Below are 57,671 nucleotides of genomic sequence, written 5' to 3' on the forward strand. Positions count from 1 at the left end.
GGTTTTGCCAGTGAGAACTTCTTAGAACATATCGAAAACAAACTAATCTAGTGATTATTAATGGAGAGCACATATTAATATGTGTTCTTTTTAAATACTTAAAATGGATTTACTTAAAAAAATTAAGAAAAAATTAAGCAACTTGATGCAAAATATAATCTTGTGTCCTATTTTAATATTATGAGGGTTGTGTAATGGGTTTCTAGGTAATTAATAGGAAATTACGCCGAAATTGTTAACAAATCCTAAATATCGTGGTATCCTTTTTACTGCTTAATGTACTGATTGATAAATAACCTACTTACGTTTGAAATTAGATTATTTATTAATGGGAAAGGTATTGATCGTTTATGAGAATAGTGGTATTACTTGTCATTATAAGTTTGTTTGCATTGACAGGATGCCAGCAAGAAGTAAAGCAATATGATCATGGAAAAGTGGTTTTTGAAGGAACAGTCGACCAAAATGGAGTACGAGAGAAGGGAAAACTATTCGATCCAAAAACCGGCAAGGTAACTTTTGACGGTGTCTTTAGAAATGGTCTTATGTTTAAAGGAACCTTATATGATAAAAATGGGAAGCATCCGCATCCTTATCGAGAGTAAAAAAAAGTAGAAGGAGAACAAAAATGGGGAAAATGAAGATATGGCAACGTCTAAATCAAACGAACCTTACTTTTTTTGGCATAGCTGTTGTCCTTTTTTGGATTAAAACATATGTTGCTTACCGAGTGGAGTTCAAACTGGGAATCGATAATAGTATGCAAAAATTCTTATTAGCGCTTAATCCCCTCAGTTCCGCTTTATTCTTTTTAGGACTTGCTTTCTTATCTAAAAAGAGAACGAAACTCGTGATGATTATTATAAACTTTCTTTTGTCATTCTTGTTATATGCCAATATCGTATACTACAGATTTTTTAATGACTTTATAACAATCCCAGTTTTATTACAGGCAAAGTCCAATGCCGGTCAGCTAGGAGACAGTGCTGGAGCATTGATGGCCCCAACCGATGTTTTTTATTTTACAGATACGATTCTATTAATCTTGCTTGCATTATTTGCGTTTAAGAAAGTAAAACAACTAACAAGCAGAAGACCTTTTCAGGTTGTATTGTTATTTTCAGTTATGGTCTTTTTATTTAACCTTAACTTAGCAGAAAAAGACCGTTCGGATTTATTAACACGTACTTTTGACCGAAATTATTTAGTCAAATATTTAGGAGCTTATAACTTTACCATCTATGATATTGTTCAAAACATTAGAACCTCCAGTGAGCGCGTTATGGCAAATGGCAGTGATATTACGAATGCAGAGAACTATCACAAAGCAAATTATACACAGCCAAATCCTGCTTTATTTGGTAAAGCAAAAGGCATGAATGTTATTTATGTTTCTCTAGAGTCATTCCAAAACTTTATGATCGATTACAAGTTGAATGGACAAGAGGTAACACCATTTTTAAATTCTTTGGCACACGATAACAATACTTTTTATTTTGATAATTTTTATCACCAAACTGGACAGGGTAAAACCTCTGATGCCGAATTTTTAATGGAAAACTCTTTATATCCATTAAACCAAGGTGCCGTTTTCGTCAATAAAGCACAAAACACCTATCAAGCTACACCCGCTATTTTGAAAGGTTATGGCTATAATTCAGCTGTTTTCCATGGTAACTATAAGACATTCTGGAACCGAAATGTCATGTATAAAGCGTTAGGATACGATCAGTTCTTTGATGCATCCTACTATGACATGAGTGCTGGAAATATTAAAAACTATGGGATGAAGGATATCCCGTATTTTAAAGAGTCAATGCCAATGCTTGAAAGCTTGAAGCAGCCGTTCTATACCAAATTTATTACTTTATCCAACCATTATCCGTTTGAGATAGATCCAGGAGATACGACATTCCCTGCTGGAGACTTTGGTGATCCGGTTGTAAATGACTATTTCCAATCGGCTCATTACATGGATGAAGCACTACAACAATTCTTTGATTCTTTAAAAGCAGATGGATTGTATGATAAATCTGTTATTGTGTTGTATGGAGATCATTATGGTCTTTCTGAAAACCATAATAAAGCGATGGCAAAAGTATTAGGCGTACCAGAAATTACACCAACTATCAATGCATCGCTGCAAGAGACACCATTGTTTATTCACGTACCAGGCGTGCAAGGCGGTGTACAGCACCAATATGCTGGTGAGGTAGATGTACGTCCAACATTACTTCATTTATTAGGAATTGATACGAAAGATTATATTGAATTTGGATCTGACATGTTATCACCACAGCATCGCAATTGGGCGTTATTTAGAAATGGTGATTTCGTATCACCAACTGTCGATGAAATTGGCGGTAAATGTTATTCAACACAAACAGGGCAAGTGGAAGCCAATAACAGTGCTTGTAAACCGATTGATAGTCAATTGAGACAAGAGCTGCAAATGTCCGATGATATCGTCAATAAGGATTTACTGCGTTTCTATAAACCAAAAGGATTTACGCCAATCAATCCAAATGATTATCAGTATTTAGGACCTAAGAAAGCTAGAACCGCAAAAAAATAATCTTTTTAACACAAAAAGAGTAAAGAGATAAATTCTTTACTCTTTTTGTTGTTTTAGAAACACTAATTTTTTAGCTATAATAAAATCTATAGGGAGTGTTGAGCAATGTATTTAACAATTGAAGAAACTGCAGATTTTTTATCAGTAACAGTACCATACGTGGAAAGTTTAATTTTACAAGGCAAAATACGAGTGCTGCGTGATCATGATGGCGAAGTTCTAATCTACAAGGATCAGTTCAAGTCCCATTTTGAACAACTTGAGAAGTATAAAAAACTAGTAGAGGAACTAGCTCACGAACCCATTCCAGAGGACTTGGATGTAAAGGATGAGGATTAGCTTATGACATCCATTTTTATAAAAAGAATTTATGAGCCCGCCAATGAGAAGGATGGTTTTCGTATTTTGGTTGATCGCGTTTGGCCGCGAGGGATAACAAAGGAAAACGCAAAGTTAACATCCTGGATGAAAGAGATAGCTCCAAGCAGTGAACTACGTAAATGGTTTTGCCATAAACCAGAACTGTTTGAGGAGTTTCGGCAGCGGTATGTGGCGGAACTGCGGGAAGATGAAAAAAAACTAGAATTAATGAGGCAACTGGTTGAATTGGCTCAAAAAGGTAAGTTAACGCTTTTATATGGAGCAAAGGATCGGGAGCATAATCAAGCTGTGGTATTAAGTGAAGAAATTGAAAAAAGAATACAATAAAAGGTGCGCTAGCGCACCTTTTTATATAACATATAAGAAAATCGATAAAAAGTGGGCCAATGTGCCAAGCAGGATAAAGATGTGAAAAATTTCATGAAAGCCCATATATTTAAATTCTAAAAACTTAGGTTTAAGACCGTAAATGACTCCGCCGATTGTGTAGAAAATTCCACCTAGGGCAAGGAGGTATAATCCCATTGTGCTAATCGAACCAGCAAGTGGTCCTGCAACAAAAACGATCATCCAGCCCATTGCAATATAGATTGCTGTAGATAGCCATCTAGGGCAATGAAACCAAGTCATTTTAAAAATAACACCAAGAACTGCAACTGTGGCAATAATTGAAAATAGAACATAACCTGTTTTCCCATGTAGGCTGACAAGGCAAAAAGGGGTATAGGTGCCAGCAATTAAAATAAAAATCATGGAATGGTCAAGTCTGCGTAAAAAAGCAATGACATGGTCTTTCGCAATCACCATATGGTAGGTCGCTGACGCTGAGTAAAGAAGGATCATGCTAATTCCAAATATTACAACCGATGTTAATGTTAATGTTGAGTAACTTGTATTTGTTGCTTTTATTACCATGGCAAGCAAACCGATAAAAGATAAAACTGCTCCAGCCAAGTGTGTTAATCCATTGATTGGCTCTCGAATGTAACTAGTCATTTTTTTGCCCTCCTGCGACAACATATAGTTTTTAATACTACGTATAATAATACTAGCAATTCATCATCTAGTCAATGTTTACTGAATCTTTTTTCTTCGCTATAATAGTGATGTCAAATACTATGAAGACAGAGGTCTTTTAATGAAAAATATAGATCAACTGATAGAAGCATTAGGTCTGGAGCAACAACTTACATTAGAGGAAATCCCAAAGATCGATTTATATATGGATCAGGTAATCCAACTATTTGAAAGCAAGTTTGATGCAGGAAAACGCAATGAACAGGATAAGATTCTGACTAAAACCATGATCAACAATTATGCGAAAGGCAAACTACTTTTTCCGATCAAAAATAAAAAGTATTCACGAGAACATCTTATCTTAATCTCTTTGATTTACCAATTAAAAGGGGCATTATCGATTAATGATATTAAGATAACGCTAGATGGTGTTAACGAGAAAATCATTTCAGAAAATTTCCAGTTAGAAACATTCTATAATAACTATCTCAAGTTGATAACAAAAAATGTTGAGAATTTTAAAGAAAGTATCAAAAAACAATCCGAGGTCGCTAGTAACTTTAAAGATAAAGAGAATCTTGAGACTGTGTTATTGATTACTTCCCTCGCTCATATGAGTAACTTGTATAGAAGAGCAGCAGAAAAGTTAGTTGACGAAATAAGTGAACAAGACGAAAAGCATCTGTAAGAACGGGTGCTTTTTCTATTAAAAAAAACTGAACTTTCTGTGAACAAATATGATATTAATAGGCTTATCGTCACGTTTGAGTTATAAAGGGGTTAGAAATATGATTTGGGGGAATTAGGATGAAAAAGTCAATCGGTTTTCTCGTTTTCCTAATTGTAGTCTCTTCTCTTACGGCGACCACCTTTGGCATTTTTTCAAATCAAGACCATGGCCAAAGTGAACTTAAATCTGTTTTTGGACAAACCATCTCTATTTATGGCAAAGGTTTATATAAAAATGATTCTGTAGCAATGGCATCTCAGGCGATTGCCCAGGATTATGTGACATTGTTTTTAGGAATTCCCTTACTTCTTCTTTCATTTTACTTTGCAAAAAAGGGCCTGATGAAAGGAAGGCTGTTGCTAACCGGCACATTAGGATACTTTTTGTACACCTACACCTCGTATTCCTTTCTTTCGATGTATAGCAAGATGTTCCTCGTATACGTCCTGCTTATGTCCGCAAGTTTCTTTGCCTTCACCATGATGATGATCTCCTTTGATATGGGTACATTACAGGGCTATTTTCGGCAACAGTTACCTGTAAAATGGATCGGAGGATTTTTGTTATTCGTTTCATTCACATTCGCAATGATGTGGCTTGGAAAAATTGTCCCGTCATTACTCAGCGATGCCCCTCCAGCAGGATTAGAGCATTATACAACACTTGTTATCCAGGCACTTGACCTGGGATTTGTCATCCCCGTCGGAATTCTGGCAGGTATACTCGTTATCAAGCACACAGCATTTGGTTATCTCCTATCGGCCATTATGATTATTAAGGATATCACCCTGATTACAGCTTTAACAATGATGATCATTTTACAAATGATTGCAGGTATTAAAGTAAGTGTTGGTTTATTAGCAGTTATTGTTCTTATTAACTTGTTAGTGATATTTTGTTTGGCTGTACTGATGAAAAATGTAGATGAAAGGGGAGGAACAGTATGAGTATGACAATGATTATTTATGCAACCAAACATGGAAGTGTAGAAAATGCCGTAAAGCTGTTGACGGAAAAACTTGAGGGGAAAGTAACGGTAATCAATATTATGAATGAAGACCCACCAGAACTGAATGAATATGAAAATGTCATTCTAGGTGGTTCCATTTACGTTGGGAAAATTCAAAAGCGGCTGTCAAAATATATAGAGAAACATCTTTCAGAATTGTTAACAAAACGAATTGGACTGTTTATTTGTGCTGCACAAGAGGAGGGAATTCGGGAAAAAGAGCTGATTGAATCCTTTCCGGAAAAGCTATTTGAACATGCTGTTTGTAAAGAGATTTTTGGATATGAAATCCATTACGACGATATGAATTTTATCGAAAAAAAAGTCGTTGGTGCCATTCTCGGACATAAAAGTAACTACTCTGAACTTTCAGATGCAAAAATAGACAGTTTTGCTCAAGCAATAAGAGCATAAATTCTTCTTTCTGGAAGAGACTAATGAACGATTGAGGAGGCGCCTTTTATGGCTTCAGAGGATTTTGAAAAAGTTTATCAGGAATATAAACAGCAGAGTGAACAACAAGCTAGGATGGAGGCGAAAACGAATCAATCCAGTTCAAGCGGGAAAGAAGAATTTGTTGCAGTCCGAAAAAACGATGATGGTGATATTATTGCCTTTAAAACCAACTCTGGCAGGGAATTAGATTATATCACCGCACTGGATGAGGCCAAGGCTGGTAATATCGCACATATTGATGTCTTTCATAAGTATGGAAGAGATATTATTAGAAGTGAACCAGATGGTATCAAGGAAAATAATCTGGATCATCTGCCAGAATTCTAGATCAGAAAAAATCCCAGCTTAGGTTGGGATTTTTTCTTTTAGGAATTAGGCAATTCATCACGTGACTTCAGTCATGTGATGAACTTCCCTTTGATTTGAAGAATCAAAAGTATACAAACATTCTTGATATACCCACTTTCTTCTAGTCAAATATATCACTTTTGTGATATATTTTATTTATAGAAACACTTGTTCTTATAATTAATAATAACCTTAGTGAATGTGTGGTGAAATCAATGTTTGCTGCAGCTCAACGCGGTTATGTTTATCGAGCTTATCCTACAGATGAAGTGAAGAAATATTTCTTACAATGTTTTGGTGCAGACCGCAAAATGTACAATCTTCATGTCGATAGATTATATCAGTACATGGAGAGTATCGACTACCAGGTTGGTAACAGGATTGACACGAAAAAACTAAAAAATAAAATGCCAACTGTGGCCGAATTCAAAAAGATGTTCGCTGATAGCGATGGGAACCTGTATCTTTACAATGTGGACGCATTTGCTTGTAATGAAGCGAAGCAACATTTTTACAAAGCACTAAATGAGTTCAATAAAATCGCTTTTCAAAAGCAATATAAAAAATCAGCACTCGAACAAAAAGAAACGATAGGTAAGGAACTTTTATTCCGTGATTTGAAAGGCTTACCTAAGTTCCATTCCAAAAAGAATAATGATTTTAGCTATACAACTTTCAATCAAAATGGAAATATTCAAGTCAATGGAAATATCCTTACTTTGCCCGCTGCTCAGAAGTCTGAGTTAAAAGAAGTCAAAGTAGAACTTCGAATGCATCGAGAAATGCCAAAGGAAAGTTCGATCAAAAACGTTACTGTTTCTATGAATGCCAATGGTGAATTTTTTATCTCTTTGTGCGTAGAATTTGCATTGGAGATTACAAACATTGAAAACCCAACTCGTCTTCTTGGACTCGATTATTCACAATCAGCATTTTTCGTCGATAGTGAAGGTAAGAAAGCCAATTACCCATTATTTATGAGAAAAGCAGAGGCATGGTTAAAAAAAGAACAGAAGAAACTTTCGCGTATGGTTAAAGGTTCAAACCGTTGGAACAAACAGCGTAAAAAAGTTGCAAAAATACACATAAAAGTCGCAAACCAACGAAAAGATTGGCTACATAAAAAAGCCTTTACTCTTGCTAAAAGATACGACATGGTGATTCTAGAAGACCTTGATTTGCGTTTCCTTAGCCAAAATCCAGACTACGCAAAAAAACAACAAGATTATGGATTTGGAAACTTTCGGTTATATTTGAAGTTCAAGTTGGAACAACAAGGGAAAATATTCTTGAAAGCACCAAAGACATTCCCATCAACTCAACTATGTTCTAATTGTGGGTTTAAAAATACTAAACTTAAAGGGATTGAGAACATTGATATAAGGGAGTGGGACTGTCCAAAGTGCAAATGTCATCACGACCGCGACGTTAATTCTGGAATAAATTTAAAACAATATGGCGAAAAACATATTCGTGAGAAGTAACCGCTAGCGTGCTAGCGATTAAAAATAAAGGGTTCGCTCGGTCGCCCACAGCGTCTAGCAAAGACTAGACTTAAATGAGTCAGCTAAGAAAAGTGAATCAGGCTGTATATGACCGAAGGGTTAGCCTGTTAGGGCTTTCTCTTACAAGCCTGTGACTTCAGTTATGGGTTGTTGACGAAATGATGATTCCAGTAATAAAAACAATGATCGGAAAACAGGTCCCTAAGAGAATCCTTGGTAAGCTAACATGATCGTATAATACGATAGTCCCAGCTTTTACATCCCAAATCAATCTCGCTTTTTTCCGTATGTTAAGAATTAAGTTAATTATTGGAAACTTGATGCCTTTACCAAAAGTAATAATAAAAAGATCACGTTTAAAGGCAGTTATTAAATCAAGCAGCTGGCCATTTACACATTTAATTTTGATTTTAAAAAGTGATTTACCTATGGTGGTTCCAAAGATCGATAACATAATAGGCTCCAATAAAGTCCAAAGTAGAAGGTATATGATAAATAAAGTTAATTTAGAGGTTTTGAGAATGATGTCTAATGAAAATATAGAGATAAAAGTAGAAAAAAGTACGGTAAATAAAGAGATATCAAATAGTTCTGCCATAAATCTCAAAAAGGGTTTGTTTCTGGGGTGTATTATTTTCTCTGACGGTGAAAACTCTGGGGGAAGGTTTTTCGATCTGAAGCCTTTAAATCTCTCAATCCTCTTTGCCGCTTTCCAGCACTCTGCACCTGTTGTCCAAAGGTACGTTTCTCCATTTAGGACACCTTGTTCGAATAACTTGCCTAATTCAAAAAACCCCACTGGCCCATATTGCTGACGGCCTTTGATGTAAAACCAAACCCTAGTTTCAGTTGGTTCCATCAAAATCGCCTCCTTATAAGTAAATTATACCATAAATATGGTTATGTGAAGATTTTAACAAATAAATTTTCAGCGAACTAAAAGGTTGAAAACGCTTCGAAAACCTTTTAAAAAAGTTCACAACCTATAGTGATAAAATGGGTTAAAATAAGTTTGTAATAATAAATGTGAAACAATTCACAAGTAAGAAAAACTTTAATTCATATATACTATCACACTAAAAAAGAGGCGCATACATGATGACTGGAATCACTGCAGGGTTATTCATTCGATTTCTCTTAGGCGGAGCAGCAGTAGTCCTATCAACGATTATTTCAAGGAAGTTAGGAGAAAAAGCAGGTGGGATATTCGCGGCTTTTCCAGCTGTTTATCTTGCGGCATTATTAACGAATCGGCTTAGCTTTACAGGGAATGATCTCATTTCTCATTCTATCACTTTATCCAAAGGTGCAATAATGGGGATGTCAATCAATATATTGATCGCAATTCTGGCTGGATACCTGTTGAAAAAAGGCTGGAAACGCGGTTTGGTTAATTCTTTAGTTTGCTGGTTATTTCTTTCATTTGTTGTAGTCATAATTACATCACATTAATAGAGGAGGAGCAATGATGGATTTATTCGTTCGGTTCTTATTAGGCGGCACTGCTGTAATGCTCAGTTATCTAATCACAATCTTTTCTCCTTGGAAACTTTTAGCCGTGTTTCGCGGCTTTCCCTGCTGTAATGATTACAGCTATATTGATGGTCGGACTTGCTTCAGGGTCACATAAAGCCTCCAAGATTGCCAAAGGATCTGTTTTTGGACAAATGGGCGGCGTTGTATGTGTCATTACTGTCTTAACGACTTTGCGTTTTACAAATAATTGGGCTTTGAGTATTTTACTAGGATTGGTCATGTGGCTTGGAAGCTCCATTGGCATATCAGCAATAAGGGAAAAGGCAGCCAATCGGGCACACATCCCGTTTAGAAAAATATTGGCTTTTGCTAAAAAATAATACAAATAAAAATCCCAGTCGATTTGACTGGGATTTATTTGTATTATTTTTGCGCTAATTCGTATTCAGTAATTTTATCTTCATATTTAAGAGTAACACCAATCTCATCCCAGCCATTTAGCAGCATTTCTTTTGGATAAGCAGGGATATCGAAATGAAGTTCAAAGCCTTCATTATCTGTAACAACTTGCTCTTCAAGGTTAACCGTTAAGTTATAATTTCCGGCTTCAGCCTTTTTAACAATTTGCTGAACTTGTTCTTCACTTGCAGGTATAGCAAGGATACCATTTTTTACACAGTTATTCTTAAAGATATCTGCAAAACTTGGGGCAATAATTACTCTAAACCCATAGTCCTGCACTGCCCATGGAGCATGCTCGCGGGATGAACCGCAGCCAAAGTTATCGCCTGCAACGATGATAGATGCCCCTTTGTATTTTGGATCATTTAATGAGAAATCCTCGCGTGGATTACCATCATTGTCAAAGCGCCAGTGATAGAACAAGAATTGTCCAAATCCACTGCGTTCAATACGCTTTAAGAATTGTTTTGGGATAATTTGGTCTGTATCGATATTAGCCCGATATAAAGGATATACAAGGCCTTCATGAATGCGTAGTGGTTCCATTATTCAAATTCCTCCTAATTAAGTACTTCAGCAGCAAATTTGCGTACATCAACGAAATGACCTGCAATCGCTGCAGCAGCTGCCATTTCTGGGCTTACAAGATGTGTGCGGGACCCGTTTCCTTGGCGTCCTTCAAAGTTACGGTTGGATGTAGATGCACAGCGGTCTCCAGGTGATAAGATATCATCATTCATCGCTAAGCACATACTGCATCCAGCTTCGCGCCATTCAAAACCAGCTTCCGAAAAGATTTTATCTAAACCTTCTGCTTCAGCAGCTAATTTGATGGTAAAAGATCCTGGAACAACGATTGCTGTTACAGATGGATCCACTTTACGTCCTTGGATCACGGAAGCAGCTTTACGAAGGTCGCTTAATCTTGAGTTTGTACAAGAACCGATGAATACATGGCTGATTTTTACATCAGTGATCGGTTGGTTAGCTTCAAGACCCATGTATTCAAGAGCACGTTTAATTTCATCTTGATCGCTTACTGTTTCACCATCTTCCGGACTAGGAACGGAAGCAGAGACAGGAAGACACATGCCAGGGTTTGTTCCCCAAGTTACTTGTGGCTCGATATCAGCGGCATCAATTTCAATTACGGTATCATATGTTGCGCCTTCATCAGAAGCAAGAGCTTTCCACTTTTCTACAGCCTCATCAAATGCAGGACCTTGTGGTACATGACGTTTGCCTCTCAAGAATTCAAAAGTTTTTTCGTCTGGAGTAATCAAGCCTGCTCTCGCACCAGCTTCAATAGACATATTACATACTGTCATGCGCTCTTCCATAGATAGGGAACGAATTACTTCACCAGTGTATTCAACAACATAGCCTGTTCCAAATTTAACACCAAACTTACCAATGATATAAAGGATCAAGTCTTTAGCTGTAACGCCTGTTCCAAGTTGTCCATTCACTTTTAAATTAAGTGTTTTTGGACTTGCTTGCCAAAGTGTTTGGGTTGCAAGAACATGTTCCACTTCACTTGTCCCAATTCCAAATGCTAATGCGCCAAATGCTCCATGTGTGGAAGTATGGCTGTCACCGCAAACGATCGTTTTACCAGGCTGTGTAAGACCAAGCTCAGGTCCAATAACATGGACAATTCCATTATCAGGGGAATTGATACCAGCAAGAGGAACACCGAATTCCTCACAGTTAGTTTGTAATGTTTCAATTTGCTTTCTAGAAACTTCATCTTTAATGACACTGCGATCTTTCGTTGGAACGTTGTGGTCCATGGTAGCAAATGTACGATTCGGCTGACGTACTTTACGTCCGCTCAACCGAAGTCCTTCAAAAGCTTGTGGTGATGTAACTTCATGAACAAGGTGCAAATCAATATAAAGTAAATCAGGTTTTCCTTCTTCGCGGTGAACAACATGCTGTTCCCAAATTTTTTCAATAATATTTTTTGGTGTCGTCATAATTTCCTACCTCACCTAATAGAATTTAAATCCCTCAATTTTTTTGCAATGTGTGAAAATGGACGTCTACCGCACCAAATGCGGCAAACGTCGGATGTCATTTCTTATCTGTAGCAATCCTGAATGCATTTTGCTGGATGCTGTGTTTTGATATAGTCAACGATCAGCTTTGTCATTTCGGCGGTTCCAACAAGACGGCCGCCTTTAATTTGAAGATCGCCAGTGTGGGCGCCTGATTCTAGAACGGATTGAACTGCTTCTTCCACTAATTTAGCTTCCTCTTCTAAATGGAAGGAGTATCGAAGCATAAGGGCAGAAGATAAAATCATCGCACATGGATTAGCTATTCCTTTGCCAGCAATATCAGGTGCAGAACCATGTACAGGCTCATATAATCCCATATCATCTTCACGAAGGCTGGCAGAAGGAAGCATGCCTAGAGAACCTGTTAAGACAGAAGCCTCATCACTTAAAATATCGCCAAACAGATTTTCTGTTACAATAACATCAAAATGGGTTGGATTCGTGATTAATTTCATGGCAGTGGAGTCTACCAATGCATGCTCAACGGTTACATCTGGATACTCAGCTTTCTTTTCCTCCACAATTTCACGCCATAGTTTACTTGATTCAATTACATTCGCCTTATCAACAGAAGTAAGGAATCCACGGCGGACACGTGCTGCTTTGAAAGCTTTATCTACGATTCTTTCAATCTCATGCCGAGTATAGGAAAGGGTATCTACAACCGCATTTCCATTGTCTCGGCGTTCACTTGGCTGGCCAAAGTAAAGTCCTCCTGTTAATTCACGAACAATCAAGAGATCACTGCCAGCAACGATTTCCTCTTTTAACGGTGAAGCATGGAGCAATTGCTTAAACCCTGTAACAGGTCTTAAGTTTGCAAATAAATCAAGTGCTTTCCGAATTCCTAGCAGTCCCCGTTCAGGTCGTAAATGGGAAGGATTGTTATCCCATTTTGGTCCTCCAACAGCACCTAATAATACAGCATCTGCCTTTTTAGTAGCTTCTACTGTAGCTTCCGGAAGGGGAGTGCCATATAGGTCAATAGCAGTTCCTCCAATTTCCTGCTGTTCAAAGCTGAAAGAATGATGAAATTCTTCAGCAATTGCTTCTAATACTTCCTTTGCAGAATTAATAACTTCTTGGCCGATACCATCACCTGGAAGTAAAACAATATGTTTTTCCATTTAAATTAACCTCCTTTTTGGTTGTTTAATATAATACATCTGCTTTTTTTATCTGACTTTGATTAAAAAAGAAACGATTCACTGCGTTAAGGAATGCTTTAGCTGATGCCTCCAGCAGGTCTTGAGATGTAGCACGACCGCTTACTGCAATCCCGTTAACAGTCATTTCTACGTGGTTCTCAACTAGCGCATCACGCCCCTGGCCAATTGATCTTAAATTAAAGTTGGTAACATGAATTTCTTCCTTAACTAATGCTTCCATTGTGTTGAACAGAGCCTCGACACTGCCTTTGCGGCCAGTGCGGGCAGTTTCAATCCGTTCACCTTCAGGATTGGTTAGAGCAACCGTTGCAGTAGGTAGGTTGCCATTGCCAGATCCGGAGTGAACCTGGAAGGCAACAAGCTCATATTTTTTAACATCAACAACATTCGTTTGAATGTCAGTTAAGATGGTGAAGATATCTTCATCTGTTACTTCTTTCTTATGGTCGGTCAGCTTTTTGAAGGAGGTGAAAGCTTCTTGCAGCTGTTCATCTGAAAGAGTAAAGCCCATTTGCTCGATTTTATCTTTAAAAGCATGGCGGCCAGAGTGTTTTCCCAAATATAATTGATTGGATTTAATTCCTACCAGTTCGGGAGTGATAATTTCATAGGTTGCAGCATGTTTCAAAATACCATCCTGGTGGATTCCGGATTCATGTGAAAAAGCGTTCCTGCGAACAATGGCTTTGTTAGGGGCAACAGCCATTCCGGTAAATTTGCTGACAAGGTCACTTGTACGTTTAATTTCACTTAATACAAGATTGTTTGTAAACGGGAACTTATCCTTACGGATGTTTAATGCAACGGCAAATTCCTCAAGTGACATATTGCCGGCTCGTTCGCCAATTCCATTTATCGTGCCTTCTACTTGAGTTGCACCGTTATGGATTGCGGAAAGTGTATTGGCTACCGCCAAACCCAAATCATTATGGCAATGGGCAGATAAATCTACTTTGTGAATATTCCGAACATTTTCTTTAACATAATGGAACATATGGCCATATTCTTCTGGTGTAGAGTACCCGACTGTATCAGGAAGCATGATGACAGTTGCTCCAGCGTCAATCACTTTTTCAATAATTCTAACAAGAAAATCAAGGTCGGATCGGGAGGCATCTTCTGCCGTCCACTGTATATTAGGAAATTTCTTTGCAGCATATGACACCATATTAACGGCGAGTTCGATAACTTCCTCCGGTGTTTTATTCAGCTTGTATTGCATATGAATAGGGGAGGTTGCAAGAACAATGTGAAGCCTGGGTTCTTGTGCTTCTTTTAAGGCATCCCAAGTAATATCAATTTCGGACTGTAACGCACGGGCCATGCCTGCTACCGAAGTATTTTTTATTGAACGAGCAATCGCTCGTACTGCTTTAAAATCACCTTGGGAGGAAGCCGGAAAACCGGCTTCCAGTATATCTACCCCAAAGCGTTCTAATTGTTTAGCTATTTCAAGTTTTTCTAGTTGGTTCAAATTCACTCCGGGTGATTGTTCACCATCGCGAAGCGTTGTATCAAAAATGTTAATTTTTTGACCCATTAACCACCACTTCTTTCTTGGACGATACAGATTGCTTGATAAATGGCATTAATTTACGAAGCTCACGGCCAACTACTTCGATTTGGTGGTTATTTTCACTACGGTTAACTGCTGTAAACTGTGGACGTCCAACTTGGTTTTCTAAAATCCAGCCTTTAGCAAATACGCCTGTTTGGATATCTGTTAAAACATCCTTCATGCGTGCTTTTGTATCTTCGTTCACAACGCGTGGTCCTGATACGAAATCGCCCCATTGTGCAGTATCAGAGATCGAATAACGCATGTTTTCAAATCCACCTTCGTAAATAAGGTCAACGATCAACTTAATTTCATGCAAACACTCGAAGTAAGCAATTTCAGGCTGGTAGCCAGCTTCAACTAATGTTTCAAAACCTGCTTTAATAAGGCTGGTTAAACCGCCGCAAAGAACTGCTTGCTCTCCGAAAAGGTCTGTTTCTGTTTCTTCTTGGAAGCTAGTTTGAAGAATACCGGCACGGCCTGCGCCAATACCTTTTGCATAAGCAAGAGCAATATCTTTTGCTTGACCAGTGTAATCTTGATAAATAGCGTATAAAGCTGGAACTCCTCCGCCTTCTGTATAAGTTCTGCGAACAAGATGTCCTGGGCCTTTTGGTGCAACTAAGAAAACGTCAACGTCAGCTGGAGGTACGATTTGATTAAAATGAATGTTGAAGCCATGGGCAAATACTAGGGCATTGCCAGCTTTTAGGTTTGGTTCAATGCTTTCTTTGTAAACTTTTGGTTGAAGTTCATCTGGAGTAAGGATCATGATTACGTCTGCAGCAGCAGTAGCTTCAGCTACAGAAACAACTTCTACGCCATCTTCTACAGCCTTGTTCCATGATTTTCCTTCTCTTAAACCAACGACAACATCAAAGCCGCTTTCTTTTAAGTTAAGTGCGTGTGCATGACCTTGAGAGCCATAACCAATGATTGCAATTTTCTTTCCTTCTAAAACCTGTTCTTGAATATCGCTATTATAAAGTACTTTTGCCATGATTAAATTCCATCCTCTCGAATTCGATTATTTTAATATAGAAAAGGTTTGTAACTCACTTGATTGTGGCTGCTGGCCGCGTAAAAATGCGGTTAAGCCAGTTCTTGAAATCTCTTTAATACCATAAGGGCGGAGAAGCTCAAGTACCGCCTCAATTTTATCCGGCTTTCCAGTAACCTCGATTGACAGGCTGTCTTTGCTCACATCGATAATGGAAGCACGGAATGGTTCAATGATAGCGTTAATTTCTCTGTGAAGCTGTGGATTGCTGGAAACTTTAATGAGAGCAAGCTCTCTAACTACAATTGCTTTATCGGTAATGTCTGAAACCTTTAAAACATCAATTTGTTTATTCAATTGCTTTGTTACTTGTTCAAGTTTTTGTTCATCTTCCACTTCAACGGCTAAGGTCATTTTTGAGACTCCGACAATCTCTGTCGGACCAACGGAGATACTCTCAATGTTAAATTGCCTCCTTAGCAAAAGGCCGGTAACCCGATTTAAAACACCACTTCGATCCTCAACAGTAAGAGTTATGATGCGTTTCATGGTTTCACCCCAATCATTTCATGATGCCCTGCTCCAGGGGCAATCATCGGATAGACATTTTCCATAGGAAGAACACGGCAATCTACTAATACAGGGCCATCATAAGCAAAGATTTCAGGAAGAGTGGTAATAAGATCTTCCTTATTATCAATCTTGTATCCCTTAATTGAGTAGCTTTCAGCAAGCTTCACAAAATCAGGCTGTGAGCATAGGATGGATTCAGAATAGCGTTCACCATGGAATTTTTCCTGCCATTGACGAACCATTCCAAGAGCACCGTTATTGACAATAACAATTTTAATTGGCAGGTTTCTTTCCTGAACTACCGATAGTTCCTGCAGGGTCATTTGAAATCCTGCATCACCAACAATGGCAATTACTTGACTATCTGGTGCAGCAAATTGTGCCCCAATGGCTGCAGGGAAGCCAAATCCCATTGTTCCTAGTCCGCCAGAAGTTACCCAACGATTTGGTTTGGTGAAAGAGTAGTATTGGGCTGCCCACATTTGATGCTGGCCAACGTCCGTCGTTACGATTGCATTGCCATCTGTAACCTTGTGGACTGCTTGAATTAACCATTGTGGACAAATCGCTTCCTGCTGTTCTTGATACCATAGAGGGAATTGTTCCTTTTTCTTATCAAGAGCTTCCAGCCAATCAAGATGATCTGGTGACTTGTCAGCGTATTTATTCAGTTCTTTTAACGCTTCTTTGGCATCGGCTACAATCGGGATTTGGGTAGCAACGTTTTTCCCGATTTCCGCAGGATCAATGTCAATATGTGCTACTTTTGCATTTGGCGCAAAATGCTGTAGATTTCCAGTCAAGCGGTCATCAAACCTGGCCCCGATGTTAATCAACAGATCGGATTCATACATTGCCATATTTGCAGCGTAGGTTCCGTGCATGCCGGCCATCCCTAAAGAAAGAGAGTGGTTGCCAGGGAAACTTCCTAATCCTAAAAGAGTCGTTGCTACTGGAAGTTTATGCTTTTCTACTAATTCCAGTAGTTCTGTTGAAGCTTTAGCGTGCAAGATTCCAGCTCCAGCAAGAATGACGGGCTTTCTTGCATTTCCAAGAGCCTCTGCAAGCTTCTTAATTTGGAGCGGATTTGGTTTTGTTGTTGGCTGGTAGCCAGGAAGACTAAATTTGCCGTCAGCTGGTTCACCAGGTAATACGCCCGCTGAAATATTTTTTGGAACATCCACCAATACAGGTCCTGGGCGGCCGGTAGAAGCAATGTGAAAAGCCTCTTTTACAATTCTAGGTAAATCAGCAATCGATTGAACCTGGTAATTGTGCTTTGTAATTGGAGTTGTGATTCCAACGATATCTGCTTCTTGGAAGGCATCTGTTCCAATTACGCTTTGGCCAACTTGGCCAGTAAAAATGACAAGTGGTAAAGAATCCATCATTGCATCAGCGATTCCAGTTACCAGATTGGTAGCACCAGGTCCGGAGGTAGCGATAACGACCCCAGGTTTTCCGGTAATACGTGCATATCCTTCAGCTGCATGTATGGAACCCTGCTCGTGGCGGAAGAGAACGTGTTCGATTTTACCTTTTGCTTTATAGATAGCATCATAGATTGGTAGAACCGCACCCCCTGGATACCCAAATAACATGTCTACACCTTCATTTATTAATAAATCAATGAGAAGATCTGCACCTGTCTTTGGAGCTGCGTTAGTCTTGTAATCCGGTTTAGCTTCTACTTTCACGAAGTGATCCCTCCTTAATATGTTTAAATATTTGAAAAACTCAGCTGGCGGCTGCGTCTTTTAACAAAATACTGGCATTTATCCTAAAATGAGTAAGCTGACTTTTTAGCAAAAGAAAAAGACCAATTCCCATCCGAATAAACTGCCTCTTAGCAGATTAAGCGGGGAGAAAAGGCCTTTGCTTTTCACGGTACCACCCGATTTTTACAGTATCCTCACGAATACTGCCTTATGAAGCGATCTCAACATCAAAACCGCTTCTTTTTGTAACAGGTGCCGCATGAGTACACCCGATTGAACCTATTAGGATAAAATCCGTTCAGCCCAACACTCAGGGATGATGTCAGAATAAGATGTAATACCAGGCTTCCAGCAACCCCGGCTCTCTGTGAATACATATTCTTATTCCTTTATTCCCGTCATCGATTTATTGATAATTTTATTTTTTTTGAAAATTTATTTTTCAATGTTATCAGTTTATTGTGAATTTGTAAACAGCTATTTTTAATTATATTTTCATGACCCCGCCAGTGTTGGCTGAAGTTACAAGTTTTGCATATTTTGCAAGGTACCCAGATGTAATTTTTGGTGCAGGCTTTACCCAAAAACTGCGGCGTTCATTAAGGACTTCTTCATCAACCAAGAGTTCAATTGAACGTTCCTGTAGATCGATTAGAATTTGATCACCGTTTTGAACGAGGGCAATAGGACCGCCTTCTGCTGCTTCAGGTGAGATATGTCCAATTGAAATACCACGGCTAGCTCCAGAAAAACGTCCGTCTGTTATTAAGGCAACTTCCTTATCTAAGCCACGGCCAGCGATGGCAGAGGTAGGTGCAAGCATTTCCGGCATACCAGGACCGCCTTTAGGACCTTCATAGCGGATTACAACAACATGGCCACTCTGAACTGTTCCGTTATTAATGGCTTCTTGTGCCTCATCCTGTGATTCAAACACAATGGCCTCACCAAGAAACTTTTTAATCGATGGGTCAACAGCTCCAACTTTAATGACACCGCCATCAGGTGCAATATTACCGTAAAGAATTGATAACCCGCCTACAGGACTATATGGGTTTGTTCTTGGTCGTATGACTTTTTCATTTAAAATTTTTGCATCTTTTACGTTTTCGGCAAGGGTTTTGCCTGTGATTGTAATGCAATCTTTATTCATTAAGCCCTCAATTTGGCATAATTCATTAAGAATAGCGCTGACTCCTCCGGCATTGTGAACATCATTCATAGAAACGTCGGATGCAGGCATAATTTTAGCCAAATATGGAACCTTTTCAGCAATTTTATTAATTTCGTGCAAATCGTACTCAATTCCCGCTTCGTGTGCAACGGCTAATGTATGCAATACTGTATTCGTTGAACCGCCCATTGCCATATCAAGAGCAAATGCATTATCGAATGCCTCTCTTGTCAGGATATCGCGAGGTTTTATATCATTTTTGATAAGATCCATTAAATGTTTGACTGCTTGGCGAATTAATTGATGTCTTTCTTCAGAAGTAGCAACGATTGTTCCGTTGCCTGGAACAGTCATTCCCAAAACTTCCATTAGACAGTTCATGGAGTTTGCAGTAAACATACCTGAACATGATCCGCAAGTAGGACATGCTTTTGATTCAAGTTCGAATAGCTCTTGCTCATTAATGGTTCCGTTATGGAAAGCTCCGACGCCTTCAAATACAGATGTTAGAGAAAGGTTTTTTCCGCTTGAGGAAACACCTGCCTCCATTGGACCTCCAGATACAAATACGGAAGGGACATTGGTTCTGGCTGCTGCCATTAACATCCCTGGAGTAATCTTGTCACAATTTGGGATGTAAAATACACCATCAAACCAATGGGCATTAATAACTGTTTCAGCACTATCAGCAATAATTTCCCTGCTTGGAAGGGAATAGCGCATTCCGATATGTCCCATGGCAATTCCATCGTCAACACCAATTGTATTGAATTCAAACGGAACCCCTCCGGCTTCACGGATTGCTTCTTTAACTATTTCTCCGAAAATATTAAGATGTTTGTGCCCGGGGATGATATCAATATATGAATTACATACACCGATAAACGGTTTATCTAAATCACTTGTTTTAACCCCTGTTGCATATAATAGACTGCGATGCGGGGCGCGATCGAACCCCTTTTTAATCATATCGCTTCTCATTTATGGCTGCCTCCTATTTCAAAAGGGTGGTTGCTGTGATAATAGAACCACAATCACCCGTGCGGATACTCTTTTTTCTTTTTCGATTAATTGAAGGCCCTTGATATAGAAAGTCTTCAAAAATAAAGGTTTTATTAGCGATATCATAACTCTATTCAGTAATGTGGTCAATATTAATATCTGACAATTCAAAACACTCAAATTCATTGATAGCGTTTACAATATTGCTATAACAAGGAATATTCTAAAATAAAAAAATAAAAAAATTTTTCAAAATCATATATATTCTTTTTTTGTAGTCTGGAAAAAGGTGGGACAAACTCTCTATATATCAACAAATTAATCATGCCTTTTAAAATTATCAAAAGTAAAAAGAACGATATTTTACTTTTTTTATATAGCTTTTTTTAGTTTGTATATTACTTCTTAGCAATTCTTTCATACACTTCTCTTAAATTTTCGATTCCCATTTCCTGTGCCATTTTTAATAAGATGCTCCATACTTTTGCCGTCATTTTTGCATCTCCAAGCGCATGATGTCGGTCTTTTATTGCCACTTCGTACTTCATACATATTTCATCTAAAGTTAATGGCTTAATGACAGGAGTGAATAACCCTACTAGAAAAGAAGTATCAATCAAACGGTGCTCAAATCGAGTTCGCCATATATCCCATGTCATTTTTTGCATAAAGGCTTTTTCGTGATTGGAATGATGGGCCACAAGAACTCTGCCATCAATAAACTTGTAAAACTTCATCAAGACATCGGATGCCGTGGGGGCTGAGGCCAACTCGTCATCGTGAATATTAGTCAGGGTGGATATCTCTGGAGGTATCGGTTTATCCGCTTTTATTAAAGAATAGAAGGAAGAGGTGTATTCCTCCTCAATTGCTGACCCGCACATCTTGATTGCCCCAATTGAGATGGCTTGATCACCTTTTTCTGGAAAGAAGCCTGTTGTTTCCATATCAAAAATAACTACCTTTAATGTTTCGAGGGGAGTGTCGAGGCTGTTTTTTTCTCTTAATTCTTTTTGAAGCTGCCGAAGGAATGATATATGCTGGGGGCTTGATTGACCGCGAATTCCTGCATAAATTTTTGAATTGAATTTACCTGACATGTCTCTGAAAAATTGGAACAACTCATTCGCCCCCATAAAATCCTTCCTTTTCTATTAATCTTCTTAGATGATTACCAAGTGTAATAACCGCTTTAAGAATTTCTTTTAATTCCTTCTTCTGCGCTTTGGGTAATTTTGTAATATCTACATAATGACTTGCTTCATAATCTGAATGATTACCATATAATAGGCGATACTTTAATAGTGTTGAAAAATGAAGCTTGTATGTTTCTTTTTCTTCTTTTGAAAAAATTTTATCTGAAAGCTGGTTGATTCTTGATAGAGTAGAGGTTTCGAAAATATTTTCTTTTATTGCTAAAAAACGAACTGAATTGACAAACGGGATTAGGGTTGTTTCCTTCAAATTAAGCTGTCCACTAAAGTTGCCATGTGTTTCAGCTAAAAGTTGCCCCAAAACGCCGATTCCTTTTTTGAAATAAAGCGTATTATTGTAGATTTGTGGGAGAAGTTTGTAGATTTGAATCGTCATAAAGGAAAATTGTTTCAATTTGTGTATATATTGCTTTTCACCATATAAGGTTCGGCTGTCTGTAAGGATCAGTAAATTGCGAATCGATTCCCAGCTCTTCTCTTCGGCCCAGTCGCTGATTTGCTGCTGCCATTCCAAACGGGACTTACACCATGAGGGATTATTTGCCATTACATCACCATGACAATATTGATAACCTGCCTGATTTAGTCCTTTAGAGATTGCGCTTCCTAAATGTAAAAAATATTTTTTGGCACGCTGGTCCTTTTCTTCATATATAATTCCGTGGTCTTGATCGCTCCAAATACCTTGTTCAAAGCGACCTGCACTTCCCATGACAAAAAAAGAGAAGGGGGAAGGGATCGGTCCAATTTCTGTTTCTAATTTTCTAAGAGAGATCCATATTACTTGCATCATGATTTCATCGTGGAATTGATTTAGCAGGAAATGATCATGAAGATAATCATTCATTTTGAGATCTCGATATTTTTTAATGTCTTCGTAGGAGCCAATGCCCATCCGGTTCCCGCCCTTCAATAAATAAAAAAGTGGATAGCGGTCACCTGTTCGCGGGTGACCGCCATTTATAAGATTACGCCTCTGTCTTCGCCCTTAAGGGCTCGCCAATCGGCGAGTTTTCTTTATGCTTTAATAATTCTGGATAACCGTAGCTTCCGTGTTCACTCATATCCAAGCCGATAATTTCTTCTTCTTCTGAAACACGAAGTCCTTTCATGGCAGCTTTCATTGCATAGAGGAGGATGAATGAAGCAATGAATGCGAAGAGACCACACGCAATAACTCCCATTGCTTGAACGCCAAGTTGGTGCCAGCCGCCTCCGTAGAATAAACCAGGACGGCCAACAGTTGCTAATTCTTTTGTTGCAAAAAATCCATTTGATAATGTTCCCCAAACTCCTGCAGTACCGTGTACAGACAAAGCTGCAATCGGGTCATCAATTTTGATTTTTTCAAAGAAGCGAATGCTATAGAATACTAGAATTCCAGCAATGAAACCAATTACAACGGCTGCCCATGGAGCAACAAAACCACAAGATGCGGTAATAGCAACTAATCCTGCAAGTGCGCCGTTTAACATCATTGGTACATCTGCTTTTCCTAAGACGATCCAAGAAATAATCATTGCTGCAACTGTACCGGCAGCAGCACCTAGATTAGTATTGAGAGCAACGTATCCAAAAAAGCCTTTGTCAACGCCTAATGTGCTCCCTGCATTAAATCCAAACCAGCCTACCCATAACAAGAGTACACTTAAAGCTGTAAAAACCTGGTTGTGCCCTTCGATACTGTTTGCTGAACCGTCTTTATTAAACTTACCGATACGAGGTTTCAACAGAATCGTTGCCGCAAGTGCCGCTGCTGCCCCCGTTAAATGGACAACTGTTAACCGGCAAAATCTTGTTTTCCGTGTTGGGCCAGCCAGCCGCCGCCCCAAATCCAATGTGCGATTGGAGGATAAACGATGATAGAAAATAATACCGCAAATACTAGGTATGCACTTAATTTAGCGCGTTCTGCAAAACCGCCAAAAGCGATTGTTAAAGAGATACCAGCAAAAGCGAGCTGGAACATAAAGAATACGGATCCTGAGAGTGATAGTCCTTTAATATCATAGCCTGAATAAACGAAATGAGATAATCCAATTATTGAATTTAATGAATTTCCGTTACCAAAAGCTAAAGCGAATCCTACGGCCCAAAAGATGAGCGAACTAATCGAAAATGTAAGAATTGTTTTACCGGCAATATGCCCGGCATTTTTCATTCTTGTTGATCCGGTTTCAAGTAGGATAAAACCACCAATCATTAAAATGACAAGAACTGCACCTACCATTGTCCAGAGACTATTCATTAGAAATGTAGTATTCATTCTTACTCCCCCTTCAAAAAGCTATGTCAATTTTTATTACATTATTGATAGTTGTATTTTTACATTTTTATCATTTTGATTCTATAAGTGTGTGAGATTACCTGACATGGTTTTTGGAATAGGTGGGCGAAAAAACACCCTCACACATGAAGGGTGAAGGTGTTTTAGAGTTTTGGAGTGTAAGAGTTTAGGGGAGTTATCTTTTGCGCACCCCGAATTGGGCGTTTATCTGGCCTTGAATCATTTGGCGGCGAACCTCTTGCTCGTCACGTTTTTTCTTTTCACGTACCATTTCAAGTCTAATTTCATGTGTTTGTATTCCATCTTCGATTTTATTGGCGATATCCATTAGTAATTCGACGTCTGTAAAGGAGTATTTTCGGCTGCCGCTGGGGATCTCTCGGGGAAAATGAGTTTCCTTTCTTCGTAATAACGTATTTGCCTTTCGGATAGGCCGGTAAGTTCTCTAACAATTCCTATTGTAATTACTTTTTTGTCCTTGTAAGATGCTTCACTTCCCATTTTTAGCAATCACCACCAAGTTTACGATTGTATTCATGTTATATTAAATTAACTTGATATGTTACATTTTCTCACATAATTCATGTTTTTGAAAATATTTTGACTTATTTCTTTTCGATTTAGGTACATTTTTTGGTCTATCTCTTGAGGTTTAACTGCTCGTTTATAGATCACTGCCAGTTCACTGACAGTAAGTTCTGTTAATTCTTGTGGGGTCTCTCTTTGGAGGTTGGCATCAATAATTTTTGTTATATAAAACTGCTTTACTTGCTCGATAGCAGTACGTAAATAATTTGACATGGAATACACCCCAATTTTAAGAATTTTGTATTCTGCGTAATAGCTCAGGTGCACGTGAGCCGAGTGCTTTTAATAATTCTTCATATAATTCCTCTCGTAATAAATCGAGATGAACAATTTTTTTGGCTAAATTTACTTCATTTTTTCGATACATATTTAACCATTCCTTCCAAATTTGGTATCGTATTTTTTATTTAGAATAATGTATTTTCTGACATCTGTCAGAGATGTTGTTAGAAAAACTAACAGTTTTTTTGCTGCCCTATTGGGACTAATATAAATTGATTTTTTAAGTAAAAAAGATACAATTGAAGGAATATGATAAATAAACACTTGGAGAGAACAAATATGCTGCAAACACTCAACAAGAGTCTTGAAAAAATAATGCCGTTGATTACTCCTACTGGTGTAGTGCTTGGGGTATTACTTGCATCCTATCTAAAAGATTTTGCTTATTTGATTCCATATATTTTTGCATTTATGACGTTTGCAGGAAGCTTAGGCTCAAACTTCACATCGTTTAAGGAAGCCGTCAGTCATCCGGTTCCTATTTTTGTTGCCCTTATTATGCTTCATGTTGTTATGCCACTCTGGGCACTTGGAGTTGGGCATCTGACTTTTAATGGTGATTCCTATACCATAACTGGGTTGGTTATGGTAATGCTGATTCCAACGGGAATTACTAGTTTTATATGGGCATCCATATATAAAGGAAATATCGCTCTGACATTATCAATCATTCTAATCGATACCATGCTATCGCCATTTATTGTTCCGTTTACACTATCATTGATTGTCGGTCAAAAAATTGAGATGGATGTTTGGGGAATGATGAAGGGATTGTTTGGAATGGTGGTTATTCCTTCGCTTATAGCAATGTTGTTAAATCAACTAACGAAAGGGAAGTCAAAAGAGGTTTTAGGTACTCCGTTAGCACCTTTTTCAAAAATAGGTGTAGGAGTTACCGTCATGCTGAATGGTGCTGTTGTTGCTCCTTATTTGAGGAATGTTAACTTAAAGTTGGCAGCAATTGTGCTGGTTGTGTTTTTTGTAGCTTGTACAGGTTATTTGTTTTCCTTCTTAGCAGGGAAGCTTCTTAAGAAAGATAGGGGAACCGTTGTTTCGCTACTTTTTACGTGTGGAATGAGAAATATAAGTGCAGGTGCTGTAATCGCAGTTTCCTATTTTCCACCTGCAGTAGCGGTGCCGGTTGTAGTGGGGATGCTGTTCCAGCAAGTATTGGCATCCTTAAACGGTGCAGCATTGGATCGATATTTTAAACGTCAGACTCAGAAGCGGAGTCTGACGGCTTGATGAATATTTAAATATGAAAAAACAAAAGCATGTGCTATGAACATATGCTTTTGTCAGATTGTCGAGAAACCCAATGGCACGAGTAAGCCCAGGGTTCGGACACAACTATGGAAATTTTGCTTCCCTTTGTCCGAAGATGTCCTGACTTTAGACACACCTGTGCTAAATTCGGCTTCTTGTGTCCGAAGATACCCTGACTTCGGACACAACCGCAATAGTTTTCGATTTTTGTGTCCGAAAACCAGATTTCTAACTATATACTTTCTCAACAGTCAGACAAAGCACACGCTATGAACGTATGCTTTGTTTTTTCTTATGACATATTACAATTTATACATAGTAAATATAAAAATAAATTGTAGAAAAAACACAAAATATTTCCTGGAAAATTTGTCATTCGAACTCTAAATCTAAGATTTTGTTGAACTGTGGAACATTAAAAAAACTAAAGTCGAACGATTGTTCTTCCTCGGGCTTCCCCTTTAAGAATCGAGGATAAGGAAGATGGAAGTTCTTCAAGAGAGACCTCTTTATTGATGTTAACTTCTAGGTTAGCTGGTTTAAAGTCAGAAGCCATCCGTTCCCAAATTGTTTTTCTCACCTCCATTGGACAATAGACAGAATCGATGCCTAATAGGTTAACCCCGCGAAGGATGAAGGGAAATACAGTTGTTGGTACGTCTGTACCGCCTGTTAGACCACTCACCGCAACAGAGCCATTATAGACGATCTTGCTTAGAATGGATGCAAGAGTTTTCCCGCCAACAGGATCTACTGCTCCAGCCCATAACTGCTTATCTAACACTTTAATTTTTTCTTCTGTTACCTCTTGGCGAGATAGAACTTCCTTTGCGCCTAATTCCTTAAGATAAGGGTGTTCCGTTTCCTTGCCAGTACTGGCAATAACCTCATAGCCGCGTTTTGCTAGAATTGAAACCGCCAAGCTGCCCACACCGCCAGTAGCACCGGTTACCAGAACTTTTCCTTTTTTCGGGTTCAAACCGTTTTCTTCTAAACGATGTACGGATAATGCTGCTGTAAATCCAGCAGTACCGTAGATCATTGCTTCTTTTAAGCTTAGACCACTTGGCAGCGGAACAATCCAATTAGAAGGGATCCGAGCGTATTGACTATAGCCGCCATAATGGGAAACACCAATTTCATAACTTGTAGCAATGACCTCATCTCCTTCTTTGAAGCGGGGGTCCTTTGATTCAACCACAATCCCAGCCATATCTATACCTGGTATGAAGGGATATGAGCGAACAATTTTACCGTTTGGGATGCTTGCTAATCCATCTTTAAAATTAACACTTGAGTAAGCAACTTTGATGACAACATCCCCGTCTGGCAGGTCATTAAGGTTAATATCTTTAATTTCTACAGAAAAATCCTCATCCAATTTATTTACCATTAATGCTTTGAAAGACTTGTCCATTGTTAAAACTCCTCTCAATTGGTTATTAACGTTAAGTATAGGAAAAATGCTCCACTTTAGCAATTAGTTGTCGTTGTTTAATTCTTTCATTGGTGAATTCAATTTCCTTTTTGTAAGGATTAATTTTTGTTATCATGAATAAAAGACTTACTTAAAATGCTTCGAACAGAAAGAGGGGAACTCAAAATGATCCATACTTATGCTTTAACTCAAGATAATATCTTAAAACAAGATATTGAAATCAACCAAGTATACTCCCCTGAATATAAGTTTTTTTGGGTTGACTTTGACCAGCCGACTGAACAAGAAATTCGCTTACTTACGGATTTTTTTCATTTTCATCCATTAGCCGTTGAGGATTGTTTACATTTTATTCAAAGGCCAAATATGAATTTTTATGATAATGTCTTGTTCTTTGTCTTGCATTCTCTAAATCAAAGCTCGTTAAAATGTGAGGAAGTAGATGTCTTTGTTGGCGATAAATTTGTCGTTTCCTTTCATCTCCAAAATGAGCCAGCGTTTAAAGAAATAAGCAAAAAGGTAACTTCACAAAAAGACATAAATAAAGTCGGACCGCTGTTCATCCTGCATACGATTATTGATGAGCTAGTCGATCATTATTTTCCAATCATGCATCAAATTGAAGATAAGCTTACTGCGTTTGAAGAGAATGAGGCAAGAAGCAGAAAAATTATTGATGAGATTTATGATATCCGTGGTGACTTGATTCGGCTGAGAAAAACAATTTTTCCAATGAGAGATTTATTGTATCGAATTATGAATTCCGATAAGATTCGAGAAACAGGGCAATATCAGCAATACTTTGCAGATATATATGATCATCTGCAGAAACTGTCGGACATGTTAAATGAAAATCAAGAAGTAACCGCTGATATGCGAGAAAATTTTATGTCCGTGCAGTCATATAAAATGAATGCAATTATGATGACTCTTACTGTGTTTACAACGATCTTTATGCCGCTGACATTTATCGTTGGCGTCTATGGGATGAATTTTGAGTATATTCCTGAATTACATTGGAAATATGGATACTTCTATGTTTGGGGATTAATGGTCTTCATCGCAATTGCAATGAGTGTATGGTTCTATCGAAAGGGATGGTTGATGAATAAGTAAAAGGTTGATTGTTTTGTCTTTAAAATGAAATACAACTGAAATGTCTTTAAAAGAATGGTTTGTTAGAATCAGATAATTAGGACTTATTTTGCGATCATCCTGCGAATAGTATATGGAATAATTGTGCGTATTTTCCATATGAATGACAGAAAAGTGCTGCTATTGGAGGGGGAAACAATGACTTTAGACAGTCAGTTAATAAAAAAAGCTTATTATGAAATGTTCATAAATGAACATGAGGATCTTCATCCAGTTCGTGTGTTAGGTGAACTTTTTCAAGAAGAACAGCAAAAGGATGTGCCTGATTTATCGTATATTCGTTTTGCACAGGGTGAAGTTTACTTTCATCATAAGGATTTTGAATCAGCTATATTCAAGTGGGGCAACATCACGAATGAATTGGAGCCATGGGCAAAGAAAAATATGGGGGATGCCTACTATGCTCTTGGACTTCTTCCTACTGCAGAAGATCTTTACAAATCTATTCAATCCGATAATCTCACCTTAATGACAGAAACAGCCTTACAACTATTTTCATTGTACATTGAACGGGGCAAAACAGATGCAGCTTCACAGATTATCAAAAAAACAATCGTGGAAAATCCGGATTATCCTGACGTAACGGAGCTTGCACGTGCTTTTTTTGAAGAACACCAGGATTATGCCAGTGCGATAGAATTGGCGGTAAGTGAAGCGGTTCGAACTGAATCGGTTCAATGGTTTGATATCCTTAAAACCTATATCGATCAAGGTGTAACAAACATGTTGGCACCAAGCTATTTTAGCGAAACGCTCCGAGTGTTATACGGATTAGATCATATAAGGTTTGAGACCTTAGTGCTGACAATTTGGAATAGCTATAAGGAAGAGGAGACTTATTTTTCATGGCTGCAAGAATTGAATCAATTGTTATTGGGATTGGATTTGAGCCGGAGCGATTCATGGCCTGAACTTTCAAGAATTTTAAAAAATACGTATTTTGCTTTAATTGATGGAAAATATCTAATCAACCAGCTGCAAGACCTTGTGCCGGGATTATTAACCAATTGGGTCAGGATCACAGATTCCACACAGGCTGTACTAGCAGCAACAGCTGTCATGTCCTGGGCTGAACTTTTTCCTGCTAGTATCGCATCATCGACAATGAGTGATGCTGAGAATCTTTTCAGCCATTCTAAAAAGACGGTGAATGAATTTAATGAATGCATTCACTTATTTGAATCCATTATGGATTGGGCTGAGTTCCATGATATGGGTGCTAACTTAAGGTTAAAATGGACTCTATCGCAAATCCTTAATTTTGAAACGGATTATCTGTTTATTGCCGGACTTAGTGGAAGCGGGAAGTCCTCCTTTGTCAATTTTGTTCTTGGTCAGGATCTCTTACCTGAAGTGTCCACATCCTCTCTGGTCGTGTTTAAAGACGATGAGGATTTAAAAATCAATGAAATAACAGATTGGGAAATAGCTGGACTAAGTGACATTTCTGATTTTCAAGAAAGATTACAACGTCGTCGAAATGCATTAGAATCGATTCTTGAGTACAAAGAGGAAAACCAATTTTTAAACGAAAATCACCTGGCAGTTATGGATACTCCGGCATTAAGCGGTAATCCATATGAACAAAACGAAGTGCTAAAATATTTAACCATTGCGGATGCCATTCTTTTTGTATTAGATGCAACTGCACCATTTACAGAAAAGGAACAAACGATTCTTTCAAAGCTGCATAACTATGCACCAGAAGTTCCTGTACACTTCTTGTTAAATAAAATGGACTCGATCAGTAATGAAGATGAAGCGATAAGGATATTTGAAGAAACAAGTGCAACGATTCATTCTTATTTGCCGAATGCAAAAATCTTTGCCTTTTCCTCTCATTACGATCGCAATCAGCAGCTTAGTGATTTGAATGAATTCATGAGGTCAATCCGAAATACAAAAAATCGAGAAGATCAACGATTATCCAAATTACTGACGTTTATACGTTCGACGATCACTACGCTTTTACAAAAACGAATTGATGTTGAAAATCAAATGATGGAATCTGTTCAATGGAATGAAGAGATTGTCATAAAATTAAACGGCGCATTAAATCAATTAAGTGATGTAGAAGTGCAAAAAACAAAAGTCATCACAAGGTCTTATCGTTTGATCAAGGAGTCGGTTCAAAAGGAAATCTCCGAATCCATTCCTAAGCTGCTTCGGGAATGTGCCAAACTAGTTAAGGAAGATAGCAATTTTAGCAGAATTCATCTTGAACTGAATGATGAGATGAATAAGAGAATACAAGATTACTTGGAGAAAACAGTTCTTCCTAAATTTTATCAATCACTTAATGGCTGGATCGCAGCTTCAAGGAATGAGTTTGAACAAGGGCAATTATTCTTGGATGAAATGGCAGAGGGTTTTAATACCTTGTATGGTGAAGAGAGAATTAAATTCACCTGTGACTTTAAAGTCCTGGATGATTGGCGCCGTGATATGGATCGAATGACAAGCAGGCTTCAATTGGAAAATGTAAATATTCTTCTGCGCCGAACGCCTTCACAGCTTTTAATAAAAAGTGCAGGTAAATTATTTGGTGCCATACAAAATAAATCAATGCTGTTTAACAGATATAAAACGTTTATTGAAACAGAGGATTATTCTGAAGCTACTGAACTTGTAATTAAGCAGTTTTTCCAGCAGTTTGAGTTATTTGAAAAATCACTTGAACGGGATATTACGATGTTCTTTAGAGATCCGCAAAGTGAACTAAGGCAGGCGGCTGAAGATTCTCGTTCCGAAATTGAAACAAACAAAGAAGGCCTTCGAAAAATGAATACGAATCCAGAACTGTACCGTGACCCGTTAACATTGTTTGAAGTGAAGCTTCGTCAATTCGAGTGGATGACCGTTTCCGGAAGAGGAGTTAGCTCAATTTCATAGGAATAGTAAAAAAAGGAAGATGTTAGAAGCATCTTCCTTTTTTACACTAATATCCTTTGGAGTAAGAAATTAAATTAATACCTGGTGTAATCCCAGCAACATAAGTTTTTAAATTAGGAATAAAAATGTTTTCTAATACTCTCTGATTATAATACTCGGTAGATCCTGCCGAATGTGGAGTGATAATAACATTATCCATTTCCCACAGGGGGTTATCTTCACTTAATGGTTCTTTTTCAAAAACATCCAGCCCGGCTCCGGCAATCACTCCATTTTGTAAGGCAGCAATTAAATCCTTTTCAACGACAATTTCACCACGGCCAATATTGATAAAGAAAGACTCAGGCTTCATTTGATTAAATTGCTCTTTCGTAAATAAATGACTTGTTTCTTTAGTTAATGGAAGGGTTATGACAACATAATCACACTGTGGCAAAATTGTATTTAATTGGTCAATCGTATACATTTGATCGACATAGTCCTCAGGTTCCCCTGAACGGCGGACCCCTAAAACCGTCATTCCAAATGCTTTGGCGATTTTAGCTGTTTCTTTTCCAATCGTTCCAACGCCTATAATACCAATTGCTTTTTTGTGAATTTCACTTTTTAAATTAGAATGATTCCAAGTCTTCTCTTGTTGATTTTTCACATATGTATGGATTTTTCGGGTTAAAGAGAGCATCAGTGCAAATATTGTCTCCGAAATCGGAAAGGTGTGGACACCATTGGCACTTGTTAATAGAATGTTTTTCGCTGCTAATTTTTCCAGGGGATAGGAATCAACCCCAGCACTCCATGTTTGCAGCCATTTAAGCTTCGAGCCATCCTGCAGACAATCCTTTTCCATTCCCTTTTTCCACCCGGCGACTACTTCAGCATCCTTTAGATGCTCCTCCCAAATATCTCTGTCCTTTCCTGTAATAAGGTCCCAATCGGGAATGATTGTTTTTATTTGTTCAAGATGTTTCTGCTCAACCTCATGCGTAATGACTAATTTTCTCTTTGGCATTTTTGCTCCCCCAATCATATCTTATACAGTTATCATAATGGAAATTTTAGGAATAGTTTAACTATTTGCTTGATGGTTTCCTGCCCGCACACCCGTGACTTCAGTCGTGGGAGGTTCAAAAAAAAACCAGTCCCATTTGGAACTGGTCTTTAATGCTTTTTAAGGAGCCGCATTTGCCGTAGATAATATAAGAAAGTTTTAAACCACCACTCCTCAAAGTGGGTGTTCGCAGAAACTATCCTGCATGTCCTCCATGTCTTGTAGACAGAGGCTTGTCATTCCTGTTTCAATTAAAACTCCCTTTTACAGCTTAAAGGTTAAAACTTTATTATGATTACGAACAACGCAGCTTATGAGATTATATTACTACAAACATATTGTAAATTCAATGTAAAAAGAAGCCAAATTGATTTAAATTTCTGTGACGGAATGTTGTTTCAAAACAACATACATATTTAGTGGAAAATAAAAAAAGCTGCTCTAACTGCATAGCATTCAGAGCGAGCCCATCTTCCTTTTCATTCAAAATTAACTGGTATGCTTTACCTTTTTAAGGGAAGGCACTTTATATGGTCTTCTTTTTCAGTGCGTTTAAGAGTCTTCAATGCCTGGTCCCCTAGTTTTGCGAGAGCTTTATGTCCGGCAAGAGTTGGGTGAACATCCCCAGGGATAATGAACTTTGCCTGCTTCCCATTAAAGGCTGTATAAGCATCAGCTAAAAGAGAACCAGATTGGAACGCAATTGGTGCAATGATCTGCGAATTAACATCATTAATAATTTGTTCTCCGATCATATGTAGAGAACCAAAGATTGGGTCATTTGCTCCAAAAGGATTATACATATTGTAAAGGATGATAGGAGCGTTTGTTTGCATTTTTATTGCCAAAATAATCGCTTTTAAGTTTTTGGCTAAATCCTGCTCCGCATTAAATAACTTTAGTTGAGCCTCAGGTGATGTTAAATCAGGTAGTGTAGTTGGTGAACCCGTTAAGCCCGCAGCTTTTAATAAATCATCGCCGCCAATGTCCAATGTTACAACATCAGCTGATTTTAATGAGTTTTTAAATGGATCTGTGCTTAAACCAGTGAGTAAATCAGAAGATGTCCAACTTGGTACCCCTAGGTTTGTTACATTGAAATGTCTTTCGCCTATTAAACTTGGAAATGCATGTGGCGATGGCTGCACACCGATTTGGTCAGGCAGGTGATAGCCAAAAGTAATCGAGTCACCAAGGGAAACAAGGTTTGGTTGTTCCTTTTTTTCTGCGGATGCAATCGATGAGAAAATGGTACTTAGAGCTAAAACAACGATAAGTAATACTGATAACCGCTTTAATTTCAAATAAACGCCTCCTTATAGGAAAATCTGTCTAGCAAGTCAAATTATAATCGATTAATTTCAGAATATTCAATCGTTATCAATCTACAAATTCTGCGTGTTTGATTAGAAGTAGGTTAATCGTGCCCATGCTAGAGGAAAAAGCAAGAGGAAGGGAACGAAAAGAGGTTAATCGTGCCCATGCTAGAGGAAAAAGCAAGAGGAAGGGAACGAAAAGAGGTTAATCGTGCCCATGCTCTAGGAAAAAGAAGGAGCAAGGGAACGAATAAAGGTTAATCACCCATTCTCTAGGAAGAAGCAGTAATGAATGAAAATACAATAGGTATCTACATTCATAGAATGGCAATAATGCTATAATATAGAAAGAAAAACTTGGCGAATTCTAACAACGTAAAATAGTATTCATTCCAAAGCAGAATACACAGAAAGGAGCAAATACTTTGGTTGATCAGGCAAGGCAAATTCTCCAAACCTATTTTGGTTATTCATCCTTCCGTAAAGGGCAGGAGCAGGCAATTCAGTCTGTTATTTCTAAAAAAAATACCATTTGTGTCATGCCAACAGGTGGAGGGAAATCTATCTGTTACCAAGTTCCTGCCCTTGTACTACCAGGAACAACAATCGTTATTTCCCCCCTCATTTCGTTAATGAAAGACCAGGTTGATACACTTATCCAGGTTGGGGTCCCTGCAGCATTTATCAATAGCTCGTTAACTGCATCAGAAGCTTATCAAAGAATACAGGATGCAATCCATGGAAAATACAAGCTTCTATACATCGCCCCTGAAAGATTGGAATCCTATGAATTTATGGAGAGCTTAAAAAGAATGGATATCCCGTTGGTAGCGGTTGATGAAGCCCATTGTATTTCCCAGTGGGGACATGATTTTCGTCCAAGCTATCGCCATATTAAAAACTTAGTTGATAGCCTTCCAAACCGCCCGATTGTTCTTGCCCTCACCGCAACTGCAACTCCAAAGGTCCGTGAAGACATTTGCCTCTCCCTTAACATAAATCAAGACAATACCATTATTACAGGATTTGAACGTCAAAATCTTTCATTCTCTGTTATAAAGGGTCAAGATCGGCTTTCGTTTTTAAAAGACTATATTAAAAAGAATGAAAAAGAGGCAGGCATTATTTATGCTGCAACCAGAAAGACAGTTGATCAGCTATATGACCGATTGCAGAAAGCGCATATTAATGTTGCACGATATCATGCTGGAATGAATGATAAGGAGAGGAACCATGAGCAGGAGCGTTTTTTAGAGGACCAAGCAACGGTGATGGTAGCGACTTCTGCTTTTGGAATGGGGATTGATAAGTCAAACATTCGTTATGTTATACACTTTCAGATGCCTAAAAATATGGAAAGCTATTACCAGGAGGCAGGCCGCGCCGGTAGAGACGGGCTGGATAGCGAATGTGTTCTCCTTTATTCCTCGCAGGATGTTCAAATTCAGCGCTTTTTAATTGATCAATCAAGCGAGCGGGGACGGATTTCACACGAATTAGAAAAGCTGCAGCAAATGGTTGATTACTGCCACACCGAAAATTGTTTACAGGAATTCATTTTACACTATTTTGGAGAGTCGGATACAGAGCCTTGTGGCAGGTGTGGGAATTGTATCGATTCGAGAACGAGTATGGATGTATCAAAAGAAGCGCAAATGGTGTTGTCATGTATCATTCGAATGGAGCAGCGATTTGGCAAATCAATGATCGCACAAGTATTAACTGGTTCAAAAAATAAAAAAATCATAGAACTTGGTTTTAGTAAGCTGACAACCTATGGAATTATGAAAGAAAAAAGTGCCAAGGATGTAAGTGATTTTATTGAGTTTCTGATTTCACAAGAACTGATAGGGGTTAAGCATGGGACATATCCAACTTTGTTTGTAACGGCAAATGGTAAAGATGTTCTATTTGGAAAGCAGTCTGTATTTAGGAAGGAAGCAGTGGAAGTTAAGCAGGTTTCGAAGGAAGATCCATTGTTTGAAGAGCTTAGGGCTGTAAGAAAAAGAATTGCGGATTTGGAAAAAGTCCCGCCATTTGTCATTTTTTCCGACGCAGCTTTAAAAGATATGTGTGTCAAAGTGCCAAAAACAAGTGAAGCATTTTTGCAGGTCAGTGGTGTTGGCCAGAATAAACTGCAAAAGTATGGGGAAGAGTTTTTATCTGCAATACAGGCATTTTGTGAATCGAATGTTGACTATCAAAGTGAAATGGTAACTGAAGAAGCGCCTAAAAAAGCAGCAAAAAAAGCGACAGGTGATTCGCATTTAGAGACACTTAGTATGCACCAGAGCGGCTATGGGATCGAGGAGATTTCTGAAAAAAGAGGACTTTCGGTAAGCACAATTGAAAATCATTTGCTCCAGTGTGCCCAACAGAAAATGGATGTGGATTTTTCAAAAATAATTACGGCAGAATTTGTACCAAAATTAGAAAAGGCAGTTGAAGAGGCTGGAAGAGAAAAATTAAAACCAATTAAGGAGCTGCTTCCTGAAGAAGTTAGTTATTTTATGATTAGAGGATTTTTAATGATGAGTAAAAAATGAGGTTGAGATATTTGGAAACAGGAACGAATATAATGAATTGATTGATTTATAAAGGAGAGAAGAATGAAGATTTTAAAAAAAATCAGCCCTTTGTATGATCCTTGGGAAGCATATATGGACATGGAAGAGCACGGAAAAATGCAATTAAGCAATATTGAATTTACAACAACGACTCTTTGTAATATGCGATGTGAGCACTGTGCGGTAGGGTATACGCTTCAGGCAAAAGATCCTGAAGCATTGCCAATTGACTTAATTTTAAAGAGATTGGATGAAGTCTCAACTCTAAGGGCATTAAGTATAACTGGTGGAGAGCCTATGCTCTCATTAACATCGTTAAAAAATTATGTCCTACCTATTTTAAAATATGCGCATGAGCGGGGGATACGGACGCAGATTAATTCGAATTTGACTCTGGATTTAGATCGTTACGAATTAATCGTGCCTTATTTAGATGTTTTACATATTTCCCACAATTGGGGTACTGAAGAAGAATTTGCGACAGCTGGCTTCGCTCGAATGGAGCGTTTGCCGGACTATCATCAACGGGTAAAGTATTTTGAAAGAATGATAGAAAATAGCAGGGCACTTGTTAGGGCCGGTGTCATGATTTCGGCTGAAACAATGCTAAACAAACGAACGCTGCCGCATCTTGAAAAAATCCATCGAGAAGTTTTCAAGGATATGCTCTGTCAAAGACATGAAGTGCATCCGATGTACCCGAGCGATTTCGCTAGTAATCTTGAAACATTATCACTGGAGGAAATAAGAGAGGCAATCCACCATTTGCTGGATATTCGGGATGAGAATGTTTGGATGCTGTTTGGGACATTGCCGTTTTATGCTTGCAGCAGTAATCCTGAGGACTTAAAGCTATTGGAGCGGTTGTATAAAAGTAAAAATGTAACGGTGCGGAATGATCCGGATGGTCGATCTCGTCTAAATGTAAATATTTTTACCGGAGATATTATCGTTACTGATTTTGGTGATATCCCTGAGCTTGGAAATATTCAAACTACTAGCCTGCAAGGGGCATATGAAAAATGGAAAAGCTCAAAGATAGCAAAAGAAATCAGCTGTCATTGTTCGGCTGCTGCTTGCTTAGGACCCAATATATTAGTTAAGAACAGTTATTATCAAAATGAAGACTTTACTATTAAAAAGTCGAAAATTACAAAGTTATAATATATTTCTAAATGGCGGATAAAAATAATCTGCCATTTTAATTTTTATAGATCCACAACATTGGCTCCAGCTAGTGTGCTTGTAAAGGTAGATGCTCCTCAAAGGTTGCTGTTACTGTTCCATCCCGATTGGCCAAAATAAATACATGATAAAAAGCTCCTCCAAGTATGACTCCCGCTTGAATCACCGCTTCATTTACATCACACACCGTAGAGATGGTACCGTCTTCAAACTCTCACGGAATAAGAATCTGTATAAACTCCTCCCACTATTTCCAGATTAGTACCTGCAGTACCTATTTCTTATCACATTTTTGTGTCGTATTTTTGTTTTTTTAAATATTGAAAAGGGCAGTCGCTTATTGTTATGGCATTATTATTTGTTTACTCAATAATATTAAGTATATAAGTTCTTCCTATTCAAGTAACTCGGTGCAAGTGTTTAAGGTACAGCTGCCGTTTTTGACGAAATGGTTTGGAAAATGATTAAGAGCGAATGCACCGAGAAGGCTCCCTGACTGCCCTCGGAAAGCGAGTGCCTTCAGCGAAAATCAACATTCAAGTCTAACAGGGCCTATCTTTTAAATATTTATAAGAAAGGATGAGAAAAGACAACCATGGTTAAGGATAAGGATAAGGATCACTTTCAATCACTAATACCCTCAAAATCCTTCACAACTCATTCAAGTTTACAAGTATGGGATTTTGTTTCAGCTCCTGACTTGCACCCAATGAAGGTTAGGATAAATGTAAATAAACCAGGGGCAGCTCCAGGATTTATTTTCGTTGCACCATATACGACATTCGAGGCATCGATGATTGGGCAAACAGGCTCATTAATCATGGATCAAGCAGGTAACCCGGTCTGGTTTAGACCACTTGATAATAGATTTATCCAAAACACGGACTTTAAAGTACAATGTTACAAAAGAAAACCGGTGCTTACTATGTGGCAAGGAACCATTTCTGGTACTCAGATGGCAACCCCTATCCTACCTCAAGGAACCCCTGAGCCAGGAGCTTTTTATCTAATCATAGATCAGCATTATGAGGTGATAAAAAAAATTAAGGCAAAAAAAGGCTATATTGCTGATTTACACGAATTTATTATTACACAGCGGAATACGGCCTTATTTACTGCTGTGAAACAAGTGCCGGCAGATTTAACAACGTTTGGGGGACCAAAAGATGGATATATTAATAATTACTCTATTCAAGAAGTAGATATCAAGACTGGGGAGCTACTATTCTATTGGAATACACTGACTCATGTAAATCCAGTCCACTCAATGATTCCTGCTTCATCTGCAGCAAACATGAATAATATTTGGGATTGTTACCACATGAATTCAGTGGAGGAAGGACCAAACAATACGCTTCTTGTTAGCATGCGAAACATGTCAGCCCTCTATCATATTGATAAAAAAACCGGAAAAGTCCTTTGGCAGCTTGGGGGAAAAAAAAGTGACTTTACTTTTGGTCCAAACGCTTCTTTTTCTTGGCAGCATGATGCACGTTACTTATCCAAAAATAGAATAAGTATTTTTGATAACTCTTGCTGTGCTTCCCCTACTTCTCCTCCGCAAGGTCAAGCACGTGGTTTAATACTGACGCTTGATTTTGAAAAGGCTATTGCAACTGTCGATCGAACTTATTATCATGATCCAGCGCTAATTGTTCCAACCCAAGGAAACCTCCAAACGCTTTTTAATAAAAATCGATTTGTTGGATGGGGACAGGAACCGTATCTTTCCGAATTTTCTTCTGCTGGAAATACCGTAAAAGACCCTTCTAGAAATTTCTTATATGACATGCAGTTTCCTAACCAAAACATTTCATATAGGTCATATAAAAATAGATGGGTAGGTATACCGCTTGATCACCCCAGTCTTGCAGTAAAGGTATTACGTAAGGACGCGGTCGTTTATGTTTCATGGAACGGTTCAACTGAAACCGTTGCTTGGGAAGTTCTAGCTGGTCCAAAGCCAAATAAATTGTCCGTGCTTGTAAAGAGCACACCTCGTACTGGATTTGAGACAGAAATTCATGTTGATTCTGTCGGTCCTTACTTTCAAGTCCATGCATTAAACTCAGCTTTAAAAGTCATAGGAACTTCACGGATTATTAAAGCTTAAACATCCGTTTTAAACACCCACAAAACGTATATCCATTGCCCTGGTGCCGCCTATCTAGGACCCAATATTTTAGTGAAAAAAGTTATTATCAAAATAAGGATTTTACCAATCAAAAGGCGAAAATTTCTAAGTTATAGTAGATTTCAAAGTGGCAGATCAATATTGACCGCAATTTTTAATGTAGACCCATGCCGAGCAAACAATAAAGGGAATTTCTTATGAAATTCCCTTTATTGTTTCTTTTTATCTTTAGTTTTTTAGAAATGAGGCAGAAAATCCAGTAATAATGCCATAACCAATCCAACGATACCAATGATTGATTGGATGATCGTAATGGTTTTAAAAGTTTCACCCATTGACATACTGAAAGATTCCTTCACTAACCAGAAACCTGCATGGTTTGCATAGTTAAAGAATAAGGACCCCGAACCAATCGCTACTACTAACAATTCTTTATTAATGCTTGGGTTAGATCCAACTAGTGGTGCTAATAAGCCCGTTGCACCCACAATACCAACTGTTGCAGAACCTGTTGTTACAGATAACAGGGCAGCAATGAGCCAACCGATTGCAATTGCAGAAAGAGAAAGTCCATGTGTAAGATGAATAATAGCATTGCCAACATGCGAGTTTACTAGGACTTTTGCAAAAGCACCGCCACCGGCAATAATTAATAGAATACCTGCAATTGGTTTAAGACTTGCACCTAACGAATCACGAAGTTTCTTTGTATCTGTTCCTCGGGCATATCCTAATAAAATGACTCCTACTAATAATCCGATTAACAAGGCAATGACAGGGTCACCGACAAACTCTGTTATTTTATTAAAACTGGCTGAATTCTTAAACACTGTTTCAGCTAATGCACGGCTTAACATCATTAGCATTGGCAGTAAGATAACTAGCAAAGAAGTTCCAAGTGAGACAGGAGGCTTGCCTGCATTTTCCAGAGTAGCAGCCATATAATGCTCTGTTGTTGAACCAGGAAGCTTAGTTTCAGGTTTTTCAGTTGAACCTGTATATTGATCAAGCAGTTGCTGATCAGGACGAACAGTCATCCGCGGTGCAATAAATTTACCATAAACGGTCTGGCCAAGATGGCAGCGGGAATAGCACAGATAAGACCATAAATCATTGTAATACCTAAGTCTGATTTAAATCCCGCAATAGCGGTAAGGGGACCAGGGTGTGGAGGAACCATACCGTGCATGGTGGCAAGCGCTGCAATCACTGGAACCCCGATATAAACATAGGCCGAACCGTTGAAATTTCCTTGTCTTTCGAGTTTTTTGGCAACAGAGAATACAAGTGGTAAAAGCATAATAAGTCCAATTTCAAAGAACATCGGGATCCCGATAATAAATGCTGCTGCTCCCATTAGCCATGGTAATGTTCGATTGGTTGAACGACTTAAAATGGCAGAAGCAATTCGGTCACTAGCACCTGAATCGGCTAAAATTTTTCCCAGCATCGCTCCAAGTGCTACCTGAAGTCCAACCCCGCCTAATGTTCCTCCGGCTCCTTCTTCCACTGAACTTACAACCGTTTTAATGTCCAAACCGGATGCAAGTCCTACCGCAATTGACACCACCAAAAGGGCCAGCAAAGGATGTAAACGTAATTTTGAAACGATGAGAAAGATCAGCAATAAAATACTGCATACCGCAATAATAAGCAAAGATATATCATGTCCTGTCAAATGAAACACCCCTTTAAAAAATCGTGAAAATTGTTTTGAGCAAGAGAGCGCTCTCCATTCTCCTCAAAAATAAAAATTTACTAGATAGCGCTTTCAAACCGTCGTTTGAAAACCGTTAAGGTAAATGTACAGTTTTTTTAAAATTATGTGAATATTATCTAAGTTAAAGGAATTAACGAAATTAAATCAATATTTACATTAATTGTAAAAATAAAAAGAGATTGGAATTTACCAACCTCTACTTTTGCCATTTATATTTACGTTCCGGTCTGCCGACCATTCCGTATTGAATTTCTACTTCCACCTCTTCAATGGAGGAGAGATATTCTAAATATTTTCGTGAAGTGGAATCCGTAATTCCAAGAAGAACAGCTAATTCCTCTGCACTTACAATCTCTTTTTCAAACCGAAGTTTATCACGTACTCTTAGTAACGTAAATTTGTCAATCCCTTTTGGAAGTAGATTTTCGGAAGTCAGATTGGGACTGGAATGACCAGCCAATGAGAAAAAGGAGTCAATCTCATGTTGGTCCATTTTTTTCTTCATTCGAAGCTGCTTTAATGTCTGTTTGTACCTGGTTAGTTCATCTGTGAATTTTTTAACATCAATAGGTTTAATTAAATAACTAAAAACTCCGCCTCGAATCGCTTCGGTCACTGTTTCTGCATCATTGGCGGCAGTGATGGGAATAACATCAATCCCACGATAATTCATTCTTATGTCTCGTAATAAATCGATTCCATTCATATCTGGGAGATAGATATCCAATAAAATTAATTGCGGTTTAAATGTCTGAAGATACGCAAGCGCCTCATTCGCTGAATGAGCAACAGAGGAAACATCAAAGCCCTCTATTTTTTCAGTGAATTGTCTGTAAACCTTAGATGCTATGGGATCATCTTCAACGATCATTACCTGAATGAGGTTTTCTACCATATCCATTCTCCTTGCTTATTTTTTAGGAACAACGAGGGTAAACTTTGCCCCGCCTAAAAAACTATGAGTAATATAGACTTGTCCATTTAATTGGGTAAGTGAATTTCTGACAATGCTAAGGCCGATGCCACGATTTTTTCCGATTTTCGTTGTATATCCCTCTGTAAAAATAGCGTGCTGTTCCTTTTCTGAAATTCCTGATCCGTTATCTTGAATATCAAATATAATATCTCTGCCGATGTCAGTAAAGGAAACGGTCACAACTGCGCCCTTATCATTTTTTTCTTTTGCTGCTTCCATTGCATTATCAAGAATATTGCCGAGAATGGTTACTAGCAGCTTCGTATCAACCGAATCAGGAATTTCTGATAAACTGCTTTCCTCATCAATTGTTAAGTTTACTTTTAACTCTTTCGATCGATTAATCTTACCCAGCAAACAAGCAACCAGTAAAGGGTCTTTAACTGCAGTCATTAGAAATACAATTGTACTTTGGCGTTCCTTTACTTCACTTGAGATGAGTTCTCTTGCCTTGTCATACTCTTCTATGCTTAATAATCCGTAAATTGTGTTTAATTTGTTTAAAAATTCATGGTTGAGTGCTCTCATGTTTTCAGAATAGGATTTGATTTTTGATACTTCATTAAACAATTGCTCAATTTCGAACTCGGTACGTATCGTCAAAACAACTCCGGCTATTTGGTTCATTTGCATGACCAATGAAAAATCAATCACGTACAATTGATCACCAATAAAAACCTTCTGATTGTTTCTTCCTTTTTTCGATGATATAACTTCCTGAATCATATCCCTTAAACGGGTATTTTGAATGATCGAATCATCCAGTGGCAGATTATCCATTAATAATTCACGTGCTCTTTTATTCGTAGAGAGCACACAGAAATGTTTATCCACCGCAATAATTCCATCACGAATCGATTCAAGGATTGCTTCTTTTTCTTTAAATACATAGGATATCTCTTCTGGTTCGAGACCAAACAATTTTTGTTTTATCCTCCGTGCTATGAGAAATGCCGCAATAACCCCAATCAATAACAGCAATAAAGCAAGTCCCATGATTTCTTCTTTATACGTGAATATCCTTTTTTTTACATCAATCATTAAGAATCCGACAGAGGATACTCCGATGATCTCACCTTGCTTATTTTTAATCGGCGTTTTTGCTTTGAGTGCCGGTCCTGAAATTCCTTCACCAAAATAAACAACAGAAATATGCTGCTTAAAAATGGGGGCATTACTTGTGCCCATGGACTTGCCAATATATTTTGGATTGGGATGTGAATAACGAATTCCTTGTTTGTTACCGATAACAATATAACTGGCACCCGTTTGCTTTCTCATTTTTTCAACAATCGGTTGGATTTCTTTTGACGGGTTTTCGCTTTTAAAAGCACGAATAATTCTAGGATCCTGTGCTGCCAATTTGGCAACTGACATCGCCTCATCACCAAGGTATTGTGTTGAGAGATCATCCATAATTTTTGTAAAAAAAATAGCTGCCAGGATAGAAGTTGTGCATATGACAAACGATATGAGCAAGACCATCTGGGTAAATAATTTCAATTTTATATGTGGTAGTTTCATCAGCTTTTCTCCAACTTTGAAAGCGCATTATACAACAAGTATATCAAATTTGTCGAACATAACCTTAAATAAAAATATGCCTATCTTTTTTTGAGTTTAGGGAAAAGACTTGAAATAGAACCGAATAGATAAACCACTCTATTCGGTGTATTACGGTAATAAATGGGTTAAGGATTCAGATTCCTTAACCCATTTATTATTTATAATGATACATCTAACTACTTAATTAAAATAATTTGATTTGAGATCATTGAGTCTAAATATTTGCTCGTCTCTAGTTTGTTTTCAGAGATTGTCTCTTCTCTAAGCTATCTTTTTTTGCCGTTTTATGCCTGCAGCAGCAATCCGAAAGACTTTAAGCTTTTAGTGAAAAATAGTTATTATAAAAACAAAGACTTTTCTAATTTGAAAGCGAAATTTTTCAAAGGACTATTGGAAATCTAGAGGCGGATTTAATTATCGCCTTTTTTATGCTTTGTTATTAAATTCAAATAACGATTGTGAAAACTTCCACTTAAAGTAACATTATTGAAATAATAGAGTTAGTGTTTTAGTTATAACCAAAGCCTTATAATATCCAATTTCATTAGATTACCTATTGGTCAGTTGCAAAGGATATGCTACATTAAATTATGAGTATTTTTTCACAAAAATAATAGATTTGGAAGAGGCTATCAAGAAACTTATAAAATTATTCTTTATCAACCTTAGCAGAAGAAAGATGAAAACTTGATAAACGCCTTGAAAAGGTATTATATAATCTGCTAATTTTTCTAGAATTAATAAAATAAATTGTAAGGGTTTTCTTTCTGTGTAGAGGTGATTAAATGTTTTTTTCCTTACGTAATCGTTTATTTATGATTTTTACTTGTTTGTTAACTATTCCTTTCATTCTTTTATCCATTATTATCCCAAGCTGGTTTACATCTGTTATAGAGGAGCAAACTCAAGCCTTAACAGTAAGCGCAATGGATCAGTATTCCTTGTATATTAATTCAATTACTACACAGGCAGAAGACTTGGGGAAACAGGTGCTCGTAAATCAGACCACCCAAGATTGGGTTAGATTAGAAAAAGAGTATTCGAATATCCCTATAGAGCAAAGGATGTTAATGAAAAATCAACTAAAGATGCTTCTCTCGTCAATGATGATAAACAATTCGAATGCTATGTCTGTTTCTGTGATTCTTAATGATGGTACCGGTATTTGGGGAAATACTCCATCGCTTCAGAAAGCAGAGTGGTATAAGGACTTTTCCGAATTAGACCAACCGTTTGTAAAATCGCATATTGACCCTTACCAACCAACGGGAGGGAATATAAATAGCTATATTCTACCCCTGTTTGATATAAATACGCTTATTCGATACGGAATTATTAAGGTTAATTTTCCTTCCTCTTTATTAGAAACAGCATTAAATAAAATTAAAATAGGAAAAAATGGACACCCGTATTTGTTAGATAAACAAGGAACAAATGTTTTAAAAGGGAAAACCCATATTTCTAAAAACGTATTAAGTCAAAGTTTGATCAAAATAGCAAAGGGAAAAAATCAAAAAGGTCTAGTGGAAGTAAATGATCATGGAGAGGATTATCTGGTATTTTTTCAAAAATTGACTGCGGAAAAATGGATTTTAATCAGCGAAGTGAAGAAAACCGAATTGTTCTCCAAGGCTATCCAATTGCAGCATAATCTATTATGGTGGAGCGCTATCGTTTTTTTACTAACAATTGTTGCCTCATACATGCTTTCTACTAATATTGTAAGTCCTTTAGGAAAGCTTGCTAAGGCTATGGGGTTTATGGAACATGGGGATTTTTCGGTGCTAAACAGTTTATACCCACCATTAAATCGCATAACAATGAGGTTGGATATGTTATAAAAGTGTTCGGACAAACGATCGATCGATTAAAAAACTTAATTGAGAATGAATATGAAGCAAATATACGTCGAAAAGACGCAGAATACAAAGCCTTGTTATTGCAGATTAATCCGCACTTTTTGAACAATACTTTAGAAATCATCGGAGGATTAGCTCTTCAAGGGAAAAATAAAGATGTCATGAATGTAAGTATATACTTAGGACGGATGATGAGATATTCCTTGAATACACAAAGCGATGTGGTGAAATTAGGAGATGAAATAAACTATATCCGAAGTTATACTGAAATCCTTAAAATAAGATACGAAGACTCTCTCAAAATTACCATTGAAGAGGACCCTTTAACGAAATCTCTGCCTATTATCAAATTTATTCTACAGCCACTTGTAGAAAACGCAGTGAAATATAGTTTTATTGAAAAGAATTATGCTGATATCTATATTCAAACTCAAATGGTCGGGGATCATTTATCCATGGTTGTAGAAGATAAAGGAATTGGAATTTCTGAAGAAGCTATAGCTAACCTATTACAACAAGACAAAAATAATGAGGCCATAAGCGTTTTAGAGTCAAAAGGAAGCAGTATCGGGCTGAAGAATGTAATTGGACGGTTGAAACTATACTATGGCCAAAGATTTTCATATCATATCGAATCAGAAAAGGATATTGGAACAAGGATTACATTATATATCCATTTTGAGAGAGGTGATGTAAATGATGAGAGTGTTAATAACGGATGATGAGATTCAAATTCGTAAAGGACTGCGTTTAAAAGTAGATTGGGAGGAGGAAGGCTTCCAAATTATTGGTGAGGCTTCAAATGGACAAGAAGCATTACTACTTCTCGAAACTCTTGATATAGATGTGCTTATAACAGATATGAGAATGCCCATCATGGATGGGATTGAATTGGCAAAACATTGTCACCAGAGGTTTCCAAAAGTAAGAGTTATTGTTTTATCGGGGTACTCGGATTTTGAATATGTAAGAGGGTCAATGAAGGAAGGGGTTAAAGATTATCTGTTAAAACCGGTAGCTCCTGATGAATTGATTGAAATTTTAAGAGTCATTCGTAAAGACATTGAAAATGAAAGGAAGAAACAAGGCGAATTAGCCCGGTTGCATCAACTTGTTTACACTCAGTTGCAAGAAGTGCAGGAGCAATATTTGCTTCATATAGTAAAAGAGGAATCTTTGGAGTCTTATATGGTAACAGAAAGGTTACGCCAGCTTCAGTTAGAAGATTTAGCTAAGGAAAATTCCAGAGTACAATTTGTAACAGTGGAAATTAGAGGAGAAGCAGGAAACCAGAATAGAATTAAAGAACTTTGGCTCCCTTTTCAGATGCTGTGTAAGGAAATAGCGAAAGGGCATGCAGGAACATATACATTTTACGACCCAAGCTATGCCAATATGGTTCACTTTATCCATAAACTTGATCTAGAAAAGCCAAATAGCACCTCTATCCTAATTGATGAAATTCAAAAAAACGTAAAAAACTTCTTAGGCTTAGAGACGGTTATAGGATTGGGGAATATCGTAAAAAGTTCTGCTGAATTTAAGACCGGGTATATTTCAAGTTTACTTTCTTGGAGTCAAAGTCAAATTCATTCAGGCTCACAGGTGATTGATTGGAGAGAAACAAATGAAGAGGAGTTTGGGATTTCACCTGATTTGGAAAGAAGGATAACAAACACAATTGAAAACGTAAATTTTGAAGCATTTAAAGATAATATATATCAGTTGCTTAGCAGGAAAGAGAACCAATCTATCATGTCCTTTTCATTTGATGCTAATCGGGTGTTATTCTTATTAGACTCAATGTCAAGAAAATATAATATTAAAACAAAGGATATTCAAAAATTGATGTGGGATTCTCAGCAGAGTATTTGGGAGCTTAATTCTCATCGAAAAGTAATAGAGCAGCTAGTTCAGTTAGCCCATTTGATCATTGAAAATGTTCGTTTGGCTCGTTACTCAAACGGAAAGTTAATTATAGATAGTGTTAGGCAGTATTTGGACGAGCATTACGCAAATGAAATTTCTCTTACCTTATTATCTGAAATATTTCATATCAATAGTACCTATTTATCCGAAACCTTTAAAAATCACGTGGGGCAGAATTTTAGCGATTATCTGGTTAATTTACGTATGGAGAAAGCACAATATTTCTTAAAAGATAAGCAGCTCAAAATCATTGATGTAGCTAACTTAGTAGGTTTTTCAAGCTCTGGATATTTTAGTACAGTATTTAAAAAACACTTCGGACAAACACCTGCTGAATTTCGTCAGTCTTTGGAGATAAAACGAAATGTTTAAAAGAGAGGAATCTAGATGAAAAAATGGTTATCTATCAGTATACTTGTTATTTTTCTGTTAGGTGTTTTTACATATACGGCTTCTTTTTATAATTCACTCTCGGCTCATAATATAAACAAAGGAAACAAAAGAAAAGTGTTAAACCAGGTGAAACTGACGTTCTGGAGAAATAATGGAAACCAGGCAGAAAATCAGGCATATAAAGATTTAGTTACTTCTTTTGAGGCCGCTCATCCCAATATATTAATTAAAATGCAATCAATCCCATACAGCGATTATGAATTACGGCTGCGAACACAAATCGCTTCCGGGAACCCACCTGATATTATGACAATCGATAGTCCTAACTTGGCTCTTTACGCAAATGCAGGTTCACTTTTATCCATTGACCAATACATGAGAAAGGAAGGACAGCTTGGAGATATCCCTCAAGCTACATTGGATGGATTAACTTTTAAAGGGAAGATTTATCTTTCACCTGTTGTTGAGTCAAGTATCGCCCTTTTTTACAATATCCATTTATTCAAAGAGGCTGGCCTCCCTCTTCCTTCAGAAGATCCCAATAAACCTTTGACATGGGATGAGGTAGTGAAGATTGCCCAAAAGATAAATAATCCTAAAATGGGGGTTTATGGGATTGATCCTGCACAGGGATTTGGGGATGGGGAATCTCCTGCTTATTTTAAAATTCCACTTTTATGGCAGTTTGGTTCTCAAGTATTGAGTCCTGATGGAACAACAGCGAGTGGTTATCTTAACTCCAAAGAAGCATTATCGGCCCTCCAATTTTATCAAGATTTATACCATAAATATGGGGTTGCTTCGGTCGAATTACCACCTGGTGCTTTTGAAAAAGGAAAGCTTGCCATGACAGTGCTTGGTTCTTGGACATTAGCTGATTTGGAAAAAAGTAATCCGAATTTTAAGCTTGGAGTAGATTTTGGTATTGCCCCCTTGCCAATAGAAAAGCAACATATTGTTCCAAATGGAGGATGGGCGCTCGGGATCTCTTCAGGGACTCAATATCCAAAGGAAGCTTGGGAGTTTATCAAATATGTTTCTAGTTATGAAGGAATTAAAAAGTATGTAAAAGAAACAGGTGATATCCCTGCAAGATCTTCAGTAGCCAAGGACTTATCTGAATTCAACCAATATCCAAAAAATATATTTTTCCAGCAGGTGCAAAAGTATTCTATGCACCGCCCAATTACTCCTGCCTATCCAGTTGTGAGTGATGCTATAAGGGTATTATTTGAGGAAGTTGGAATTGGTGGGAAGGATGTAAGCCTTTCTGCGTTGGAAGCTATGGAAAAAATCAATATAGGTATTAAACAAATAGAAAAGTAGTAAATAGTTAATCCTCTAGTGAATAAAACTAGGGGATTTTTTTATTCCACTGAAATCGGTTTCAAATACCGAAAATATTCAACGTCTAAATCCAAAGATATTGAAATCTAGTCTTTCGTTATTTTGATAAATTAAAAATATGAAAGAGAACATGAGTATAGGGGGTAAGTAACTAAGAAAAAGGCCTAATTAGTTTGAAAAGGAGGAACCGTTGTGGAGCAAGTGTACCAAAAGTTAGAAAGCAGTGAAAGCAAGTTAATAAAAGAAAAAGCGGGTACAAAGACTTCAAAAAAATTAAGATATATGAAAGAAAATTATCAATTATACCTATTTGTTTTACCTGCATTGGTACTTGTCATTATTTTTAAATACGTACCAATGTATGGTGCTTTAATAGCATTTAAAGATTTTAATCCTTTACAAGGTATAATGGGGAGCCCTTGGATTGGGGTAAAGAATTTTGAGAAATTCATGAGTACTCCCGATTTTATGAATCTATTAGGCAATACATTAAAATTAAGTGCATTTGGATTGCTTTTTGGCTTTCCTGTCCCCGTTATTTTAGCACTTATGCTCCATAGAATTAGAAGTGTTGTCCTGAAGAAAAACATTCAACTAATACTATATGCACCTAACTTTATATCCGTTGTAGTTGTTGTAGGGATTGTCTTTATCATGTTATCTCCAGTTGGACCGATCAATCATATTATTAATTTATTCGGCGGTAAGTCGATCGATTTTATGACCGAACCTGGTTTCTTTAGGTCCATTTACATTATAAGTGATATTTGGCAATTCGCCGGCTGGGCTTCTGTTGTATATCTGGCAGCACTTGCAAACGTAAGCCAAGATTTAATTGACGCGGCAAAAATGGATGGAGCAAATATCTTTAAACAGATTATTCATATCGATTTGCCTACAATTAAACCGATTATGGTGATTCAGTTTATATTGGCTGCCGGAAATATTATGAGCATTGGATTTGAAAAGGCATATCTATTGCAAACTTCAATGAATATTCCTTCTTCGGAGATATTGCCAACCTATGTTTTTAAAATAGGGTTGCAAATGGGTGACTATGGATATTCAACAGCAATTGGATTATTTAACTCTGTTATTAATGTCATCTTACTATTAACGGTTAACAAAATAGTGAAACGGTTAAACGAAGGAGAAGGTTTATAAATAAAAGAAACGGGGTGAATTTCATGTTTAAACAACAAACGAAGACAGATAAGATCATCTTAACAACAAACGGGATCATCATGACATTAATCGTTCTAGCTGTTTTAGGACCATTAATCTATGTTGTAATGGCATCGTTTACAAACCCAAATACTTTATTGAACAGCGGGTTAACCTTAAATCCAGCTAAATGGACCTTCCAGGGTTATTTGAGAGTATTTAAAGATGGGTCTATTTTAACGGGATTTAGAAATTCATTGTTTTATTCAACTGCATTTTCAATCATTTCGGTTTCTATAACTGTACTTGCAGCTTATCCTTTATCAAGAAAGGATTTTGTTGGAAGAAAAGTTATTATGACCATATTTATTATTACCATGTTCTTCGGCGGGGGGTTAATACCAACATATCTATTAGTGAAAAATTTGAATATGCTGGATACCATTTGGGCGATTTTATTACCTGGAGCTGTAAACGTTTGGAACATTATATTAGCAAGAGCTTATTTTCAGGGGATACCAAATGAATTAAGGGAAGCAGCGGTCATCGATGGTACATCAGAAATGCAATATTTCTTTCGAATTTTACTTCCTTTAAGCAAACCTATTATTGCCGTTCTAGTATTATATCAATTTGTTGGTCAATGGAACTCCTATTTTGATGCCATGATCTATCTTAAAAGTGATAATTTACAGCCATTACAGATTGTACTTCGATCTATTCTCGTTCAAATGCAGCCAAGACCTGGAATGTTTGAAGATGCACAAAATACTGCACAGCTGCAACAGTTAGCAGAAATGGTCAAGTATGCTTGTATTGTTATTTCAAGTTTGCCATTAATTTTAATCTATCCTTTCTTCCAAAAGTACTTTGAAAAAGGAGTAATGGTAGGCTCTATTAAAGGTTAAATCAATAGAGTTAAATAAACTATTTTAAAGGGTGGTTTTCCAATGAAAAGAACGAAAAAAATCAGTCTTTTAACATCCACTGCATTAGCTGCCTGCTTAATGATAGCAGGATGTTCAAGTTCAACTTCAAGTAACGGTGCAAAAGGGCAGAATTCGTCACCAAATTATGGTCTTAAAAATATAACATTACCATTAAAAAAGCAAGTTACTTTAAAATTCCTTACCCAAAGTTCGCCTTTAGCACCTAAAGATCCTAATAAAAAATTAATCTGGCAAAGGTTTGAAAAGGATACAAATATTCATATTGATTGGACGAATTATACTTCGGATCAATTTCCGGATAAAAGAAATTTGGAGCTGGCCAGTGGTGACTTACCAGACGCTATCTTTCATGCTGGTTTAAGTGATAATGATATCCTGAGATATGCAAAGCAAGGCGTGATTATTCCAGTAGAGGGTTTAATTAACAAAGATATGCCAAATCTGAAGAAAATTCTTGATACCCATCCACAATATAAAAAATTAATTACAGCTTCTGATGGTCATATTTATTCCTTCCCGTGGATTGAGGAGCTGGGAACGGGTAAAGAAGCCATTCAAGCTCTAGATGACATTCCATGGATCAATAAGAAATGGCTGGATGAATTAGGGTTGAAAATGCCAACCACTACAGATGAGTTAGAAAAAGTACTACTTGCTTTTAAAGAAAAAGCTCCAGCAGGTACCAATACTGTTCCAATGTCCTTCATGATCAACCATGGCGGCGAAGATCCAGCCATGTTATTGGGAGCATTTGGAATGGGTGATAATGATGACCACTATATGGTAAATGAAGACCAAAAAGTTGTCTATTCTGCAAGCCAACCTGGATATGAAAAGGGAATTGAATGGCTTCACAAACTGCAGACAGAAGGTTTAATCGACAAAGAAGCCTTTACCCAAGATTGGAATACCTATGTTGCAAAGGGGAAAAACCAACGTTACGGATTATACTTTACTTGGGACAGAGCAAATATTTCAGGGAATAATGAAGACTATGTTCCACTGCCGCCATTAAAAGGTCCAGACGGAACTGTCAATGTACCTAGATCAAATGGGTATGGTTTTGACAGAGGCAGAATGGTCATTACAAGTGCAAACAAGAATCTGGATTTAACAGCTAAGTGGATTGATAAAGTCTATGAACCAATTCAATCCGTACAAAATAACTGGGGTACTTATGGCGATAAAACGCAACAAAATATTTTCGAGCTTACAAGTGCAGGTACTTTAAAACATTTACCACTTAACGGCACAGCACCTGTAGAATTAAGACAGAAAACAAGCGTAGACGGTCCTTTGGCTGTATTGAATGAATACTATGGAACAGTAACGACGAAGCCGGATGATGCTGCGTGGAGATTGGATATTTTGCATAACATCTATGTACCAGCAATGAAATCAACGTATAATTATCCTCCGATATTCCTGGACAAGGATAGTCAAGATCAATTAACACAACTTGAGACAGTAGTGAAGCCTTATGTAGAAAGAATGAAAGCGGAATGGATTTTAAAAGGCGGCATTGAATCACAATGGAATGACTATTTAAAAACTTTGGACAAAGACGGTCTTTCCAAGATTCTTACTATTAAACAACAAGCTTATGATAAATATAATTCAGGAAAATAAGCTGTTAGTGGCAAATCTATTGAAGGACAAACAAGTTCGAACAGAATAAAATTTCTGTTCGGCTTGTTTTTAATATCTGAGAATGTTAGGTGATGAACATAATGTTTGATTGTATAGCATTAGGCGAAGTTTTAATCGATTTTACACCAGCAGGGAAATCCGAAACTGGGGAAGTCCGATTTGAACAAAATCCAGGAGGTGCCCCTGCAAATGTGCTTTGTGCATTAGCTAAGTTAGGCAAAAGAACAGCTTTTATCGGTAAAGTAGGTAATGATCAGTTTGGGCATTATTTAAATTCTGTTTTACAAAAAAATAAAGTCAACACTGATGGCGTCGTTTTCACTGAAGACATAAATACAACTTTAGCTTTTGTCCACCTAAACGATCAAGGGGATCGCTCTTTTAGTTTTTACCGCAACCCCGGAGCAGATATGTTGTTGCATGAAAGCGAATTAGACTTGGCGATGATTGGAAATTCTCGTATTTTCCATTTCGGATCCATTTCGATGACTCATGAGCCATCGGCATCTGCCACATTAAAAGCAGTATCTTTTGCAAAGGAAAATGGTCTCCTTATTTCTTACGATCCTAACCTGAGAGTGAATCTTTGGAGTGATTTGAACCACGCAAAGAACATGATTGAAATGGGATTGAAATACGCAGATATTTTAAAAATATCGGAGGAAGAACTTGAATTTATTACAGGAACAAAAGACCTTACTAAAGGCTCTGAATATATTTTTAGCCATTTTTCTACAAAACTAATTTTTGTTACGTTAGGGTCAAAGGGCTGTTTTTACCGGTTAGGTCATGAAACCGGTAAATGCAGCGGATATGAGATAGAGTCAATCGATACAACCGGCGCGGGAGATGCTTTTTTGGCTGGTGTTTTATATCAAATTATTGAAAAAAATAAAGTCATTACTGATTTGTCTTTAAAAGATGTAGAACAAATGGTTTCATTTGCTAATGCAGTAGGAGCCCTTGCCACAACAAAAAAAGGTGCTATACCTGCCATGCCTACATTGGAAGAAATTCTTTCATTATATAAGAAGACAATTTGTGTTAAAGAGGGGATTGAATCTTAATGAATAGAATAGTAGTTAAAGAAAAATTTCGTCCGCAGTTTCACTTTTCACCTGAATCCAACTGGATGAATGATCCAAATGGAATGGTCTATTATGATGGAGAGTACCATTTATTCTACCAGTACCATCCTTTCGGTACGACATGGGGACCAATGCATTGGGGACATGCGGTTAGTAAAGATTTGATTCATTGGGACCACCTTCCGATAGCGCTGGCTCCTGATGAGAATGGGGCAATTTTTCCGGGAGTGCTGTTGTAGATTGGAATGATACAACAGGTTTTTTTAATGGCGAATCCGGACTTGTTGCGGTATTTACTCATGCAGATAATTTTCCAGACTCTGATCGTTCTAGACAGAGACAAAGTCTGGCCTATAGCACCGACAATGGTCGTACTTGGACTAAATATGACGGAAATCCAGTATTAGAAGATGAAAGTATAACTGATTTTCGAGATCCAAAAGTATTTTGGCATGAAGAATCAAATAAATGGGTTATGATTCTTGCGGCGGGAAATCATGTCCGTTTCTATACTTCCCAAGATTTAAAAACATGGGCTTTTGCAAGTGAATTTGGTAAAGAGGTGGGGTCCCATGCCGGTGTTTGGGAATGTCCGGACTTATTCAAATTATCGGTTAACGGAAATCCAAATCATAACAAGTGGGTAATGATCGTTAGTATTGGGAATGAATCCGCCTACGTAGAAGGATCGAGGACACAGTATTTCATTGGTGATTTTGATGGCTTAACATTTGCAAATGATCATTGTGACGACACAATCCTTTGGCTGGATCACGGGAGAGATAATTATGCCGGTGTTACCTGGTCCGATATCCCAAGTGAAGACGGAAGACGTCTTTTTCTTGGCTGGATGAGCAATTGGAAATATGCGAATGAAACGCCAACCGATTCTTGGAGAAGCGCCATGACATTGCCACGTGAGTTAACCTTAACTGAAAGTTCCGAAGGAGTAAGACTAAAACAAACTCCAGTATCCGAACTCGAAAAAATTAGACAGGAAATATACTCCTTGCATGAATTCGTGCTTCAACCCAATCAAAACATATTGTCGGATGTATCCGGGGATCAGTTAGAAATTATTGCTGAATTTGAACTTGATTCAGCAACAGAATTTGGATTTAAACTTCGAAAATCAGATTCTGAGGAAACGATTATTGAATATGATGTCGCTGAGGAATCATTATTTGTTAATCGAACTACCTCTGGTTTGACGGATTTTAATGAGTATTTCCCTTGTACACACAGTGCACCATTGTCAATTAAGAATAAACGGGTAAGACTGAGAATTTATGTAGACTGGTCTTCAGTGGAGATATTTGGAAATGATGGAGAAATGGTTATTACGGATCAAATTTTCCCTGATCCTGCAAGTAAAGGGTTAGAGTTATATACAAAAAATGGAAATGTGAAATTAGTCTCCTTATTAATTTTCCAATTAGAATCAACTATATAATTTTCACATCTTAATTTTCAACCTTTCGATATATTGATTTACTTTAAAATTTTGGAAAGTTCAAATTAATTCCAACCGAAATAAAGCAGTCTTGAAATGAAAGACTGCTTTATTTACTCATCTTTAACGTTAATATCGTCATATTGTTGTGACTTTTCCTTAATGGAGAGATTAATTGTTTTATGTTTCTAAGTCATTTTTTCTAACTCGCATTGAGTTGAAATCCAACAATTGAGGTGAATTGTTTGAAATCAAATAAAGAGATCCTTGAAGATTTAACAAGAGAATTACTTCGCATTGGTTCAACTACTCAAAAAGATTATGATTCGTTAAAGAAGAAGGGACAAGTTTACAGCACGACCATTTGCCGTCGCTTGAAATTAAGCTGGCCAGAAGTTGTCAAAGTCACTTGTGTTAAAGCTCATGATTCTATTTCAGGGAGCGTCATTCGTAAAAGTTTAAGAGGGACATATATAGAAAATGATGTTCCCAAGTAATCATGAATCTTGCTTTAGAACTCTGATCAATTTTTTGTATATAGGCTTATAGCACATAAGGAAGGGGGAGAGGATCATGCATAGTATGCGATGGGCGTGGGGCTATATACGAAATTATCGGGTTAGATTATTCTTAAGTCTTTCATTGTCATTATTTATTTCAGCACTTAATATGGTTAATCCTTATGTTGCAGGAAAAATTGTGGATAAAGTTATTTTTGAACATCAAGAACATTTATTATTACCCCTTTTAACGACCATGATTGGAGTTACGATCGTTAAAACTGTTATTCGTTATAATTATCAATTATCGTTCGAGCGTATTTCGCAAGGTGTCATTTTTAGAATTAGAGAACAGTTGTATGATCGGCTTCACCAGTTAGATTTTAGCTTTTATGATCGAACCAAAACGGGAGACATTATGTCCCGGATGACAGGTGACTTGGAAGCGGTCCGACATTTTATTTCTTGGGTCATTTATATGATTTTTGAAAACTTTACAATTTTGATTTTTGCGATTGTGTTCATGTTTTCTATTCATCCGCCGTTAGCCTTAACCATGCTGATCATTACCCCAATTAGCGGCTTTTTTGCATACAAGTTAACCTTCTCAGTTAAACCGACTTTTTCAGAAATAAGAGAACAGTTTGCAAGGTTAAATTCCGTTGTACAGGAAAACATTAGCGGAAACAGAGTGGTTAAAGCCTTTGCTAAAGAAGACTATGAAACTGAAAAATTTTCCGTTCAAAATAAAGAATTCAAAGAGAAGAACATTAACTCCGCGCAAGTTTGGGAAAAATATTTACCTGTACTCGATTCACTTGCCGGGTATTTTCTGTTGCCATGATATTTGTAGGGGGATTTATGGTGATTAAAGGCTCTATTACCATAGGAAAGTTGGTCACATTTAACTCCTTGCTATGGGCATTAAACAACCCGATGCGAATGGCGGGCTGGTTGATTAATGATGTCCAACGGTTCATTGCTTCAGCAGAAAAAGTGGAAGAATTATTAAACACTGAGTCTAAAATAAAGAATCAAAATATTCGGTATAACGTAAAAAATTTCAAGGGTATCGTGGAGTTTGATCATGTCTCTTTTAACTATGGTGATGAACCTGTTTTAGAAGACATCAATTTTAAAGTGATTCCGGGGCAGACAGTAGGAATTATTGGTCCAACCGGTGCTGGAAAATCAACATTAGTAAATCTGCTAAGCAGGTTTTACGATACTACCGGCGGTGAGGTAAGAGTGGATGGAGTCAATGTAAGGGATTGGGACCTTCACCAATTAAGATGGAATATTGCCATGGTGATGCAGGATATTTTTCTCTACTCAGATACCATAGAGGGAAATATTGCTTACGGGAATCCCGAAGCGACGATTGAAGAAGTTCAATTAGCGGCAAAGGTTGCAGAAGCCCATGGGTTTATTTGTGAGCTTTCCAATGGTTACAATACGGTTGTCGGTGAACGCGGTGTCGGACTATCT

Annotated in this window: 50 protein-coding genes, 1 other RNA gene and 4 pseudogenes (2 of these 55 only partly in view); 31 read left to right on the forward strand and 24 right to left on the reverse strand. The window is 37.5% G+C overall.

All coding sequences use genetic code 11. The features are described 5' to 3' along the window. The 5 genes from RCG17_RS16100 to RCG17_RS16120 all read left to right on the forward strand — a co-directional run. On the forward strand, positions 1 to 51 hold the 3' end of the coding sequence (locus RCG17_RS16100; RefSeq protein ID WP_308171166.1) for a dipeptidase. The gene continues 885 nt to the left of window position 1, outside the view; 51 of the gene's 936 nt are visible here — the last part of the coding sequence; the start codon falls outside the window, past its left edge; it ends in the stop codon at positions 49 to 51. A 299-nt stretch (positions 52 to 350) separates the two neighbouring features. Then, on the forward strand, positions 351 to 605 hold the full coding sequence (locus RCG17_RS16105) for a hypothetical protein (protein WP_308171167.1): 255 nt from the start codon (positions 351 to 353) through the stop codon (positions 603 to 605). Between the two features lie 32 nt (positions 606 to 637). Further along, positions 638 to 2,575: a lipoteichoic acid synthase gene (locus RCG17_RS16110; RefSeq protein ID WP_308175860.1), complete on the forward strand. Its 1,938-nt coding sequence runs from the start codon at positions 638 to 640 to the stop codon at positions 2,573 to 2,575. A 105-nt stretch (positions 2,576 to 2,680) separates the two neighbouring features. Further along, positions 2,681 to 2,914 (forward strand): excisionase family DNA-binding protein, encoded by a 234-nt coding sequence (locus tag RCG17_RS16115; protein ID WP_308171168.1) that lies wholly within the window; start codon positions 2,681 to 2,683, stop codon positions 2,912 to 2,914. A 3-nt stretch (positions 2,915 to 2,917) separates the two neighbouring features. Continuing rightward, positions 2,918 to 3,283: a DUF488 domain-containing protein gene (locus tag RCG17_RS16120; protein ID WP_308171169.1), complete on the forward strand. Its 366-nt coding sequence runs from the start codon at positions 2,918 to 2,920 to the stop codon at positions 3,281 to 3,283. Positions 3,284 to 3,304: 21 nt separating this feature from the next. On the opposite strand, the gene RCG17_RS16125 is transcribed toward RCG17_RS16120, so the two are convergent. After that, positions 3,305 to 3,952 carry a PAQR family membrane homeostasis protein TrhA gene (locus tag RCG17_RS16125; protein ID WP_308171170.1) on the reverse strand — a complete coding sequence of 216 codons (648 nt, stop codon included), beginning with the start codon at positions 3,950 to 3,952 and terminating at the stop codon, positions 3,305 to 3,307. Positions 3,953 to 4,094: 142 nt separating this feature from the next. Here RCG17_RS16125 and RCG17_RS16130 point away from each other — a divergent pair, with 142 nt between their 5' ends. The 5 genes from RCG17_RS16130 to RCG17_RS16150 all read left to right on the forward strand — a co-directional run bounded on the left by RCG17_RS16130 (position 4,095) and on the right by RCG17_RS16150 (position 8,000). Further along, a complete protein-coding gene (locus tag RCG17_RS16130) occupies positions 4,095 to 4,661 on the forward strand; it encodes a DUF1836 domain-containing protein (protein ID WP_308171171.1) in 567 nt (188 codons plus the stop codon). Positions 4,662 to 4,780: 119 nt separating this feature from the next. Next, a complete protein-coding gene (locus RCG17_RS16135; protein ID WP_308171172.1) occupies positions 4,781 to 5,650 on the forward strand; it encodes a hypothetical protein in 870 nt (289 codons plus the stop codon). Then, positions 5,647 to 6,126: a flavodoxin domain-containing protein gene (locus RCG17_RS16140; protein WP_308171173.1), complete on the forward strand. Its 480-nt coding sequence runs from the start codon at positions 5,647 to 5,649 to the stop codon at positions 6,124 to 6,126. The genes RCG17_RS16135 and RCG17_RS16140 overlap by 4 nt, the downstream gene beginning before the upstream one ends. Before the next feature lie 48 nt (positions 6,127 to 6,174). Next, entirely contained in the window at positions 6,175 to 6,495 is a 321-nt protein-coding gene (locus tag RCG17_RS16145) for a DUF3892 domain-containing protein (protein ID WP_308171174.1), read from the forward strand. A 236-nt stretch (positions 6,496 to 6,731) separates the two neighbouring features. Further along, on the forward strand, positions 6,732 to 8,000 hold the full coding sequence (locus RCG17_RS16150; protein WP_308171175.1) for an RNA-guided endonuclease TnpB family protein: 1,269 nt from the start codon (positions 6,732 to 6,734) through the stop codon (positions 7,998 to 8,000). A 157-nt stretch (positions 8,001 to 8,157) separates the two neighbouring features. On the opposite strand, the gene RCG17_RS16155 is transcribed toward RCG17_RS16150, so the two are convergent. Continuing rightward, entirely contained in the window at positions 8,158 to 8,880 is a 723-nt protein-coding gene (locus RCG17_RS16155; protein WP_308171176.1) for an RDD family protein, read from the reverse strand. A 239-nt stretch (positions 8,881 to 9,119) separates the two neighbouring features. Here RCG17_RS16155 and RCG17_RS16160 point away from each other — a divergent pair, with 239 nt between their 5' ends. From RCG17_RS16160 to RCG17_RS16170, 3 genes are read left to right on the forward strand one after another with little or no spacing between them, the layout of a single operon-like run. Beyond that, on the forward strand, positions 9,120 to 9,473 hold the full coding sequence (locus tag RCG17_RS16160; RefSeq protein ID WP_308175861.1) for a DUF3147 family protein: 354 nt from the start codon (positions 9,120 to 9,122) through the stop codon (positions 9,471 to 9,473). 58 nt (positions 9,474 to 9,531) lie between these two features. Then, positions 9,532 to 9,651, forward strand: coding sequence for a hypothetical protein (locus RCG17_RS16165; protein ID WP_308175862.1), 120 nt, complete (start codon positions 9,532 to 9,534; stop codon positions 9,649 to 9,651). Beyond that, positions 9,623 to 9,877 carry a DUF3147 family protein gene (locus RCG17_RS16170; RefSeq protein ID WP_308175863.1) on the forward strand — a complete coding sequence of 85 codons (255 nt, stop codon included), beginning with the start codon at positions 9,623 to 9,625 and terminating at the stop codon, positions 9,875 to 9,877. Before RCG17_RS16165 ends, RCG17_RS16170 begins: the two co-directional genes overlap by 29 nt. Before the next feature lie 43 nt (positions 9,878 to 9,920). On the opposite strand, the gene leuD is transcribed toward RCG17_RS16170, so the two are convergent. From leuD to RCG17_RS16240, 14 genes and pseudogenes are all read right to left on the reverse strand, one after another. Then, entirely contained in the window at positions 9,921 to 10,505 is a 585-nt protein-coding gene (gene leuD / locus RCG17_RS16175; protein ID WP_308171177.1) for a 3-isopropylmalate dehydratase small subunit, read from the reverse strand. A gap of 14 nt (positions 10,506 to 10,519) precedes the next feature. Further along, a complete protein-coding gene (gene leuC, locus RCG17_RS16180) occupies positions 10,520 to 11,938 on the reverse strand; it encodes a 3-isopropylmalate dehydratase large subunit (protein ID WP_308171178.1) in 1,419 nt (472 codons plus the stop codon). A 104-nt stretch (positions 11,939 to 12,042) separates the two neighbouring features. Then, positions 12,043 to 13,149, reverse strand: coding sequence for a 3-isopropylmalate dehydrogenase (gene leuB, locus RCG17_RS16185; protein ID WP_308171179.1), 1,107 nt, complete (start codon positions 13,147 to 13,149; stop codon positions 12,043 to 12,045). Positions 13,150 to 13,174: 25 nt separating this feature from the next. Next, positions 13,175 to 14,731 carry a 2-isopropylmalate synthase gene (locus RCG17_RS16190; protein ID WP_308171180.1) on the reverse strand — a complete coding sequence of 519 codons (1,557 nt, stop codon included), beginning with the start codon at positions 14,729 to 14,731 and terminating at the stop codon, positions 13,175 to 13,177. Continuing rightward, on the reverse strand, positions 14,715 to 15,749 hold the full coding sequence (gene ilvC, locus RCG17_RS16195) for a ketol-acid reductoisomerase (protein ID WP_308171181.1): 1,035 nt from the start codon (positions 15,747 to 15,749) through the stop codon (positions 14,715 to 14,717). The genes RCG17_RS16190 and ilvC overlap by 17 nt, the downstream gene beginning before the upstream one ends. Positions 15,750 to 15,776: 27 nt before the next feature. Further along, a complete protein-coding gene (gene ilvN / locus RCG17_RS16200) occupies positions 15,777 to 16,298 on the reverse strand; it encodes an acetolactate synthase small subunit (protein ID WP_308171182.1) in 522 nt (173 codons plus the stop codon). Beyond that, on the reverse strand, positions 16,295 to 18,019 hold the full coding sequence (gene ilvB, locus RCG17_RS16205; protein ID WP_308171183.1) for a biosynthetic-type acetolactate synthase large subunit: 1,725 nt from the start codon (positions 18,017 to 18,019) through the stop codon (positions 16,295 to 16,297). Before ilvB ends, ilvN begins: the two co-directional genes overlap by 4 nt. A 508-nt stretch (positions 18,020 to 18,527) precedes the next feature. Further along, positions 18,528 to 20,195, reverse strand: coding sequence for a dihydroxy-acid dehydratase (gene ilvD, locus RCG17_RS16210; protein ID WP_308171184.1), 1,668 nt, complete (start codon positions 20,193 to 20,195; stop codon positions 18,528 to 18,530). Between the two features lie 419 nt (positions 20,196 to 20,614). Beyond that, positions 20,615 to 21,337, reverse strand: a complete 723-nt coding sequence (locus RCG17_RS16215) for an exonuclease domain-containing protein (RefSeq protein WP_308171185.1) — start codon at positions 21,335 to 21,337, stop codon at positions 20,615 to 20,617. A gap of 1 nt (position 21,338) precedes the next feature. Next, positions 21,339 to 22,325, reverse strand: a complete 987-nt coding sequence (locus RCG17_RS16220; protein WP_308171186.1) for a DUF294 nucleotidyltransferase-like domain-containing protein — start codon at positions 22,323 to 22,325, stop codon at positions 21,339 to 21,341. 73 nt (positions 22,326 to 22,398) lie between these two features. Beyond that, positions 22,399 to 23,696 (reverse strand): annotated as a pseudogene (locus RCG17_RS16225) (ammonium transporter). Between the two features lie 196 nt (positions 23,697 to 23,892). After that, positions 23,893 to 24,218 (reverse strand): annotated as a pseudogene (locus RCG17_RS16230) (MerR family transcriptional regulator). Positions 24,219 to 24,266: 48 nt separating this feature from the next. After that, positions 24,267 to 24,518, reverse strand: coding sequence for a Fur-regulated basic protein FbpA (gene fbpA / locus RCG17_RS16235; protein ID WP_308171187.1), 252 nt, complete (start codon positions 24,516 to 24,518; stop codon positions 24,267 to 24,269). Between the two features lie 16 nt (positions 24,519 to 24,534). After that, complete coding sequence (locus RCG17_RS16240; protein ID WP_308171188.1) at positions 24,535 to 24,672, reverse strand: hypothetical protein; 138 nt, start codon at positions 24,670 to 24,672, stop codon at positions 24,535 to 24,537. Between the two features lie 194 nt (positions 24,673 to 24,866). On the opposite strand from RCG17_RS16240, the gene RCG17_RS16245 reads away from it, so the two are divergent. Further along, complete coding sequence (locus RCG17_RS16245) at positions 24,867 to 25,832, forward strand: bile acid:sodium symporter family protein (protein WP_308171189.1); 966 nt, start codon at positions 24,867 to 24,869, stop codon at positions 25,830 to 25,832. A gap of 445 nt (positions 25,833 to 26,277) precedes the next feature. Here the strand turns inward: RCG17_RS16245 and RCG17_RS16250 are convergent, their stop codons facing one another. Further along, the gene (locus tag RCG17_RS16250) at positions 26,278 to 27,270 is read right to left on the reverse strand and encodes an NADPH:quinone oxidoreductase family protein (RefSeq protein WP_308171190.1); all 993 of its coding nucleotides are present in this window, start codon (positions 27,268 to 27,270) and stop codon (positions 26,278 to 26,280) included. Between the two features lie 186 nt (positions 27,271 to 27,456). Between RCG17_RS16250 and corA the strand changes: the two genes are divergently transcribed. Continuing rightward, a complete protein-coding gene (gene corA / locus RCG17_RS16255) occupies positions 27,457 to 28,407 on the forward strand; it encodes a magnesium/cobalt transporter CorA (protein ID WP_308171191.1) in 951 nt (316 codons plus the stop codon). Between the two features lie 177 nt (positions 28,408 to 28,584). Beyond that, positions 28,585 to 31,338, forward strand: a complete 2,754-nt coding sequence (locus RCG17_RS16260) for a dynamin family protein (RefSeq protein WP_308171192.1) — start codon at positions 28,585 to 28,587, stop codon at positions 31,336 to 31,338. Positions 31,339 to 31,384: 46 nt separating this feature from the next. On the opposite strand, the gene RCG17_RS16265 is transcribed toward RCG17_RS16260, so the two are convergent. The 3 genes from RCG17_RS16265 to RCG17_RS16275 all read right to left on the reverse strand — a co-directional run bounded on the left by RCG17_RS16265 (position 31,385) and on the right by RCG17_RS16275 (position 33,690). Continuing rightward, complete coding sequence (locus tag RCG17_RS16265; RefSeq protein ID WP_308171193.1) at positions 31,385 to 32,347, reverse strand: D-2-hydroxyacid dehydrogenase; 963 nt, start codon at positions 32,345 to 32,347, stop codon at positions 31,385 to 31,387. Between the two features lie 160 nt (positions 32,348 to 32,507). Next, a non-coding RNA gene (gene ssrS / locus RCG17_RS16270) (6S RNA) lies at positions 32,508 to 32,702 on the reverse strand. Between the two features lie 187 nt (positions 32,703 to 32,889). Then, positions 32,890 to 33,690 (reverse strand): SGNH/GDSL hydrolase family protein, encoded by an 801-nt coding sequence (locus RCG17_RS16275; protein ID WP_308171194.1) that lies wholly within the window; start codon positions 33,688 to 33,690, stop codon positions 32,890 to 32,892. A gap of 437 nt (positions 33,691 to 34,127) precedes the next feature. Between RCG17_RS16275 and recQ the strand changes: the two genes are divergently transcribed. From recQ to RCG17_RS16290, 3 genes are all read left to right on the forward strand, one after another. Continuing rightward, on the forward strand, positions 34,128 to 36,248 hold the full coding sequence (recQ, locus tag RCG17_RS16280; protein ID WP_308171195.1) for a DNA helicase RecQ: 2,121 nt from the start codon (positions 34,128 to 34,130) through the stop codon (positions 36,246 to 36,248). Positions 36,249 to 36,311: 63 nt separating this feature from the next. Further along, positions 36,312 to 37,433: a radical SAM/CxCxxxxC motif protein YfkAB gene (gene yfkAB / locus RCG17_RS16285; protein ID WP_308171196.1), complete on the forward strand. Its 1,122-nt coding sequence runs from the start codon at positions 36,312 to 36,314 to the stop codon at positions 37,431 to 37,433. A 616-nt stretch (positions 37,434 to 38,049) separates the two neighbouring features. Then, a complete protein-coding gene (locus RCG17_RS16290; protein WP_308171197.1) occupies positions 38,050 to 39,567 on the forward strand; it encodes an arylsulfotransferase family protein in 1,518 nt (505 codons plus the stop codon). Between the two features lie 257 nt (positions 39,568 to 39,824). On the opposite strand, the gene RCG17_RS16295 is transcribed toward RCG17_RS16290, so the two are convergent. The 4 genes from RCG17_RS16295 to RCG17_RS16310 form a co-directional block, all read right to left on the reverse strand. Beyond that, complete coding sequence (locus tag RCG17_RS16295) at positions 39,825 to 40,625, reverse strand: GntT/GntP/DsdX family permease (protein ID WP_308171198.1); 801 nt, start codon at positions 40,623 to 40,625, stop codon at positions 39,825 to 39,827. Next, positions 40,622 to 41,266 (reverse strand): GntP family permease, encoded by a 645-nt coding sequence (locus RCG17_RS16300; protein ID WP_308171199.1) that lies wholly within the window; start codon positions 41,264 to 41,266, stop codon positions 40,622 to 40,624. Before RCG17_RS16300 ends, RCG17_RS16295 begins: the two co-directional genes overlap by 4 nt. A 238-nt stretch (positions 41,267 to 41,504) precedes the next feature. Next, positions 41,505 to 42,203 (reverse strand): response regulator, encoded by a 699-nt coding sequence (locus RCG17_RS16305; protein ID WP_308171200.1) that lies wholly within the window; start codon positions 42,201 to 42,203, stop codon positions 41,505 to 41,507. A gap of 15 nt (positions 42,204 to 42,218) precedes the next feature. Then, positions 42,219 to 43,808, reverse strand: coding sequence for an ATP-binding protein (locus tag RCG17_RS16310; RefSeq protein WP_308171201.1), 1,590 nt, complete (start codon positions 43,806 to 43,808; stop codon positions 42,219 to 42,221). A gap of 872 nt (positions 43,809 to 44,680) precedes the next feature. On the opposite strand from RCG17_RS16310, the gene RCG17_RS16315 reads away from it, so the two are divergent. From RCG17_RS16315 to RCG17_RS16370, 12 genes and pseudogenes are all read left to right on the forward strand, one after another. Then, entirely contained in the window at positions 44,681 to 45,691 is a 1,011-nt protein-coding gene (locus RCG17_RS16315; protein WP_308171202.1) for a HAMP domain-containing protein, read from the forward strand. A gap of 2 nt (positions 45,692 to 45,693) precedes the next feature. Next, positions 45,694 to 46,431, forward strand: a complete 738-nt coding sequence (locus tag RCG17_RS16320) for a sensor histidine kinase (protein WP_308171203.1) — start codon at positions 45,694 to 45,696, stop codon at positions 46,429 to 46,431. Continuing rightward, positions 46,406 to 48,010: a response regulator transcription factor gene (locus RCG17_RS16325; RefSeq protein WP_308171204.1), complete on the forward strand. Its 1,605-nt coding sequence runs from the start codon at positions 46,406 to 46,408 to the stop codon at positions 48,008 to 48,010. Before RCG17_RS16320 ends, RCG17_RS16325 begins: the two co-directional genes overlap by 26 nt. A 15-nt stretch (positions 48,011 to 48,025) precedes the next feature. Further along, positions 48,026 to 49,357, forward strand: a complete 1,332-nt coding sequence (locus RCG17_RS16330) for an ABC transporter substrate-binding protein (RefSeq protein WP_308171205.1) — start codon at positions 48,026 to 48,028, stop codon at positions 49,355 to 49,357. Positions 49,358 to 49,660: 303 nt separating this feature from the next. After that, entirely contained in the window at positions 49,661 to 50,542 is an 882-nt protein-coding gene (locus RCG17_RS16335) for an ABC transporter permease (RefSeq protein WP_308175864.1), read from the forward strand. A 23-nt stretch (positions 50,543 to 50,565) separates the two neighbouring features. After that, positions 50,566 to 51,450 carry a carbohydrate ABC transporter permease gene (locus RCG17_RS16340; RefSeq protein WP_308171206.1) on the forward strand — a complete coding sequence of 295 codons (885 nt, stop codon included), beginning with the start codon at positions 50,566 to 50,568 and terminating at the stop codon, positions 51,448 to 51,450. Between the two features lie 42 nt (positions 51,451 to 51,492). Beyond that, complete coding sequence (locus tag RCG17_RS16345) at positions 51,493 to 53,121, forward strand: ABC transporter substrate-binding protein (RefSeq protein WP_308171207.1); 1,629 nt, start codon at positions 51,493 to 51,495, stop codon at positions 53,119 to 53,121. A gap of 101 nt (positions 53,122 to 53,222) precedes the next feature. Continuing rightward, entirely contained in the window at positions 53,223 to 54,209 is a 987-nt protein-coding gene (locus tag RCG17_RS16350) for a PfkB family carbohydrate kinase (RefSeq protein WP_308171208.1), read from the forward strand. 83 nt (positions 54,210 to 54,292) lie between these two features. Then, positions 54,293 to 55,140 (forward strand): annotated as a pseudogene (locus RCG17_RS16355) (glycoside hydrolase family 32 protein); the annotation flags it as partial. Next, positions 55,135 to 55,683, forward strand: a complete 549-nt coding sequence (locus RCG17_RS16360) for a GH32 C-terminal domain-containing protein (protein ID WP_308175865.1) — start codon at positions 55,135 to 55,137, stop codon at positions 55,681 to 55,683. The pseudogene RCG17_RS16355 and the gene RCG17_RS16360, both read left to right, overlap by 6 nt. 245 nt (positions 55,684 to 55,928) lie before the next feature. After that, entirely contained in the window at positions 55,929 to 56,180 is a 252-nt protein-coding gene (locus RCG17_RS16365) for a hypothetical protein (protein ID WP_308171209.1), read from the forward strand. A gap of 76 nt (positions 56,181 to 56,256) precedes the next feature. Continuing rightward, positions 56,257 to 57,671, forward strand: a pseudogene (locus RCG17_RS16370) (ABC transporter ATP-binding protein) (it continues 354 nt past the right edge of the window).

This window comes from Neobacillus sp. PS3-12 (genome assembly GCF_030915385.1).
GTDB lineage: Bacteria > Bacillota > Bacilli > Bacillales > Cytobacillaceae > JAEVLT01.

What these genes read in the sequence shown, in the direction of transcription:
- RCG17_RS16105 (WP_308171167.1), top strand. Translation starts at nt 351, where the DNA reads ATGAGAATAGTGGTATTACTTGTCATTATAAGTTTGTTTGCATTGACA.
- RCG17_RS16110 (WP_308175860.1), top strand. Translation starts at nt 638, where the DNA reads ATGAAGATATGGCAACGTCTAAATCAAACGAACCTTACTTTTTTTGGC.
- RCG17_RS16115 (WP_308171168.1), top strand. Translation starts at nt 2,681, where the DNA reads ATGTATTTAACAATTGAAGAAACTGCAGATTTTTTATCAGTAACAGTA.
- RCG17_RS16120 (WP_308171169.1), top strand. Translation starts at nt 2,918, where the DNA reads ATGACATCCATTTTTATAAAAAGAATTTATGAGCCCGCCAATGAGAAG.
- RCG17_RS16125 (WP_308171170.1), bottom strand. Translation starts at nt 3,952, where the DNA reads ATGACTAGTTACATTCGAGAGCCAATCAATGGATTAACACACTTGGCT.
- RCG17_RS16130 (WP_308171171.1), top strand. Translation starts at nt 4,095, where the DNA reads ATGAAAAATATAGATCAACTGATAGAAGCATTAGGTCTGGAGCAACAA.
- RCG17_RS16135 (WP_308171172.1), top strand. Translation starts at nt 4,781, where the DNA reads ATGAAAAAGTCAATCGGTTTTCTCGTTTTCCTAATTGTAGTCTCTTCT.
- RCG17_RS16140 (WP_308171173.1), top strand. Translation starts at nt 5,647, where the DNA reads ATGAGTATGACAATGATTATTTATGCAACCAAACATGGAAGTGTAGAA.
- RCG17_RS16145 (WP_308171174.1), top strand. Translation starts at nt 6,175, where the DNA reads ATGGCTTCAGAGGATTTTGAAAAAGTTTATCAGGAATATAAACAGCAG.
- RCG17_RS16150 (WP_308171175.1), top strand. Translation starts at nt 6,732, where the DNA reads ATGTTTGCTGCAGCTCAACGCGGTTATGTTTATCGAGCTTATCCTACA.
- RCG17_RS16155 (WP_308171176.1), bottom strand. Translation starts at nt 8,880, where the DNA reads ATGGAACCAACTGAAACTAGGGTTTGGTTTTACATCAAAGGCCGTCAG.
- RCG17_RS16160 (WP_308175861.1), top strand. Translation starts at nt 9,120, where the DNA reads ATGACTGGAATCACTGCAGGGTTATTCATTCGATTTCTCTTAGGCGGA.
- RCG17_RS16165 (WP_308175862.1), top strand. Translation starts at nt 9,532, where the DNA reads ATGCTCAGTTATCTAATCACAATCTTTTCTCCTTGGAAACTTTTAGCC.
- RCG17_RS16170 (WP_308175863.1), top strand. Translation starts at nt 9,623, where the DNA reads ATGGTCGGACTTGCTTCAGGGTCACATAAAGCCTCCAAGATTGCCAAA.
- leuD (WP_308171177.1), bottom strand. Translation starts at nt 10,505, where the DNA reads ATGGAACCACTACGCATTCATGAAGGCCTTGTATATCCTTTATATCGG.
- leuC (WP_308171178.1), bottom strand. Translation starts at nt 11,938, where the DNA reads ATGACGACACCAAAAAATATTATTGAAAAAATTTGGGAACAGCATGTT.
- leuB (WP_308171179.1), bottom strand. Translation starts at nt 13,149, where the DNA reads ATGGAAAAACATATTGTTTTACTTCCAGGTGATGGTATCGGCCAAGAA.
- RCG17_RS16190 (WP_308171180.1), bottom strand. Translation starts at nt 14,731, where the DNA reads ATGGGTCAAAAAATTAACATTTTTGATACAACGCTTCGCGATGGTGAA.
- ilvC (WP_308171181.1), bottom strand. Translation starts at nt 15,749, where the DNA reads ATGGCAAAAGTACTTTATAATAGCGATATTCAAGAACAGGTTTTAGAA.
- ilvN (WP_308171182.1), bottom strand. Translation starts at nt 16,298, where the DNA reads ATGAAACGCATCATAACTCTTACTGTTGAGGATCGAAGTGGTGTTTTA.
- ilvD (WP_308171184.1), bottom strand. Translation starts at nt 20,195, where the DNA reads ATGAGAAGCGATATGATTAAAAAGGGGTTCGATCGCGCCCCGCATCGC.
- RCG17_RS16220 (WP_308171186.1), bottom strand. Translation starts at nt 22,325, where the DNA reads ATGGGCATTGGCTCCTACGAAGACATTAAAAAATATCGAGATCTCAAA.
- fbpA (WP_308171187.1), bottom strand. Translation starts at nt 24,518, where the DNA reads ATGTCAAATTATTTACGTACTGCTATCGAGCAAGTAAAGCAGTTTTAT.
- RCG17_RS16240 (WP_308171188.1), bottom strand. Translation starts at nt 24,672, where the DNA reads ATGTATCGAAAAAATGAAGTAAATTTAGCCAAAAAAATTGTTCATCTC.
- RCG17_RS16245 (WP_308171189.1), top strand. Translation starts at nt 24,867, where the DNA reads ATGCTGCAAACACTCAACAAGAGTCTTGAAAAAATAATGCCGTTGATT.
- RCG17_RS16250 (WP_308171190.1), bottom strand. Translation starts at nt 27,270, where the DNA reads ATGGACAAGTCTTTCAAAGCATTAATGGTAAATAAATTGGATGAGGAT.
- corA (WP_308171191.1), top strand. Translation starts at nt 27,457, where the DNA reads ATGATCCATACTTATGCTTTAACTCAAGATAATATCTTAAAACAAGAT.
- RCG17_RS16260 (WP_308171192.1), top strand. Translation starts at nt 28,585, where the DNA reads ATGACTTTAGACAGTCAGTTAATAAAAAAAGCTTATTATGAAATGTTC.
- RCG17_RS16265 (WP_308171193.1), bottom strand. Translation starts at nt 32,347, where the DNA reads ATGCCAAAGAGAAAATTAGTCATTACGCATGAGGTTGAGCAGAAACAT.
- yfkAB (WP_308171196.1), top strand. Translation starts at nt 36,312, where the DNA reads ATGAAGATTTTAAAAAAAATCAGCCCTTTGTATGATCCTTGGGAAGCA.
- RCG17_RS16290 (WP_308171197.1), top strand. Translation starts at nt 38,050, where the DNA reads ATGGTTAAGGATAAGGATAAGGATCACTTTCAATCACTAATACCCTCA.
- RCG17_RS16295 (WP_308171198.1), bottom strand. Translation starts at nt 40,625, where the DNA reads ATGACTGTTCGTCCTGATCAGCAACTGCTTGATCAATATACAGGTTCA.
- RCG17_RS16305 (WP_308171200.1), bottom strand. Translation starts at nt 42,203, where the DNA reads ATGGTAGAAAACCTCATTCAGGTAATGATCGTTGAAGATGATCCCATA.
- RCG17_RS16310 (WP_308171201.1), bottom strand. Translation starts at nt 43,808, where the DNA reads ATGAAACTACCACATATAAAATTGAAATTATTTACCCAGATGGTCTTG.
- RCG17_RS16325 (WP_308171204.1), top strand. Translation starts at nt 46,406, where the DNA reads ATGATGAGAGTGTTAATAACGGATGATGAGATTCAAATTCGTAAAGGA.
- RCG17_RS16330 (WP_308171205.1), top strand. Translation starts at nt 48,026, where the DNA reads ATGAAAAAATGGTTATCTATCAGTATACTTGTTATTTTTCTGTTAGGT.
- RCG17_RS16335 (WP_308175864.1), top strand. Translation starts at nt 49,661, where the DNA reads ATGAAAGAAAATTATCAATTATACCTATTTGTTTTACCTGCATTGGTA.
- RCG17_RS16340 (WP_308171206.1), top strand. Translation starts at nt 50,566, where the DNA reads ATGTTTAAACAACAAACGAAGACAGATAAGATCATCTTAACAACAAAC.
- RCG17_RS16345 (WP_308171207.1), top strand. Translation starts at nt 51,493, where the DNA reads ATGAAAAGAACGAAAAAAATCAGTCTTTTAACATCCACTGCATTAGCT.
- RCG17_RS16350 (WP_308171208.1), top strand. Translation starts at nt 53,223, where the DNA reads ATGTTTGATTGTATAGCATTAGGCGAAGTTTTAATCGATTTTACACCA.
- RCG17_RS16360 (WP_308175865.1), top strand. Translation starts at nt 55,135, where the DNA reads ATGACATTGCCACGTGAGTTAACCTTAACTGAAAGTTCCGAAGGAGTA.